Origin of the sequence: Microbacterium helvum, from assembly GCF_014779795.1 — a bacterium.
In the GTDB taxonomy this organism is placed as follows: domain Bacteria; phylum Actinomycetota; class Actinomycetes; order Actinomycetales; family Microbacteriaceae; genus Microbacterium; species Microbacterium helvum.
Window position 1 is genome coordinate 57,672 of record NZ_JACXZS010000008.1, and the last position, 57,148, is coordinate 114,819.

53 protein-coding genes and 1 pseudogene (2 of these 54 only partly in view) are annotated in these 57,148 nt (G+C 70.4%); 46 read left to right on the forward strand and 8 right to left on the reverse strand.

The genetic code is table 11. The annotated features are described in order from the left end of the window. From rpsE to rplQ, 15 genes are all read left to right on the forward strand, one after another. Nucleotides 1-520: the 3' portion of a 30S ribosomal protein S5 gene (gene rpsE, locus IF188_RS12805; RefSeq protein WP_191172198.1), read on the forward strand. The gene continues 167 nt to the left of window position 1, outside the view; the window shows 520 of its 687 coding nt (coding positions 168-687); the start codon falls outside the window, past its left edge; the stop codon is at nt 518-520. Next, nucleotides 520-705 carry a 50S ribosomal protein L30 gene (gene rpmD / locus IF188_RS12810; RefSeq protein ID WP_018171461.1) on the forward strand — a complete coding sequence of 62 codons (186 nt, stop codon included), beginning with the start codon at nt 520-522 and terminating at the stop codon, nt 703-705. Before rpsE ends, rpmD begins: the two co-directional genes overlap by 1 nt. Then, nucleotides 705-1,280 carry a 50S ribosomal protein L15 gene (rplO, locus tag IF188_RS12815; RefSeq protein WP_018171462.1) on the forward strand — a complete coding sequence of 192 codons (576 nt, stop codon included), beginning with the start codon at nt 705-707 and terminating at the stop codon, nt 1,278-1,280. The genes rpmD and rplO overlap by 1 nt, the downstream gene beginning before the upstream one ends. A 99-nt stretch (nt 1,281-1,379) precedes the next feature. After that, entirely contained in the window at nt 1,380-2,702 is a 1,323-nt protein-coding gene (gene secY / locus IF188_RS12820) for a preprotein translocase subunit SecY (protein WP_191172199.1), read from the forward strand. Beyond that, nucleotides 2,699-3,292 carry an adenylate kinase gene (locus IF188_RS12825; protein WP_191172200.1) on the forward strand — a complete coding sequence of 198 codons (594 nt, stop codon included), beginning with the start codon at nt 2,699-2,701 and terminating at the stop codon, nt 3,290-3,292. Before secY ends, IF188_RS12825 begins: the two co-directional genes overlap by 4 nt. Before the next feature lie 3 nt (nt 3,293-3,295). Further along, a complete protein-coding gene (map, locus tag IF188_RS12830) occupies nt 3,296-4,138 on the forward strand; it encodes a type I methionyl aminopeptidase (RefSeq protein ID WP_191172201.1) in 843 nt (280 codons plus the stop codon). A 12-nt stretch (nt 4,139-4,150) separates the two neighbouring features. Further along, nucleotides 4,151-4,849, forward strand: coding sequence for a DsbA family protein (locus IF188_RS12835; protein WP_191172202.1), 699 nt, complete (start codon nt 4,151-4,153; stop codon nt 4,847-4,849). 275 nt (nt 4,850-5,124) lie between these two features. Further along, a complete protein-coding gene (locus tag IF188_RS12840; RefSeq protein WP_191172203.1) occupies nt 5,125-6,186 on the forward strand; it encodes a hypothetical protein in 1,062 nt (353 codons plus the stop codon). 412 nt (nt 6,187-6,598) lie between these two features. Then, on the forward strand, nt 6,599-9,505 hold the full coding sequence (locus tag IF188_RS12845) for a DUF5979 domain-containing protein (RefSeq protein WP_191172204.1): 2,907 nt from the start codon (nt 6,599-6,601) through the stop codon (nt 9,503-9,505). Nucleotides 9,506-9,692: 187 nt separating this feature from the next. Further along, nucleotides 9,693-9,914 (forward strand): translation initiation factor IF-1, encoded by a 222-nt coding sequence (gene infA, locus IF188_RS12850; RefSeq protein WP_018171468.1) that lies wholly within the window; start codon nt 9,693-9,695, stop codon nt 9,912-9,914. Nucleotides 9,915-9,996: 82 nt separating this feature from the next. Then, nucleotides 9,997-10,113, forward strand: coding sequence for a 50S ribosomal protein L36 (rpmJ, locus tag IF188_RS12855; protein ID WP_005050492.1), 117 nt, complete (start codon nt 9,997-9,999; stop codon nt 10,111-10,113). A gap of 209 nt (nt 10,114-10,322) precedes the next feature. Further along, nucleotides 10,323-10,697: a 30S ribosomal protein S13 gene (gene rpsM / locus IF188_RS12860; protein WP_018171469.1), complete on the forward strand. Its 375-nt coding sequence runs from the start codon at nt 10,323-10,325 to the stop codon at nt 10,695-10,697. 33 nt (nt 10,698-10,730) lie between these two features. Then, a complete protein-coding gene (rpsK, locus tag IF188_RS12865; protein ID WP_018171470.1) occupies nt 10,731-11,129 on the forward strand; it encodes a 30S ribosomal protein S11 in 399 nt (132 codons plus the stop codon). 141 nt (nt 11,130-11,270) lie between these two features. After that, on the forward strand, nt 11,271-12,260 hold the full coding sequence (locus IF188_RS12870; protein WP_018171471.1) for a DNA-directed RNA polymerase subunit alpha: 990 nt from the start codon (nt 11,271-11,273) through the stop codon (nt 12,258-12,260). 36 nt (nt 12,261-12,296) lie between these two features. Then, the gene (rplQ, locus tag IF188_RS12875; protein ID WP_191172205.1) at nt 12,297-12,881 is read left to right on the forward strand and encodes a 50S ribosomal protein L17; all 585 of its coding nucleotides are present in this window, start codon (nt 12,297-12,299) and stop codon (nt 12,879-12,881) included. A gap of 364 nt (nt 12,882-13,245) precedes the next feature. On the opposite strand, the gene IF188_RS12880 is transcribed toward rplQ, so the two are convergent. Continuing rightward, a complete protein-coding gene (locus IF188_RS12880; protein WP_191172206.1) occupies nt 13,246-15,315 on the reverse strand; it encodes an acyltransferase family protein in 2,070 nt (689 codons plus the stop codon). Between the two features lie 204 nt (nt 15,316-15,519). On the opposite strand from IF188_RS12880, the gene IF188_RS20580 reads away from it, so the two are divergent. The 3 genes from IF188_RS20580 to truA all read left to right on the forward strand — a co-directional run bounded on the left by IF188_RS20580 (nt 15,520) and on the right by truA (nt 20,178). Beyond that, nucleotides 15,520-17,784, forward strand: coding sequence for an adenylate/guanylate cyclase domain-containing protein (locus tag IF188_RS20580; protein WP_191172207.1), 2,265 nt, complete (start codon nt 15,520-15,522; stop codon nt 17,782-17,784). 7 nt (nt 17,785-17,791) lie between these two features. After that, nucleotides 17,792-19,225, forward strand: coding sequence for a mechanosensitive ion channel domain-containing protein (locus tag IF188_RS12890; RefSeq protein ID WP_191172208.1), 1,434 nt, complete (start codon nt 17,792-17,794; stop codon nt 19,223-19,225). Nucleotides 19,226-19,317: 92 nt separating this feature from the next. Beyond that, on the forward strand, nt 19,318-20,178 hold the full coding sequence (gene truA, locus IF188_RS12895) for a tRNA pseudouridine(38-40) synthase TruA (protein ID WP_191172209.1): 861 nt from the start codon (nt 19,318-19,320) through the stop codon (nt 20,176-20,178). Here the strand turns inward: truA and IF188_RS12900 are convergent. Beyond that, on the reverse strand, nt 20,093-20,701 hold the full coding sequence (locus IF188_RS12900; protein WP_191172210.1) for a hypothetical protein: 609 nt from the start codon (nt 20,699-20,701) through the stop codon (nt 20,093-20,095). The genes truA and IF188_RS12900 overlap by 86 nt on opposite strands. Between IF188_RS12900 and IF188_RS12905 the strand changes: the two genes are divergently transcribed. Further along, nucleotides 20,691-21,410, forward strand: a complete 720-nt coding sequence (locus IF188_RS12905; RefSeq protein WP_191172211.1) for an endonuclease/exonuclease/phosphatase family protein — start codon at nt 20,691-20,693, stop codon at nt 21,408-21,410. The genes IF188_RS12900 and IF188_RS12905 overlap by 11 nt on opposite strands. Nucleotides 21,411-21,446: 36 nt before the next feature. Here the strand turns inward: IF188_RS12905 and IF188_RS12910 are convergent, their stop codons facing one another. Both IF188_RS12910 and IF188_RS12915 read right to left on the reverse strand, forming a co-directional pair. After that, the gene (locus IF188_RS12910) at nt 21,447-22,301 is read right to left on the reverse strand and encodes a hypothetical protein (protein ID WP_191172212.1); all 855 of its coding nucleotides are present in this window, start codon (nt 22,299-22,301) and stop codon (nt 21,447-21,449) included. 49 nt (nt 22,302-22,350) lie between these two features. Then, nucleotides 22,351-22,713, reverse strand: a complete 363-nt coding sequence (locus IF188_RS12915; RefSeq protein ID WP_191172213.1) for a hypothetical protein — start codon at nt 22,711-22,713, stop codon at nt 22,351-22,353. 261 nt (nt 22,714-22,974) lie between these two features. Between IF188_RS12915 and rplM the strand changes: the two genes are divergently transcribed. The 16 genes from rplM (at nt 22,975) to IF188_RS12995 (ending at nt 42,251) form a co-directional block, all read left to right on the forward strand. Then, nucleotides 22,975-23,421 carry a 50S ribosomal protein L13 gene (gene rplM, locus IF188_RS12920; RefSeq protein WP_191172214.1) on the forward strand — a complete coding sequence of 149 codons (447 nt, stop codon included), beginning with the start codon at nt 22,975-22,977 and terminating at the stop codon, nt 23,419-23,421. A gap of 25 nt (nt 23,422-23,446) precedes the next feature. Beyond that, nucleotides 23,447-23,923: a 30S ribosomal protein S9 gene (rpsI, locus tag IF188_RS12925; RefSeq protein ID WP_191172215.1), complete on the forward strand. Its 477-nt coding sequence runs from the start codon at nt 23,447-23,449 to the stop codon at nt 23,921-23,923. A gap of 16 nt (nt 23,924-23,939) precedes the next feature. Beyond that, nucleotides 23,940-25,298, forward strand: coding sequence for a phosphoglucosamine mutase (glmM, locus tag IF188_RS12930; protein ID WP_191172216.1), 1,359 nt, complete (start codon nt 23,940-23,942; stop codon nt 25,296-25,298). Between the two features lie 190 nt (nt 25,299-25,488). Further along, nucleotides 25,489-26,328: a universal stress protein gene (locus tag IF188_RS12935; protein WP_191172217.1), complete on the forward strand. Its 840-nt coding sequence runs from the start codon at nt 25,489-25,491 to the stop codon at nt 26,326-26,328. A gap of 86 nt (nt 26,329-26,414) precedes the next feature. Continuing rightward, complete coding sequence (locus IF188_RS12940) at nt 26,415-27,455, forward strand: LacI family DNA-binding transcriptional regulator (RefSeq protein ID WP_191172218.1); 1,041 nt, start codon at nt 26,415-26,417, stop codon at nt 27,453-27,455. A 132-nt stretch (nt 27,456-27,587) separates the two neighbouring features. After that, complete coding sequence (locus tag IF188_RS12945; protein WP_224751841.1) at nt 27,588-28,961, forward strand: ABC transporter substrate-binding protein; 1,374 nt, start codon at nt 27,588-27,590, stop codon at nt 28,959-28,961. A gap of 63 nt (nt 28,962-29,024) precedes the next feature. After that, the gene (locus tag IF188_RS12950; protein ID WP_191172219.1) at nt 29,025-30,059 is read left to right on the forward strand and encodes a carbohydrate ABC transporter permease; all 1,035 of its coding nucleotides are present in this window, start codon (nt 29,025-29,027) and stop codon (nt 30,057-30,059) included. Continuing rightward, nucleotides 30,056-30,958, forward strand: coding sequence for a carbohydrate ABC transporter permease (locus tag IF188_RS12955; RefSeq protein WP_191172220.1), 903 nt, complete (start codon nt 30,056-30,058; stop codon nt 30,956-30,958). The genes IF188_RS12950 and IF188_RS12955 overlap by 4 nt, the downstream gene beginning before the upstream one ends. Then, the gene (locus IF188_RS12960; protein WP_191172221.1) at nt 30,955-31,662 is read left to right on the forward strand and encodes a hypothetical protein; all 708 of its coding nucleotides are present in this window, start codon (nt 30,955-30,957) and stop codon (nt 31,660-31,662) included. The genes IF188_RS12955 and IF188_RS12960 overlap by 4 nt, the downstream gene beginning before the upstream one ends. Continuing rightward, complete coding sequence (locus IF188_RS20585; RefSeq protein ID WP_318152873.1) at nt 31,659-33,773, forward strand: glycoside hydrolase family 36 protein; 2,115 nt, start codon at nt 31,659-31,661, stop codon at nt 33,771-33,773. Before IF188_RS12960 ends, IF188_RS20585 begins: the two co-directional genes overlap by 4 nt. Continuing rightward, nucleotides 33,766-34,665, forward strand: coding sequence for a family 43 glycosylhydrolase (locus tag IF188_RS12970; protein WP_318152874.1), 900 nt, complete (start codon nt 33,766-33,768; stop codon nt 34,663-34,665). Before IF188_RS20585 ends, IF188_RS12970 begins: the two co-directional genes overlap by 8 nt. Beyond that, the gene (locus IF188_RS12975; RefSeq protein WP_191172222.1) at nt 34,662-35,624 is read left to right on the forward strand and encodes a hydroxyacid dehydrogenase; all 963 of its coding nucleotides are present in this window, start codon (nt 34,662-34,664) and stop codon (nt 35,622-35,624) included. The genes IF188_RS12970 and IF188_RS12975 overlap by 4 nt, the downstream gene beginning before the upstream one ends. A gap of 16 nt (nt 35,625-35,640) precedes the next feature. Continuing rightward, nucleotides 35,641-37,227, forward strand: a complete 1,587-nt coding sequence (locus IF188_RS12980; protein ID WP_191172223.1) for a glycoside hydrolase family 43 protein — start codon at nt 35,641-35,643, stop codon at nt 37,225-37,227. 116 nt (nt 37,228-37,343) lie between these two features. After that, nucleotides 37,344-40,835 carry an alginate lyase family protein gene (locus IF188_RS12985; RefSeq protein ID WP_191172224.1) on the forward strand — a complete coding sequence of 1,164 codons (3,492 nt, stop codon included), beginning with the start codon at nt 37,344-37,346 and terminating at the stop codon, nt 40,833-40,835. Nucleotides 40,836-40,908: 73 nt separating this feature from the next. Further along, a complete protein-coding gene (locus IF188_RS12990; protein ID WP_191172225.1) occupies nt 40,909-41,253 on the forward strand; it encodes a glycoside hydrolase family protein in 345 nt (114 codons plus the stop codon). A 239-nt stretch (nt 41,254-41,492) separates the two neighbouring features. Beyond that, a complete protein-coding gene (locus IF188_RS12995; RefSeq protein ID WP_224751842.1) occupies nt 41,493-42,251 on the forward strand; it encodes a TetR/AcrR family transcriptional regulator in 759 nt (252 codons plus the stop codon). Nucleotides 42,252-42,278: 27 nt separating this feature from the next. On the opposite strand, the gene IF188_RS13000 is transcribed toward IF188_RS12995, so the two are convergent. Next, nucleotides 42,279-43,223: a Ppx/GppA phosphatase family protein gene (locus IF188_RS13000; protein ID WP_191172226.1), complete on the reverse strand. Its 945-nt coding sequence runs from the start codon at nt 43,221-43,223 to the stop codon at nt 42,279-42,281. Nucleotides 43,224-43,367: 144 nt separating this feature from the next. Between IF188_RS13000 and coaA the strand changes: the two genes are divergently transcribed. The 9 genes and pseudogenes from coaA to IF188_RS13045 all read left to right on the forward strand — a co-directional run bounded on the left by coaA (nt 43,368) and on the right by IF188_RS13045 (nt 51,462). Continuing rightward, nucleotides 43,368-44,351: a type I pantothenate kinase gene (gene coaA / locus IF188_RS13005; protein ID WP_191172227.1), complete on the forward strand. Its 984-nt coding sequence runs from the start codon at nt 43,368-43,370 to the stop codon at nt 44,349-44,351. A gap of 63 nt (nt 44,352-44,414) precedes the next feature. Further along, a complete protein-coding gene (gene glmS / locus IF188_RS13010; protein ID WP_191172228.1) occupies nt 44,415-46,265 on the forward strand; it encodes a glutamine--fructose-6-phosphate transaminase (isomerizing) in 1,851 nt (616 codons plus the stop codon). Between the two features lie 226 nt (nt 46,266-46,491). Next, nucleotides 46,492-46,845: pseudogene (locus IF188_RS13015) on the forward strand (holo-ACP synthase); the annotation flags it as partial. A 143-nt stretch (nt 46,846-46,988) separates the two neighbouring features. Further along, on the forward strand, nt 46,989-48,113 hold the full coding sequence (gene alr, locus IF188_RS13020; protein ID WP_191172229.1) for an alanine racemase: 1,125 nt from the start codon (nt 46,989-46,991) through the stop codon (nt 48,111-48,113). Further along, nucleotides 48,110-48,631 (forward strand): tRNA (adenosine(37)-N6)-threonylcarbamoyltransferase complex ATPase subunit type 1 TsaE, encoded by a 522-nt coding sequence (tsaE, locus tag IF188_RS13025; RefSeq protein ID WP_191172230.1) that lies wholly within the window; start codon nt 48,110-48,112, stop codon nt 48,629-48,631. Before alr ends, tsaE begins: the two co-directional genes overlap by 4 nt. Beyond that, complete coding sequence (gene tsaB, locus IF188_RS13030; protein ID WP_191172231.1) at nt 48,628-49,287, forward strand: tRNA (adenosine(37)-N6)-threonylcarbamoyltransferase complex dimerization subunit type 1 TsaB; 660 nt, start codon at nt 48,628-48,630, stop codon at nt 49,285-49,287. The genes tsaE and tsaB overlap by 4 nt, the downstream gene beginning before the upstream one ends. After that, entirely contained in the window at nt 49,284-49,790 is a 507-nt protein-coding gene (gene rimI, locus IF188_RS13035; RefSeq protein WP_191172232.1) for a ribosomal protein S18-alanine N-acetyltransferase, read from the forward strand. Before tsaB ends, rimI begins: the two co-directional genes overlap by 4 nt. Next, the gene (gene tsaD / locus IF188_RS13040) at nt 49,787-50,878 is read left to right on the forward strand and encodes a tRNA (adenosine(37)-N6)-threonylcarbamoyltransferase complex transferase subunit TsaD (protein ID WP_191172233.1); all 1,092 of its coding nucleotides are present in this window, start codon (nt 49,787-49,789) and stop codon (nt 50,876-50,878) included. The genes rimI and tsaD overlap by 4 nt, the downstream gene beginning before the upstream one ends. Next, the gene (locus IF188_RS13045) at nt 50,875-51,462 is read left to right on the forward strand and encodes a hypothetical protein (RefSeq protein ID WP_191172234.1); all 588 of its coding nucleotides are present in this window, start codon (nt 50,875-50,877) and stop codon (nt 51,460-51,462) included. The genes tsaD and IF188_RS13045 overlap by 4 nt, the downstream gene beginning before the upstream one ends. Before the next feature lie 40 nt (nt 51,463-51,502). On the opposite strand, the gene IF188_RS13050 is transcribed toward IF188_RS13045, so the two are convergent. After that, the gene (locus IF188_RS13050; RefSeq protein WP_191172235.1) at nt 51,503-52,690 is read right to left on the reverse strand and encodes a THUMP-like domain-containing protein; all 1,188 of its coding nucleotides are present in this window, start codon (nt 52,688-52,690) and stop codon (nt 51,503-51,505) included. Nucleotides 52,691-52,855: 165 nt separating this feature from the next. Between IF188_RS13050 and groES the strand changes: the two genes are divergently transcribed. Together groES and rarD are read left to right on the forward strand one after the other, a co-directional pair. Next, on the forward strand, nt 52,856-53,152 hold the full coding sequence (gene groES / locus IF188_RS13055) for a co-chaperone GroES (protein WP_045275440.1): 297 nt from the start codon (nt 52,856-52,858) through the stop codon (nt 53,150-53,152). A gap of 426 nt (nt 53,153-53,578) precedes the next feature. Next, nucleotides 53,579-54,502, forward strand: coding sequence for an EamA family transporter RarD (rarD, locus tag IF188_RS13060; protein WP_224751861.1), 924 nt, complete (start codon nt 53,579-53,581; stop codon nt 54,500-54,502). 234 nt (nt 54,503-54,736) lie between these two features. On the opposite strand, the gene IF188_RS13065 is transcribed toward rarD, so the two are convergent. Together IF188_RS13065 and IF188_RS13070 are read right to left on the reverse strand one after the other, a co-directional pair. After that, nucleotides 54,737-55,063 carry a metal-sensitive transcriptional regulator gene (locus IF188_RS13065; protein WP_191172236.1) on the reverse strand — a complete coding sequence of 109 codons (327 nt, stop codon included), beginning with the start codon at nt 55,061-55,063 and terminating at the stop codon, nt 54,737-54,739. An 11-nt stretch (nt 55,064-55,074) separates the two neighbouring features. Next, a protein-coding gene (locus IF188_RS13070; protein ID WP_191172237.1) for a heavy metal translocating P-type ATPase crosses the window boundary here: on the reverse strand, nt 55,075-57,148 show its 3' portion. 317 nt of this gene lie beyond the right edge of the window; the window shows 2,074 of its 2,391 coding nt (coding positions 318-2,391); its start codon lies beyond the right edge, outside the window — the gene reads right to left on this strand; it ends in the stop codon at nt 55,075-55,077.

Genomic DNA, 57,148 nt, shown 5'->3' on the forward strand with positions numbered 1-57,148 from the left:
CGAGCGCGTCGTGACCATCAACCGTGTGTCGAAGGTCGTCAAGGGTGGTCGTCGCTTCAGCTTCACCGCGCTCGTCGTCGTCGGCGACGGCAACGGTGTGGTCGGCGTCGGCTACGGCAAGGCCCGTGAGGTGCCGCTGGCGATCTCGAAGGGTGTCGAAGAGGCCAAGCGCAACTTCTTCCGGGTGCCGCGCGTCGGCTCGACCATCCCGCACCCGGTGCAGGGTGAGGCCGCTGCCGGTGTGGTGCTGCTGCGCCCCGCCGCCGCCGGTACCGGTGTCATCGCCGGTGGTCCGGTGCGCGCCGTCCTCGAGTGCGCCGGCATCCACGACGTGCTGTCGAAGTCGCTCGGCTCGTCGAACACGATCAACATCGTCCACGCGACGGTGGAGGCCCTGAAGCAGCTCGAGGAGCCCCGTGCGGTCGCCGCGCGTCGCGGTCTCGACTTCGACCAGGTCGCCCCCGCCCGTCTCGTCCGTGCCGAGGCTGAGGCCGCGGCCGCTGCGAAGGCAGGTGTCTGATGGCTGCGCGCCTGAAGGTTACCCAGGTCAAGTCCAAGGTGAGCGAGAAGCAGAACCAGCGTGACACGCTGCGTTCGCTCGGTCTGAAGCGGATCGGCGACTCGGTCGTCCGTCCCGACGACGCGCAGACGCGCGGTTACGTCCGGACCGTCGCGCACCTCGTGAAGGTTGAGGAGATCGACTGATGGCTGAGAAGGCCGAGAAGAAGGCCGAGACGGTCGAGACCGTCGAGGCTCCGAAGAAGGCTGCCGCCAAGAAGCCGGCTGCGAAGAAGGCCCCCGCGAAGGCGGCTGCCCCCAAGAAGGACGCCCCGGCCGCGCGCCCGGGTGTGCTGAAGGTGCACCACCTGCGTCCGGTCCCCGGTGCGAACCAGGCCAAGACCCGTGTGGGTCGCGGTGAGGGCTCGAAGGGCAAGACCGCGGGCCGCGGTACCAAGGGTACGAAGGCTCGCTACCAGGTCAAGGTCGGCTTCGAGGGTGGGCAGATGCCGCTGCACATGCGCACCCCGAAGCTCCGCGGCTTCAAGAACCCGTTCCGCGTCGAGTACCAGGTCGTGAACCTGGACAAGCTCGCGGAGCTGTACCCGACCGGTGGCGACGTCACCATCGGCGACCTGGTCGCCAAGGGTGCAGTGCGCAAGAACGAGAAGGTCAAGGTGCTCGGCACCGGCGACATCTCGGTGAAGCTCAACGTGTCGGTCGACAAGGTCTCGGGCTCTGCCGAGCAGAAGATCGTCGCCGCGGGCGGCACCGTCAAGTAATACAGGCACAGTGGGGGTCGGAGCTTGCTCCGGCCCCCACTGGGTTACCCTGGACGTCGGCACATCGACTGTGCCGGCATCCCCTCTGGAGGAATCCTCTTGTTCAGCGCCATCGCGCGGGTCTTCCGCACTCCCGACCTTCGGCGGAAGATCGCATTCACTCTGGCGATCATCGCCCTGTACCGCTTCGGCGCGCATGTGCCGGCGCCGTTCGTCGACTTCCCGAACGTGCAGTCGTGTCTCAAGCAGAGCTCGGGGACCGAGGGCCTGCTGTCGCTGGTCAACCTGTTCTCGGGCGGCGCGCTGCTGCAGCTGTCGATCTTCGCGCTCGGCGTCATGCCGTACATCACCGCGACGATCATCGTGCAGCTGCTGCGCGTGGTCATCCCGCACTTCGAGACCCTCTACAAGGAGGGCCAGTCGGGCCAGGCCAAGCTGACGCAGTACACGCGCTACCTCACGATCGCGCTGGCGCTCCTCCAGTCCACGACGCTCGTCACGGTCGCCCGCAGCGGTCAGCTGTTCGGCACGACCGGCATCCCCGAGTGCGACCAGCTGCTCACCAACGACGTGTGGTGGGCGCAGCTGCTCATGATCATCACCATGACCGCCGGCACGGGCCTCATCATGTGGTTCGCCGAGCTCGTGACCGAGCGCGGCATCGGCAACGGCATGTCGCTGCTGATCTTCACCTCGATCGCTGCGCAGTTCCCGGTCGCTATGTGGGCCATCTGGCAGTCCAAGGGCTTCGAGGTGTTCCTGCTCGTACTGGCCGTCGGCATCGTCGTCGTCGCGCTCGTCGTCTTCGTCGAGCAGTCGCAGCGCCGCATCCCCGTCCAGTACGCCAAGCGCATGGTCGGTCGCCGCACCTACGGCGGCACCAACACCTACATCCCGATCAAGGTCAACATGGCCGGCGTGGTGCCCGTCATCTTCGCGTCGTCGCTGCTGTACATCCCCGCGCTCATCGCGCAGTTCAACCAGCCGCAGGCCGGGCAGGACACCCCCGGGTGGGTCATCTGGATCACGACCTACCTCACCAAGGGCGACCACCCGCTCTACATGCTGCTGTACTTCCTGCTCATCGTCGGCTTCACGTACTTCTACGTCGCGATCACGTTCAACCCCGTCGAGGTCGCCGACAACATGAAGAAGTACGGCGGCTTCATCCCCGGCATCCGCGCCGGGCGCCCGACGGCCGAGTACCTCGACTACGTGCTGACGCGCATCACGCTTCCCGGCTCGATCTACCTCGGTCTGATCGCGCTCCTGCCGCTCATCGCCCTGGCGACGGTCGGCGCCAACCAGAACTTCCCGTTCGGCGGCGCCTCGATCCTCATCATCGTCGGTGTCGGCCTCGAGACCGTGAAGCAGATCGACGCACAGCTGCAGCAGCGCCACTACGAAGGGCTTCTCCGATGACGCGACTCCTGATCGTCGGCCCGCAGGGCTCCGGCAAGGGCACCCAGGGCATCCGCATCGCGGACGCCTTCGGGGTTCCCGCCATCTCGACCGGCGACGTCTTCCGCGGCGCGGTCGCGGCGGGCACCGAGCTCGGCCAGCAGGTGAAGGCCATCATCGAGGCCGGCGACCTGGTGCCCGACGAGCTGACGAGCGCCGTGGTGCGCGAGCGGCTCTCGCAGGCCGATGCCGCGGAGGGCTTCCTGCTCGACGGCTACCCGCGCAACATCGCGCAGGTCGCGCACCTGGACGAGTTCCTCGAGGGCCGTGACGAGGCGCTGGACGCCGTCATCGAGCTCGACGTGCCCCGCGACGAGAGCATCGCGCGCATCGCGCGCCGCGCCGCCGAGCAGGGCCGCAGCGACGACACCGAAGAGGTCATCGCGAACCGCCTGGCGATCTACGAGCGTGAGACCGCGCCGATCCTCGACATCTACCGGACGCGCGGCATCGTCGACCGCATCGACGGCGTCGGCACGCTCGACGAGATCACCGACCGCATCATCGCGTCGCTGCAGGCCCGAGGCCTCGGCCGCGGCGCTGCCGCCTGAGCCGTGGCGCTGCGTCGCTCCATCTACAAGTCGCCCGCTCAGCTGCGGGCGATGGTCGAGCCGGGTCTCATCACGGCGGCGGCGCTCGACGCCGCGCGTGCGCTGGTGGCTCCCGGGGTGACCACGCTGGAACTGGATGCCGCCGCCTCCGCGCTCATCACGGCCCGGGGCGCGAAGTCGAACTTCCAGATGGTGCGCGGGTACCGCCACACCATCTGCTCGTCGGTCAACGAAGAGGTCGTGCACGGCATCCCCGGTGACCGCGTCCTCGCCGCCGGCGACATCCTGTCGATCGACGCCGGCGCCGAGTTCAAGGGCTGGAACGGCGACTCGGCCTTCACCGTCGTGCTTCCCGACGACTCCCGCCCTAAGGTCGTCGCCGAACGGCAGCGCCTGTCGGATGTGACCGAGGGGTCGATGTGGGCGGGGATCGCGTCGCTCGCGACCGCTAAGCACATCGGCGAGGTGGGTGCGGCGGTCCAGGCCTACATCGAGGCGAACTCGCCCGAGTCCGGTACGTACGGAATCCTGCGCGAGTACGTCGGCCACGGCATCGGCCGCAAGATGCACGAGTCGCCGTCGGTCTTCAACTACCGCGTGCCGGACCCCGGCCCCGAGGTTCGTCCCGGGCTGGTGCTCGCGATCGAGCCCATGGTCGTCATCGGCGACCAGGCGACGTTCGTCGAAGACGACGGCTGGACGGTGTCGACGGTCGACGGCACAGCCGGTTCACATTGGGAACATAGCGTCGCCGTGCACGATGACGGTATCTGGGTGCTCACCGCACCCGACGGGGGAGCCGCGGGACTTGCACCGTTCGGCGTGACTCCGCGCGCGATCGCCTAGGAGGCTCGACACATGGCACAGACAGCAAAGAAGACGAACTGGTTCGCGATCTGGGTGACGGCGGGCGTCGTGATCGCCCTCGTCCTGGTGACGGTGCTGGTCGTCGTCCTCAACAACGCGGCGACGCCCAAGCCGCTGCCCACCGAGGTGAACACGCCGTCCGCATCGAACATCGACGCGGAGACGGGTGCGATCCACGTGGGCGACGGGCCCGACAACCTCGCCACCTACGTCGACTTCATGTGCCCGATCTGCGGTGATTTCGAGTCCACGTTCGGTGAGCAGATCGATGGTCTGGTGAGCGACGGGTCGATCACGCTCGACATCCATCCCATCTCGATCCTCGACAGCCAGTCGCAGGGCACCCAGTACTCGACGCGCGCCGCGAACGCGATGTACTGCGTGGCGGGGGCGGATGCCGACAAGTCGCTGCCGTTCCTGCAGCAGATGTTCGCGCAGCAGCCGTCTGAGGGCTCGAAGGGCCTGACGAACAAGGAGATGCTCGCGATCGCCTCGGATGTGGGCGTCAGCGGCATCGATGCGTGCGTGAACGACGGAACCTACGCGGGCTACATCACAGAGGTCACGCAGAAGACGCCGATCCAGCAGGGCGCGAGCGGCATCGGCACGCCGACCGTCGTGGCCAACGGTCAGCTGGTCCCGAACCAGACGGTCTTCGGCACGACCGACGTCACGACCTGGTTCCAGTAAGCCCCTTCCTTCGTTTCTGCGGCCACGCGGCTCCTACGCATAGGGCGCGGCACGCTTCCCGTGAGGAGCCGCACTCCTGCGCGAGCCGCCGCAATATGGGCGTCGGACTGCGGCGTGTCGTGTCGGAATGCGGCGGCCGGGCCGGGCGAGCCGGGCGGTCGCAGCATCCACCCTCGCGATCGCAGCACCCTCCACAGGGACAGCGCGTGCGCAGGTCATCCACAGATCGCCGGATCGTCGAGTCGCGGGTGCGCGCTGCGCGCGAAGCTCGGCGCATGGACCTCTTCGCGATCGGCCATCACGTCTCGTCACGCGACGCACTGCAGATGCGCGGCATGTCACGCGCGAGCGTACGCGTCGCGGTGTCGACCAAGCGATTGGTGCGGGTCCACCACGGTTGGTATGTGGATGCCGCCACCTGGCGCGCCTGGTATCCCGAGCAACGGCACGCCGCAGTGGCGATCGCGGTGGCGCGCGCTCAGCGCTCGGGCGACGTGCTGCTGTCGCACACCTGTGCTGTCGTGCTCCACGGTCTGCCCCTGTATCGGTACACGCCGGCACGAGCGCACGTGACCGGGCCGGGTTCCGCCGGAGCGACGAGGGCGCGGTCGCATCCGTCGAAGTCCGGCGACGGCATACGCGCGGTGAAGGGGCCGCCCGTCCGGCACGCGGGTGAGATCAAGGAGCACCGGCACGTCATCGCCGGCCTCGCCGTGACGGACCTCGCACGGACGGTCGCGGACGTGATCGGCCGACTGCCGCTGCCCACAGCGGTGGCGATTGCGGATGCTGCACTGCGACAGGTGGCGCTGCCTGAAGGTTCGCGCGATTACGATGCCGAGGCCGCCGAACGCCTTCGGCAGCGGATCCTCGAATGCGCGGCGCTGCGCTCGGGCGCGCGGGGGAGTGTGCAGGCGCGGTGGGTCGCGCAGTTCGCCGACGGCCGTGCCGCGTCGCCCGGTGAGAGCGTCAGCCGGCTGTACTTCCATCAGCTCGGATTCGGCGCGCCGGAGCTGCAAGCCCGCGTCGATCATGACGCGGGGTACTACGAGATCGACTTCGGCTTCGAAGACCTCGGCGTCTGGGGCGAGTTCGATGGACACCGCAAGTACCTCGACGGCGACATGCTCGACGGCATGTCGACAGCTGATGCGCTGCTCGCCGAGAAGCGTCGCGAGGACGACATCCGCGGGCGGACCGGGCGTCGTGTGATCCGGTGGGAGTCCGAGGACATCGCGAGCCTCGAGACCTTCCGCAAGAAACTGGCGTCGTTCGGTATCTGCCCGCCAGGCGGGCCGGGCGTGGCGACGCCCACGTTCCGCGGTCCCAAGCTCTGAGTCCGGCTCTGCTGAGCGGTCACGCCCGGCGCGGACCGAGCCCGCCCCGTCGCGCCGCCCCGTCGCGCCGCGCCGCGCGCCGCCGCGCCGCGCGCCGCGCCCCCGTCTCGCCTCGCCCCTTCGCTGTGCCCGAGCGCGGCGAGGCGCCGCAGTCGTGCGCGAGACGCCGCAAGCCTTGCGTCGAGGTGAGGCGCGTCTCGCACGTCTGCGGCGTCTCGGGGATCGGGTGGATGCGGCCACCCCGGCTGCTGCGGCGGTCGAGGTGCACGAACCGAGGCGGCCGGTCGAGTGCCGCCGGCAAACGGCCTCGGATAGGCTGTGGATGCCCGAATGGGAGGGGTGTCGCGTCCGGCGTGCACGCATTCGGCAGTGGTGACCGGCAATCGACTCGACGGTCACGCGAAGGGACGCCATGAGGCACAGCAGTCCGCGACGTTTCACCCGCACCGTGGCCGCGTTCGCGGCGGCGGGGCTCGCCGTCGCGCTCGGAACCGTGGTCGGAGGAACCCTCACGGTCGAGCCTGCCGCGGCGCAGTCGCCCGAGTGCCCTCCGGGCACGCTGCCGGGGCCGAACAACAACGACCCCGACGTGTGGACCGACAACAACATCGCGGTCTACGCCGGCAAGGACTTCGAGGTCGCCAACACCGGTGGCGAGGTCGAAGGACTGCTGGTCGTCGAGCGTGACGCGAACATCAACAAGGACGGCGGCGTCTTCAACATCGGGACCGTGGGTGTCGGCTCAGGGGTCGCCCCGTCGGGCGGCGAGGTGATGTTCGCGGTCGGCAACGACCTTTCCATCCTGTCGGGGACGCGCATCGATGTGGGCTTCGGCGCATACGACGAGACGAACACGACGCTGCTGGGCGGGGACGTGCGGGTCGGCGGCACCACAGACCCGCTGTACGTCGACCCGAACCCGGCCGGTCCCAACCACGACCAGCCGCCGTACACGATGAACAACGGCACCCTCACGCAGGACATGGGTGCGGCCGCCACCTCGGACTGGGCAGGCTGGGGCGACACGCTGGTCCAGCAGTCACAGGGATTCTCGGCTCTGCCCGCGACGGGCACGGTCGCGCTGGAGAGCGGGGCGCTCGTGCTCACCGCGGACGATCCCGACGCGTCGCCGCAGGTCTTCACCGTCGACGGTGCGACGCTGGCGGCATCCAGCGACGTCAACTTCAACAACATCGGCGACGACAGCACCGCCGTGATCATCAACGTGACCGGTGCGGCGCCCCTCAGCTGGACGCCGAACCTGTTCTGGGACGACGGGCAGATGGCCAGCGACTTCGCCAGCCCGCTGTTCGGCATGGTCGCGCAGCGCACGATGTGGAACTTCGCCGACACCACCTCGTTGACGATCGCCGGCGCGACCCAGGTGCTCGGCTCGATCATCGTGCCCGGCGTGAACCCCGACGATGCCGCGCCGACGCTGTCGTCGACCGCGAGCACCAACGGCCGGGTCATGACGAACGGCTCGATCCTCCTCAACGGCCGGGGCAACGAGATGCACAACTACCCGTGGAACTACGGGCCGTTCTCGTGCATCACGGTGCCGGGCGCGTTCGAGATCCAGAAGGTCGTCGAGGGCGCCGGCGCGCCCACCGGGGTCCTGTTCGGCGGCACCTGGTCGTGTACCGCCGACGGCACCGTCGTGGCCGAGGGCCTGTGGTCGGCGCCCGCCGGTGGTTCATCCGGCCGCATCATCGTACCCACCCCGTCGACCTGCACCGTGACCGAGCTGGTCCCCGACTCCGATCCGCTGGACGGCTCGTGGGAGGATCCGGTCGTCGATCCGTCGACGTTCGACGTCGAAGCCGTGACGATCTCCGACCCGGTGATCGTCACCGTCACGAACACGTGGACCCCGGCACCCGCGTACGAGCTGGGGGCCTTCGAGGTGACCAAGGTCGTCGACGGCGAAGGGGCTCCCGGCAGGACGTTCACGGGGGACTGGTCGTGCACCCTCGACGGCGAGGTCGTCGCCGAAGGCACCTGGCAGGCCGCAGCGGATGAGACGGCGGGTCCGTTCGAAGCCCCGGTCGGCTCCGAGTGCACCGTCACCGAGTCCCCCCTGCTGCAGGCAGCCGCCGGCACGTGGGGCGCCCCGGTCATCGAGGGCTCACCTGTCACGATCGAGTCGGGCACGATCGAGGAGCCCTCCGTCGTCACCGTCACCAACACCTGGTCCCCGCGCCCCATCGGCGCCTTCGAGATCACGAAGACCGTCGTCGGCGCCGGCGCTCCGGCGCTCGCCTTCACGGGGGAGTGGTCGTGCACCATGGACGGCGACGTGGTGCTCGACGGCACGTGGTCCGCGTCCGCCGGTGAGACCGATGGACCTTTCCTCGCCCCGGCGGGCGCCGAGTGCACGATCACCGAGGACGACGCGTCGTCGTACCCCGACGGTGCCTGGGCGGACCCGGTCATCGACCCCGCGACGATCACGATCGCCGCGGGCACGGTGCAGCAGCCGACGCTCGTCACCGTGACGAACACCTGGGTGCCCGAGCAGACCGGCTCCTTCGTGATCACCAAGACGGTGGTCGGCGACGGCGCCCCCGACCACAACTTCGTGGGGCGCTGGTCCTGCACCCTCGACGGTGAAGAGGTCGTCGCAGGCTTCTGGCTTGTCGCCGACGGCGGCACGGCGGGCCCGTTCGAAGCTCCTGTCGACGCGGTCTGCACGGTGACCGAACGCGTTCCGGATGCCACCGACGCCGGATCGTGGGGCACGCCCGAGATCGACGGGTCCCCGGTGACGATCACCGCGGGCTCGGTCGAGACGCCGTTGACGGTCGCCGTGACCAACACCTGGACACCGACTCCCGACGTCGACACCGCGAGCTTCACGATCACGAAGGTCGTCGAGGGCGACGGTGCTCCTGACCAGACGTTCACCGGGACGTGGGCGTGCGGCACCGGGATGTCGGGCGACGGCGGCGTCTGGACTCTCAGTGCGGGCGACACGGCCGGACCGTTCACGGCTCCGGTCGGCGCGACGTGCACGGTCGCCGAGGACGACATCCCGGTGACCGAGGGCGGCACCTGGGCGACGCCGACGATCGACCCGTCGACGTTCACGGTCGACGCCTCGACGGCGGGCACGACGGTCGCCATCACCGTGACCAACACCTGGACTCCGATGACGCCGACGCCGACGCCGACGCCGACACCGACTCCGACGACACCGGCGCCGCTGCCCGCGACGGGCGGCACCGTGCCGTGGGCGATCATCGCCGTCGGCGGCGGACTTCTCGTGGCCGGTGCTGCCGTCGTCGTCGTGGCCCTGGTGCGTCGCCGGCACGGCTGATGAAGCAGATGGATGCCGGCGGCCGCGGCCGCCGGCATCCATCACCATCGCAGTCGTGGGCCGGCTTGCCGAGGCCTCTACTATCACGTATGCTTGATCTTTGGTGCGTTGCGCCTGTATTGGCGTGTCGTCGCACCGAATCCCATCCACCGCAGATCGACCGGTCTGCACAAGTGTTAGCGAGCGTATGGCGAAGAAAGACGGTGTCATCGAGATCGAGGGCGTCGTGTCCGAAGCGCTGCCCAACGCGATGTTCCGCGTTGAGCTCAGCAACGGCCACAAGGTCCTCGCGACGATCTCCGGCAAGATGCGGCAGAACTACATCCGCATCATCCCCGAGGACCGTGTCGTCGTGGAGCTGTCGCCCTACGACCTCACCCGCGGGCGCATCGTCTACCGCTACCGCTAGACCGGTCGAGAAGTAACACCCCACGCTTCGACACGCTCAGCGAGCGAAGCGTGCCCGGTGAAGACAGCGAAGAGAAGAAATCATGAAGGTCAACCCCTCCGTCAAGCCCATCTGCGACCACTGCAAGGTCATCCGCCGCCACGGCCGCGTCATGGTGATCTGCAAGAGCAACCCGCGCCACAAGCAGCGCCAGGGTTGACGCGACGCGGCTCAATGCGACGAAGGAGCGTTGAGCCGTGGCGGGTCAAGGTTGAGCGAGCGAAGCGAGTCGAAACCCCGCGACGCACGCAGGCCCATAACTGAATACGAACCTCAGGCAGGATCAGAACCCGTTCGCGGGGGACACCTCGGGCGGAGGCCCGGGCACCGATCCTGCTCCACACCTCCACTCACTCTCAGGAGAACCGCATGGCACGTCTTGCCGGCGTTGACATCCCGCGCGACAAGCGCGTGGTGATCGCCCTCACGTACATCTACGGCGTGGGCCGTACCCGCTCGAACGAGATCCTCAAGGCGACGGAGATCGACGAGAACATCCGCGTCAAGGACCTCACCGACGACCAGCTCGTCGCGCTCCGCGACTACATCGAAGGCAACTACAAGGTGGAGGGTGACCTCCGTCGCGAGGTCGCCGCCGACATCCGCCGCAAGGTCGAGATCGGTTCCTACGAGGGCCTGCGCCACCGCCGCGGCCTCCCGGTGCGCGGTCAGCGCACGAAGACGAACGCCCGTACCCGCAAGGGCCCGAAGCGCACCGTCGCCGGCAAGAAGAAGGCGCGCTAAGGCGCGGCCCCCAGGGTTTAGGAGAGCAAAGCAATGGCACAGGCCAAGTCCGCCGCGCGCAAGCCGCGCCGCAAGGAGAAGAAGAACATCGCGCTGGGCCAGGCCCACATCAAGTCGACGTTCAACAACACGATCGTCTCGATCACCGACCCGTCGGGCGCCGTCATCAGCTGGGCGTCGTCGGGTGGCGTGGGCTTCAAGGGCTCGCGCAAGTCGACGCCGTACGCCGCCGGCATGGCCGCGGAGTCCGCTGCCCGCCAGGCGCAGGAGCACGGCGTCAAGAAGGTCGACGTCTTCGTCAAGGGCCCGGGCTCGGGCCGCGAGACCGCGATCCGCTCGCTGACGGCCGCCGGCCTCGAGGTCGGCTCCATCCAGGACGTGACGCCGCAGGCCCACAACGGCTGCCGTCCGCCCAAGCGTCGCCGCGTCTGACATCTCGGAGCCGGGGCACCGTCATGGTGCCCCGGCTGCACACGCTTACGGATGCCTGTGCCTCAGGCATCCCGATCAAAACTCAACACCTCACTCACCGCACGTGTCATATAGCGGGCACGTGATCGAAAGGAACACATAGTGCTCATCGCACAGCGTCCCACTCTGACCGAGGAGAAGATCGGGGAGTTCCGCAGCCGTTTCGTCGTCGAGCCGCTGGAGCCTGGCTTCGGCTACACGATCGGCAACGCACTGCGTCGCAGCCTCCTGTCGTCGATCCCCGGCGCGGCCGTGACGTCGATCCGCATCGACGGCGTCCTCCACGAGTTCAGCACCATCCCGGGTGTCAAGGAGGATGTCACCGAGATCATCCTCAACATCAAGCAGCTGGTCGTCTCCAGCGAGCGCGACGAGCCCATCACCGCGTACCTGCGCAAGACCGGCGCCGGTGAGGTCACCGCAGCCGACATCTCGGCTCCGGCCGGTGTCGAGGTGCACAACCCCGAGCTCGTCATCGCGACGCTCAACGACACCGCGAAGTTCGAGCTCGAGCTCACCATCGAGCGCGGCCGCGGCTACGTGTCGGCGACGCAGAACCGCAACGAGTACGCCGAGGCCGGCCAGATCCCGGTCGACTCGATCTACTCGCCGGTGCTCAAGGTCTCGTACCGCGTCGACGCGACGCGTGCGGGCGAGCGCACCGACTTCGACAAGCTCGTGCTGGACGTCGAGACGAAGCCCTCGATCACCCCGCGCGACGCCGTCGCGTCGGCCGGTCGTACGCTGACGGAGCTCTTCGGCCTGGCCCGCGAGCTCAACGTCGAGGCCGAGGGCATCGAGATCGGCCCCGCGCCGGTCGAGACCGTCCTGTCGAACGAGCTGTCGATGCCGATCGAGGACCTCGACCTGTCGGTCCGCTCGTACAACTGCCTCAAGCGCGAGGGCATCAACACCGTGTCGGAGCTCGTCGCCCTGTCGGAGACGCAGCTCATGAACATCCGCAACTTCGGTCAGAAGTCGGTCGACGAGGTGCGCGACAAGCTCATCTCGCTCGGTCTGTCGCTGAAGGACTCGGTCCCCGGGTTCGACGGCGCGCACTTCTACGGCGGATACGACGACGAGACCGTCTGATCCCCTGATCGACTTTTCACACTGGAGTAACTGAGAATGCCCAAGCCCACGAAGGGTCCCCGCCTCGGAGGCGGCCCCGCCCACGAGCGTCTGCTGCTTGCGAACCTTGCCGCTGCGCTGTTCACGCACAAGTCGATCAAGACGACCGAGACCAAGGCCAAGCGCCTGCGTCCGCTCGCCGAGCGCCTGATCACGTTCGCCAAGCGCGGCGACCTGCACGCGCGTCGTCGCGTGCTGTCGGTCATCGGTGACAAGGAAGTCGTGCACGTCCTGTTCACCGAGATCGCGCCGCTGGTCGCGGACCGTGAGGGCGGCTACACCCGCATCACGAAGGTCGGCAACCGCAAGGGCGACAACGCCCCCATGGCGGTCATCGAGCTCGTCCTCGAGCCCGTGACCAAGAAGCCGTCGGCGAAGAAGGCCGCTGCCGCCAAGGCTGAGGCGGCTCCGGCCGCCGAGGAGGCCCCGGCCGCCGAGGCTCCGGTCGAGGAGGCCGCCGCTGAGGAGGCTCCTGCCGACGAGGCCGCCGAGGCCGGCGCCGAGTCGCAGGACGAGGGCGCTGCCGCCGAGGCCGCTGCCGAGGAGGCCGTCGAGGCCCCCGCCGAGGAGAAGTCCGAGTAATCGGCTCGCCGGGCTTCGCGCCCGGCACCCTTGCACCGCGAGACCCGTCACCCGTCAGGGTGGCGGGTCTCGCTGCGTTTCGGGTGGGGATGCCGGCGGCCCATGACTCTGCTCCGCAGTCGCGTTCTGCGGCATCCCCTCACGATCACGAGCGCGTGGTGACCGCGGAGCCGCCGACGAGATCTGCTCCGCAGTCACATTCGGTCGCGAACGGCCTGCACGGCGCGCGAAAAGTGGCTGTGGAGCGTGCGGGGGAGCGCGCAGCTGCGCCCCGCTTCCGCAGGCGCTTTCGGTCGGATCGACCCCGCGAAGCCGCGAGAAGTGACGGTGGATCAGGGGTTTGCGTGGGCCGCCGCGAGGTCTGCTACCGGGTCGGGTCGAGGCGTGCGTGCTGCAGGCGGATGAAGAGCTCGGCGTGTTCCCGGCGCGCTTCGGCGAGCCGGTCCACTGCGTCGGCGACGGTGTCCGCGAAGATGCGGCCGCCGGCCTCACCGGGGTGGATGCGGTCGCCGGCGAGCAGATCCTCGTGGGCGGCGATGGCGCCGGCCCAGTCGGCGACGACGACGTTCGGGCGCGCGGCGGCGAAGGCCTGCAGGTCGGCGTTGACGCCGGGGATCCAGTCGCGCGGGGCGAAGGCGTTGACGAGCACCAGCCCGCGATCCGGTCCCAGGTCGTGTGCGATGCGCGCCAGCGCGTCGTGGTCGACCGGACCGTTCGTGCCGAGGGCGATCACCACGTAGGGCCGCAGGCGTCCATCCGCGAGCAGACGGTCGACGATGCCTGGTCCGGCACGCATCGGGCGCGACACCTCGGCGTCGACCTCGATCCCGGGCAGGCGTTCCATGAGCCCGCCGGCGGAGGCGAGCATGACCGAGTCGCCGATCGCGCTGATCTCATCGCCCGACACGCTTCCGTCGGCAGGAGCGGCGATCGGCGTCGGCGTGATCGCAGGTGAGACGCGCGCGTGCGCCAGGGCGCGGCGCCCGGCGTCGACGGCGGCTTCAGCGCTCGACTCCTCAGGCGCCGCAGCCAGGGCGGCGCCCGTGCCGGCGAGGACGAGCACTGCTGCGAGGGCGGCGCCGAGCACACGCAGACGCGCGCGGGGTCCGCCCTGAAGACGGCGCCACAGTGCGCGCAGCGACGCACGGAACCCGCGCCGGCGCACGGGCGTCTCGATGAACCGGTGCGAGAGAGTGGATGCCGCAAGCGTCAGTGCGAGCACCCCGAGGCCGACCGGCACGGGCACGACGGCTGTCGTCGTCGATCCCTGCACCGTCGCCATCGTCAGCACCAGCAACGGCCAGTGCCACAGGTAGATGCCGTAAGAGCGGTCGCCCACCCAGCGCAGCGGGGCGAGATCGATGGCGCGCCCGAACCGGCCGCCCGGCCACACCCCGGCGGTGATGGCCACGGCGGTCAGCACGCTCGCGGCGAGCAGAGCTCCGGGGAAGGCGGCGGTCGACCCCGCCCAGGGCAGCGACGCCAGCACGACGATGCCCCCGAGCGCCGCCACCCCGGCGATGTCGACGACCCGGCGCGCGACCACTGTCTGCGTCCACTGGGGCCGGGAAGCGGCGGGATCCGCGTGCCCCGAGGCTCCGGACGACGCGCCGGCGGCGCCTGGAAGGGATCTGGGGACCATCGACGAGACCTCGTCGTCGAGAACGTGCGTCCTCGCCGACAACGCATGCTCCTGGCGCTGACGAGGTGCGGTCTCGGCGAGAACGTGCGTCGTCGACGAACGCGGGGCGCCCAGCAGCGGCGCGAGCAGGAACGCGAGGCCCACGCCCAGCAGCAGGCCGGACGCGTGCGTGTCGGTGCCGAAGTACGCCCGCGTGAGGTCGCCGCCCTGGGCGATCACCGCGCCCATCCACACCGCCGAGGCGAGTGCCAGGGCGAAGGCCGCGGCAGCGCGCGCCCAGGCGCGGGGGAGCAGCAGGAACAGCGGGAACACGACCGGCCACAGCAGGTAGAACTGCTCTTCGACCGCCAGCGACCAGAAGTTGCGGAACAGCTCCGGCGCCGCGGCCGAGAAATACCCGCCGCCGCCTGCGAGCGAGACCCAGTTGAAGCTGAACGTCGCGGCACCGAGCACCTGGGCGTCCAGTCGCACCAGCACGTCGCCGCCGACGATCCAGGCGAGCGTCGAGCAGACCGCGACGACGACCGCGAGCGCGGGCAGCAGCCGTCGGGCGCGTCGCTGCCAGAAGCGGCCGAGCGCCACCGCGCCCGTCGCCGCGCGCTCGCGCAGCAGGAGGCTCGTGATCAGGAACCCGCTGATGACGAAGAACACGTCGACGCCGATGAACCCGCCCGGAAGGACGGCAGGCGGGAACAGGTGATACGCGACGACGAGGATCACCGCGATCGCGCGCAGGCCGTCGAGCCCAGCGAGGCGGGCGGGCGGCAGGGGAGAGGGCGCAGTCGACGTCATGGATTCCGTGCGGGACGGGAAGAGGGGGAAACGTCAAGTCTACGTCGCCGGTCTACGCGTATCAGGCCGCCGCCGCCCGCCTCTATGCCCGAAAGGGGCCGAGCGCTAAGGTGGGGCCAACCTCGGCGGAATGGGGATGCCGGGGGCCGCTGGGGACGCGCGTGAGGGAACGCGCGGCACACAGGGCGCGCGAAGGGAGAGAGCGTGTCCGCAACTGGGGCGACGGACGACTCCGCCGTGCGCGCCGAGCCGGTGACGCGGTGGGTGGGTGCGCCGCGCGCCCGCTCGCGGAGCGGGCTGTCGATCTACTCGATCCTGCTCATCATGCTGCTGTCGGTCAGCGTGCTGTCGAGCATCGTCGTCGGCATCATCGGGTACGTCAACGGCACGCAGGCGCTGAAGGGCATCGCGTACGAACGGCTCGTCGAGATCCGCGAGAACCGCAGCCGCGAGGTCACGCAGCTGTTCGACGGCATCGAGAGCGCGGTGCGTCTGGCGGCCTTGGGCGACACCAGCAAGCAGGCGGTGCGCGCGTTCGCCGACGGCTACGCGCAGCTGCAGGGGGTGCAGCTCGACGGGACGGCATCCACCGCGGTGGACGAGTACTACCGCGAGGTGTTCGCCGCGCAGCTCGGCGATGCGACGGGCGAGAGCGTCGACGGCGCGAGCTTCGCACCGCACACCAACGCCCAGCGGTATCTGCAGTACCACTACGTCACGCCCTATGACGACTGGGCCGACGCGATCCGCAACGACGGCGCCGACGACGGCAGCGCGTGGACGCAGGCGCACCGTGAGTACCACCCGTACTTCCGCGCGATGACGCAGCTGCAGGACTTCGAGGACGTGCTGCTCATCGACACGCAGGGCGACGTCGTCTACACCGCGTACAAAGGGGTCGATCTCGGCACGAACCTCTTCGACGGCCCGTACCGGCTGTCGAACCTCGCCGGCGCGTATCGCGAGGCGATGGCGCGCAACATCGTCGGCAACGTCGTGATCGCCGACTTCGCGGCGTACAACCCGAGCCTCGGCAACCCTGCGGGCTGGGCCGTGACGCCGATCGCCGACGGCGGCGAGGTGATCGGCGCGCTCGCCGTCGAGCTGCCGATCGACCGCATCAACGACGTGATGACGGCGCAGGGGCAGTTCGCGCTCAACGGGCTGGGTGCGACGGGCGAGACGTACCTCGTCGGCGAGGACGGGTACATGCGCTCCGTCTCGCGTGCGCTGCAGGACGACCCCGACGCCTACCAGAAGGCCGCGGTCGCCGCCGGCCTCGCGCCCGCCGCCGCGCAGCTGAGCGTTCAGAACGGCAACACGCTGCTGCACCAGTCGATCGGAGGGGATGCCGTCACGCGCGCGTTCGCCGGCGACAGCGGCACGCTGCTGCAGACCGACTATCTCGGCCGCGACAGCCTCACTGCGTTCGCGCCGCTCGACATCGACGGCCTGGACTGGGTGATCGTCGCACAGCAGACCGAGGCCGAGGCGATGGTGCCGGTCGAGGACTTCACCCGCAACCTCATCCTGTCGACCGCCGGCATGATCATCTTCGTCTGCCTCCTCTCGCTCGTGCTCGCGCAGGTCTTCGTGCGTCCGCTGCGACGCCTGAAAACCGCCGCTCAGCGGATCGCCGTGGGCGAAGAGGGGGTGCTGGTCGACGCCGGATCGAGCGACGAGCTCGCCGATGTCGCCAATGCCTTCAACGACATGAGCCGCAGTCTGCAGGTGAAGTCGCAGCTCATCGCCGAGCAGGAGCGCGAGAACGAAGAGCTCATCCTGTCGTTCATGCCCGAAGGCATGGCGAGCCGGTACAAGCCCGGGGAAGAGGCATCCATCACGCAGGACAGCGACGACGTCACCGTCGTGTTCGCCGATATCGTCGGGTTCGAGGCGCTCGCGATGTCGCTGTCGTCGGACGAGGCGATCGCGCGCCTGAACGATCTGGTGCGCTCGTTCGACGAGGCCGCCGAGCGCCACGGCGTGGAGCGCGTGCGCACCACGCGGCAGAGCTATCTGGCCAGCTGCGGCCTGGCCACGCCCCGGGTCGACAACGCGCGGCGCGCGGTGGAGTTCGCCCGCGAGCTCGACACGATCCTCGACCGCTACTCGGCGCAGCAGGGGGTGCAACTGACGCTGCGCGCGGGTCTCGACTCGGGCAAGGTCACGAGCGGACTGATCGGCCGAGCGCGGGTCGTCTACGACATGTGGGGGGATGCCGTCAATCTGGCGTTCCGCGTGCAGGGCGACTCCGACGAACCGGGCATCTACATCACGCAGCGGGTCGCCGACCGGCTGCCCGACTCGATCCCGGTGCGGCCGGCGGGCGAGATCGAGACGCAGAGCGGCGGGCAGCGCGTGTGGAAGGTCGAGACGCCGGTCCCTGTGCCGGTGCCGCCCTCGGCTCCGGGGCCGGCCGGCCCCGCGCCCGCCGACACGCCGACGGGCGTCACGACGGAGGCGTGAGGCATCCATGTCCGACATCGTGCAGCAGCCGTGGTTCTGGCCCGCCGTCATCGTGTCGGTGGGGCTTCCGCTCGCGCTCATCGGGCTGACGGAGCTGTACAACGCCCTCGTGCGCCGGGGCAGCAGGGCGGCGCCGATCGTCGCGATGGTGCGCAACTACGTCGTGCCCGTGGCGGGCATCCTGGTGCTTCTCAGCCAGCCCGGGGCGTGGGAGGGGTCGGGCACGTGGCCCAAGGTCGTCTGGACGATCTTCGGCCTGCTGGTGATCGTCGTGACGATCAATGCGGTGAACCACCTCGTGTTCCACCGCGCCGAGAAGGGGTCGTGGCGCGACCGGTTCCCGACGATCTTCAGCGATCTCATCCGGTTCGTCTTCATCGTCCTCGGCATCGCCGCGGTGTTCTGGTGGGTGTGGGATGCCGACGTCGCGGGCGTGTTCGCGGCCCTCGGCATCACCTCGATCGTGGTGGGCCTGGCGCTGCAGAACGCGGTCGGCTCGATCGTGTCGGGACTGTTCCTCGTGTTCGAGGCGCCGTTCGAGCTGGGCGACTGGATCGAGATGGGAAGCACCCGCGGGCAGATCGTCGAGGTCAACTGGCGGGCGGTGCACCTGGAGACCGGCAACGGCACGATCGTGGTGCCGACGGCGGAGCTCGCCGGCGGCACGTTCACCAATCTGTCGCGCAATCCGGAGCCGTATGCGGCGACCATGGAGTTCGAGTTCGGCTCGGACGATCCCCCGGGGCGCGTCCGCGAGCTGCTCGTGACCGTGGCGCGCGACATCCCGCTCATCGCCGCCGGTCCCGAACCGACGGCGACGACCCTCGGCGGCTCGCGGTACGCGGTCGCGATCCCGCTGCGCACCCCCGGCGACCGGGACGCCGTCTGCGACGCGTTCGCGACCCGTCTCTGGTACGCCGCCCGCCGCGCCGACCTGCACCTCGACGGCGATCTCACCGACGAGTGGCGCACGCCCGCCCGGCTGCAGGATGCGCTCCGCCAGATCGCACCCGCGCTGAGCCTCGCACCGGGCGACACCGATCTGCTCGCCGCCCATACCCGGCTGGAGCGGTACTGCGCCGGCGAGTCGCTGCTGCGCCCGGGCGTCGTCCCGGTCGAGACCCGCTTCATCCTGAGCGGCACCGTCGTGCTGGGCATCCCCACCGACGACGAGGGCTTCGTGCAGGTGGCGGTCCTGGGCGTCGACGATCCGGTCGGGCTCACCGCGCTGTCACGCATGCACACCATCTCTCGGGCGATCGCGACCACCGAGGTCGACGTGCTCGTGGTGCCGGTCGCGGTGCTGGACGACATCGTGCGCTCGCATCCCGTCGTCGCGCGCGAGATGGTCCGTGAGAGCGACAACCGCGCGCGGCAGGCGACGGCCGCGCTGCAGTCCGTCGGCCGCCAGCTGCCGCGCGGTCGCGCGGTCGTCGGGTGAAGGATGCGCGAGACTTCACTGTCGCACCGAGACCGCTGCTGACGCACGCCGTCTCGGTGCGACGATGAAGCCTCGCCGAATAAGGTGGGGACGTGCGCATCCGGCTCGACATCGCCTATGACGGCACGCACTTTCGCGGCTGGGCCCGGCAGCCGGGGCTGCGCACGGTGCAAGAGACCCTCGAGACCGCGCTGGCCCGCGTCGTCGGCGGCTCGCCGCGGCTCGTCGTCGCCGGGCGCACGGACGCCGGCGTGCACGCGAGCGATCAGGTCGCTCACGTCGACCTCGACGACGAGCAGCAGGAGCGGATGCTGGCGCGCCACGCCCGTCCGTCGGCCGCGCCCCAGACGATCCAGGACCGCGCGCACGCGCTCGCCGCACGGATGACGGGTGTGCTCGGCGCCTACTCGGACGTCGCCGTGACCGCTTCGCGCCTCGCCCCGGAGGGATTCGACGCGCGGTTCTCAGCCGTGTGGCGCCGGTACGAGTACCGCATCGCCGACACGGTGACCGGCTATGACCCGCTCGAGCGCAACCGCACGACAACGGTGCGCGCCGCGCTGGACGAGACCGCGATGGATGCCGCCGCCCGCGCACTCATCGGACTCCACGACTTCGCGGCCTACTGCAAGCCGCGCGACGAGGCGACGACCATCCGGACGCTGCTCGAGTTCGACTGGCACCGGGACGCCGCGGGCGTGCTGGTCGCGAACGTCAAGGCCGACGCCTTCTGCCACAGCATGGTGCGCGCGCTGGTCGGCGCGTGTGTCGCCGTCGGCGAGGGCCGCCTCGACGTGGACGACGTGGTCGACATCCGCGACGCGCAGGAGCGCGTGCCCGAGGTGAAGGTGCTCGCGGCGCGCGGCCTCACGCTGTCCGAGGTCGGGTACCCCGCAGACGAGCTGCTGGCTCAGCGCGCCGAGCAGACGCGCGCGCGGCGCGCGCTCGGCTAGCGCGCGCGGCCGGCGCCGGGGTGACCGATTCGAGCACGGCCGCCGCGACCGGGCGCAGCGACGGTGCCGCGCCGTACGCGCCGGCGACGACGGTCACGGCGTTCTCGAGCTCACGCGCCCGATTCAGCGCCGCCTGACTCTCGGCGACCACGCGGTCGGCCGCGACGTACGCGAGACGCAGCTGCGCGCGTTCGTGCTCGTCGCAGCCCGCGCGCCGCGCCGAGAGCTCCAGCGCATCGGCCGCCCGCGAGCGTGCGGCGCGGCTGCGAGACAGTTCGCGTTCCGCGGCTTCGCGGTCCGCGCGGCTTGCGGCGACGGCGGTGTCGAGTTCGGTCCGGAGGATTCCGGTGGATGCTGCCGACATGGGGTCCTCCAGGTTCGGTGTGACGACTACCAAGAGGCGCGGCATCCCGGTTTCGTACATCGCATTGCGGATATTCCGCTGTGAGGTCAGGATGCGGATGCCGGGAGGACACCCGCCGGCAAGGCCTTCGGCATAGGCTGGCCCCGTCATGAAGGTCATCTCGTACAACCTGCGCAAGCATCGCGCGGCGGGGGAGCTCACCCACCTCGTCGAGCGCTACGGAGCCGACGCGCTGTGCCTGCAGGAAGCCGACACCACCGACATCCCCGACGAGATCGCAGGTCTTCGCCTGGCCGACTCGACGCAGCGCAACCGGCTCGGCCTCGCGGTCTACTACCGCGAGAACACCTACCGCGCCGTCGACGTGCGCGCGCTCGCGCTCAAGAAGTCGCTGCACGACCGCGTGCTCAAGCCCGCTGAGGAGCGCCTGCTCGGGGTGCGCCTGCACGACATCGACGAGAACCACGACATCATCGTTGCGTCGTTCCACGCGGCCCCGCTCACGGCGCTCAACTCGCTGCGGCGCCACCAGATCCGCACGGCGCTCGCCGAGCTGCAGCAGCTCGGCGAGGGCGTGCCGGCGATCATGGTGGGCGACTACAACTACCCGGTGTTCAAAGAGCGGCTCGGGCAGCACGTGCGCGACCAGGGGTACGAGCTGAACCTCAGCGACTCGCGCACGTACACGCGGTACCGGTTCTTCCGCGGCCACTACGACTTCGCCACCTCGGTGGGCTTCGAGATCGACCGCGTGCGGACGCTGCCGCAGGGACTCAGCGACCACCTGCCGATCCTCGTGACGGCGCGACCCGCGACGGGGGTGCGACGCACCGTCGAGGTCGCCGACATCGAATCCGGCGCGGCGTGACGTCGTGCCGGAGGATGCCGCGGCCGCCGGCATCCCTCACCCGGCGATGAGGGACGGGTCGGGATCGGGCCACTTCTCGATGCCCTGCACCACCCAGAACGCGAAGAACAGCACGAGCGCCGCGATCTCGACGATGAGCACGATAGGGACGCCCGCCGCCCCCGTCTGCGGCAGCAGGATCGCATAGGCCACGAGCAGCACGATCAGGCCTGCCGCGATGGCGATGTAGAGCGCGCGGAAGACCGGCGTCGGCTGCGGGCCACTCCGCGGAAAGGCGCTGCGCACCGCCGCGGCCGCGAACAGCGCGAAGAACGCGGTGGTCGCGATGAAGTGCGCGTGCTGAAGGAAGAGGTCGTGGGCGAGGGCCCACGTCAGCCCGACCGTGGCGAGCACGACGACCGTGATGAGCAACGACGGCCACACCGCCGCGAGCGACACCTGACGCAGCAGGGCGAGCAGCAGCGCCACCAGCACCGCCAGCCCGCCGAGGACGAGGTACACGGTGACGCCGTTCGCGGCGTCCGCCTCGAACGCGGCAGGGAAGCACCGCGTCTCGCCGGGGCATTCCACGACGACACCGGGCACCGAGCCCGGCGCGAGCGTGGTCGGCACGAGCGCGATGAGCGGGGCGAACAGTGCGGCGGCGTCGAGCAGCGCTCGCTCGAGTCCGCGCCCCGAGAGGGCGAACAGAGCGAGGGATGCCGCCACCAGGGCGCCGACGAACACATCGCGCGCGGGCGTGTAGAAGTAGTCGCTGATCGAGGTGAGCCAGCCGTACGTCGCGGCGGCCTGCGCGACGGCGACGAAGATCGCCACGACGGTGCCCGCGACGCCGATGCGCAGGTACCGGTAGGTGCGCTCGGGCGATGTGGAGACGGCGATGTGCGACATGGCGGTCACGATAGCGCCGGGCGCCGACGCGGAGCGGGGGATGCCGCCGTCAGGAGCCGAAGTAGGCCCGCGCGTCGCGCGTGTAGAGCAGGATCAGACCGATGATCGGAAGGAGCGCGCCCCACAGCACCGTCCAGAAGCTCTCACCCGAGAAGAGGCCGATCGCCTCGAGGATGATCGTGACCGTGAAGACGATGGCCGCGACCGTGCGGGCGGTCGGGCGGCCGCGCCAGAGGCCGACGCCGACGGCGAGCGTGATGATCCCGACGATGAGGCTCAGCCAGCCGAGGATCGCGGGCCACGTGATGAACAGGCCCGCGATGATCGCGAAGATCGATCCGATGATCTGAAAGAAGCCCGACAGCCAGGCGATGATCGCGACGATGGTGACGCCGAGGGGGCGGTTGGGCATGCGCTACTCCTTCGCTCGGCCGTCGCGGTCCGGACGGTCTCGCGTCCACCGTAGCGAGGAACGCGCGCATAGTGCGTGAGGCAGGGCATTTGGCCGAAGCCTCCCGCGTGTCGTACTATTGATCTTTGGTGTCCGGCTCAGCTGACCCGGCATCACGAACGTGAGCCCTCCACTGGCGTGTTCGTCTCTCTTCGAGAGACCGAACCACCCCGGAGTGGGATTCACGAACCTCTCCGTTCGAATCAAGAAAGCAGCACTACTGTGACGCGCACTTACACCCCCAAGGCTGGCGAAGCCCAGCGCGAGTGGCTGGTCATCGACGCGACCGACGTCGTCCTCGGCCGTCTCGCCTCGCACGCCGCCGCCCTCCTCCGCGGCAAGCACAAGCCGACCTTCGCCCCCCACGTCGACCAGGGCGACTTCGTCATCATCATCAACGCCGACAAGGTCGCGCTGACCGGCCAGAAGCTCCAGCAGAAGAAGGCCTACCGTCACTCGGGCTACCCGGGCGGCCTCAAGGCTGTCACCTACGCCGAGCTCCTCGAGAAGAACCCCGTGCGTGCGGTCGAGAAGGCCGTCCGCGGCATGCTCCCGAAGAACACCCTCGGCGCGAACCAGCTGTCGAAGCTGAAGGTCTACGCGGGCGCCGAGCACCCGCACGCGGCCCAGAAGCCCACCGCGTACGTTTTCGACCAGGTCGCCCAGTAAGCGCCGCACAGAACAGGACACACTGATGGCGAACATCGAAGAAACCCCCACCAGCTACTCCACCGAGACCGCGGTCGACGAGACCGTCGTCGCGGCCGAGCGCCCCGTGCTCTCGGTCTCGGGCTCGGCCGTAGGTCGTCGCAAGCAGGCCATCGCCCGCGTGCGCGTCATCCCCGGCTCCGGCACGATCACGGTCAACGGCCGCGCGTTCGAGGACTACTTCCCGAACAAGCTCCACCAGCAGCTGATCACCGACCCCTTCACGGTGCTGAACCTCAACGGCGCGTACGACGTCATCGTCCGCATCTCGGGTGGTGGCCCCTCGGGCCAGGCCGGCGCGCTGCGCCTGGGCATCGCCCGTGCGCTGAACGAGATCGACGTCGAGAACAACCGCCCGACCCTCAAGAAGGCCGGCTTCCTCTCGCGCGACGCCCGCGTCATCGAGCGCAAGAAGGCCGGTCTCAAGAAGGCCCGCAAGGCGCCGCAGTACTCGAAGCGCTGATCGGCTTCACCTCCGCATGCCGATCTTTGGCACGGATGGCGTGAGGGGGCTGGCCAACGGCCCCCTCACTGCCGATCTCGCACTGTCCCTGGCCCAGGCGACCGCTGTCGTCCTGGGCCAGGGCCGTTCTGCCGAGGCACGTCGCGCCGCCGGCAAGCGTCTCACCGCCGTCGTCGCGCGCGATCCGCGCGTGTCGGGCGAGTTCCTGTCCGCCGCGGTCGAGGCCGGTCTCGCCTCGTCCGGCGTCGACGTCTTCGACGCCGGCGTGCTGCCCACTCCCGCTGCGGCGTTCCTGATCGCCGACATCGACGCCGACTTCGGCGTGATGGTGTCGGCATCCCACAATCCCGCTCCCGACAACGGCATCAAGATCTTCGCGCGAGGCGGGGTGAAGCTGCCCGACGTCGTCGAGGAGCGCATCGAGTCCGCCATGGCGGGCGACAAGCTCCTGCCGACGGGTGCCGCGGTCGGACGCATCCGCCGCTTCGCGGACGCCGAGGACCGCTACGTCGTGCACCTGCTCGGCTCGCTGCCGCATCGGCTGGACGGCCTCCACGTCGTGATCGACTGCGCGCACGGCGCGGCATCCGGCGTGTCTCCTGAGACCTTCCGCGACGCGGGCGCCCGGGTCACCGTCATCGGCGCCGATCCTGACGGTCTCAACATCAACGACGGCGTGGGCTCGACGCACCTCGACGTGCTCGCTCGCGCGGTGGTGGATGCCGGCGCCGACGTGGGCATCGCGCACGACGGCGATGCCGACCGGTGCCTCGCGATCGATGCCGACGGCAAGGTCGTCGACGGCGACCAGATCATGGCGATCCTCGCCGTGTCGATGAAGTCCCGCGGCCGGCTGAAGGACGACACGCTCGTCGCGACCGTCATGAGCAACCTCGGTCTGCACCGCGCCATGACCGCCCATGGCATCCACGTCGAGACGACCGCCGTCGGCGACCGGTACGTGCTCGAGCGCATGAACGAGGGCGGCTTCTCGCTCGGCGGCGAGCAGTCCGGTCACGTCATCATGAGCGACTACGCGACGACCGGTGACGGGCTGCTGACCGGCCTGCACCTCGTGGCCGAGATGGCGCGCACGGGCAAGTCGCTGAGCGAGCTCGCCTCGATCATGACCGTGTATCCGCAGGTGCTCGTGAACGTGAAGGGCGTGGACCGCACGCTCGCCGGAACTGACGAGGTGGTTCAGGATGCCGTCGCCCGCGCCACCGCGGCGCTCGGCGTCTCGGGCCGGGTGCTGCTGCGCCCGTCGGGCACCGAGCAGCTCGTGCGCGTGATGGTCGAGGCCGCCTCCGAAGACGAGGCTCGGCGGCACGCCGACGAGCTCGCCGACGTGGTGCGCGACCGCCTGGCGCTGTAGCTCCCGCGACAGCGCACCATCGCATCTCGAATGGGCCCGTCTTGTCGCCTCCAGACGCGGAGGTGACAAGACCGGCCCCTTCTGCGTCGTGAGGTGTGCACCGAGGGCGCCGTCGGCCTTTGTCACGGCCCTCCTGCCTGCGGCCGCGGGCGGGCACGGGCTAGCCTGAGGGCATCCGAGAGGAGTCATCGTGGGTGAAGCGATCGTCGTCGGAATCACGGATGCCGCGGTCACGCGCCGAGCGGTCGACTGGGCCGCGCAGCGAGCGGCCGAGAGGCGCCAGCCGCTCGAGCTGCTCGCCGTCGTCGGCGGAGCGACCGGCGCGGTGGGCGAGGGAGCGATCGTCGAGGCCGCGCTGGCCGAGGCGCAGGCGCGGGCAGAGGGCGAGGCATCCCGCATCGCCGCAGGCGGAATCGAGGTGCGCACGCGGGTCGAACGCGGCAACCCGGTCTCGCGGCTGCTGGAAGCGTCCGAGAACGCCGCGCTGCTCGTCGTCGGCAGCGACTACCGCGGGCCCGGCTCGAAGGCGGCCCGCGGCGCCCACGGCCTGCGGATCGCGGCGGGCGCGCACTGCCCTGTCGTGGTGGTGCCCGACCTCGACACATCGGGACGCTCCGGGGTCGTGGTGGGGGTGGATGGATCGCCCGCCGGCGAGAAGGCCGTGGCCTTCGCGGCCGCCGAGGCCGATCGGCTGCGCGAGCCGCTCATCGCGGTGTCGGTGTGGACGCCGCTGGAGGTTCCGCGCAACATGGGCGTCTACCCCGTGGAGTACCTGGAGAACCTGGCGCGGCTGACCGAGGAGTCGCTCGGGATCTCGCTCGCCGGGCTGCGTTCGCAGTACCCCGACCTCACGATCGAGCCTCGCGTGGAACGTGGCTATCCATCGCAGATCATCAACGAGCTGGCCGCGCAGGCGCGGCTGGCCGTCGTGGGCTCGCACGGCCGCGGCGCGCTCGCCCGGTTCCTGCTCGGCTCGATCAGTCAGGAAGTGCTCGCGCGTCTCGCGACGGTCACGGCTGTGGTGCGCTGAGCGGCGGCGGGGCGCGGCACGACCCGGCCGCCGGCATCCGGGATACTGGATAGCGTTATCTGAACGCGCACGGCCGGGGGAGACGAATGTCGAAGAGTGCAAAGCCCGCCACCCTCGCGGACGTCGCGCGCCTGGCGGGGGTGTCGGTGCCGGCGGCATCCCGAGCACTCAACGGCGGGGTGCGCGGCAAGCAGAGCGGGTCGCCCGAGCTGCGCAGCCGCGTCGAAGAGGCCGCGCGCACGCTGGGGTACTCGGTGAGTCCGGCCGCGCAGACCATCAAGGGCGGCCGCGCGAACACCGTCGCCTTCATCGTCGGCGACATCGACGACTTCGGTTCCGCCACGATGATCTCGGGCGTCATGCACGCCGCCGAAGAGCGCGGGGTCTCGGTCGCGGTTCGCACGACGCGCGACGACTCGCTGCGCGAGCTCGAGCTGCTCACCCAGCTGCGCGGCGAACGCCACCTCGCCGTCGTGATGGCCACGAGCCGCACGACGGACGCGGCGCGCGAAGCCGCGGTCAAGGAACAGCTCGTCGTGCTGCGCGACCACGGCGCGCGGATCGTCGTGATCGGCGACAACGACCTCGGGTTCCCGACCGTGACGGTCGACAACCGTCATGCCGCGAGGCTGCTGGCCGAAGGGCTGGCGGATGCCGGCAAGCGGCGTTTCGCGATCGTCTCGGGGCCATCGGGCGAGGTGACCGCGCTGGAGCGCGTCGGCGGGTTCGTCGAGGGGCTCGCGGCGCGCGGCATCACGGTGGACGAACAGGACGTGGTGCACACCGACTTCTCGCGCGACGGCGGATACCGCGCCGTCGAGCAGCTGCGGGACCGGCTGGGGGAGTTCGACGTCATCGCCGCGATGAGCGATGCGATGGCCGTGGGCGTGATCGCCCGCCTTCGCGAGCTCGGGGTCTCGACGCCGGATGACATCGAGGTCACGGGGTTCGACCACGTGCCGATGCTCGGCGACGTGCTGCCCGGCTTCAGCACCGTCGAGGTCCCGCTGGAGCGGTTCGGTGGCGCGGCGCTGGAGCTCGCGCTGGACGACGGCGACGACCTCGAGGCGACCATCGCGCTCACCGCGACGCCGATCCTGCACGGCGCCCCGCTCGCACGCGTGTAGGCGGCATCCACTCGTCCTCCGCCTTGCGCGCAGAGATGGAAAGCGCTTTACAGAAATGAGTGGCAAACGTTGTCCACTTTGGGGTACTCTCTCCGAGACGGAAACGATCCGGCACGAATCAAGGGAGATCACATGCACGACGCAACGACGCGGGCAGGGGTGCGCGCCCGTCTGGGCCGCCGCTCGCCCTGGGTCGTCGGGGCAGCGGGAATCGCTGTCGCGGCACTGGCGCTCACCGGCTGCAGCGGCAGCCCTTCGGGCTCCGACGGCGACTCGGCCGCGAAAGAGAAGACGACGATCCGCTTCCTGTACGCCACCGGCGACGACACCTGGAACTCGGTGGTCGACGCCGTGGTCAAGGCCTTCAACGAGCAGAGCGACACGACGACCGTGCAGCTCGACCCGCTTCCTGCCGGCAGCGACTACGCGACGGCCCTGAAGACGATGGATGCCACGGGCAACTGGCCCGCCGTCGTCGACATGCGCGACACCCTCACCTACGTGAACGCCGGCAAGTTGGCGCCGATCCCCGACTCGGTGACCGAGCTCATCCAGCCCGAGGCCTTCGGCACCGCCGAGGACGGCAACGTCTACACCGTCCCGTACAGCGCGCTGAACGGCGAGATCGGCCTGAACATCGTCTACAACAAGGACTACTTCAAGGACAACGACCTCGAGGTTCCCGAGACGTACGACGACTTCCTCGATCTGCTCGCCGACATCAAGGCGAACGGCGACGCCCCGCTGGCGACCGCCGCCGCCGAGGTCTGGCCGAGCGACCAGCTGTGGAAGCCGCTGGCCGCGCCCTACTTCGCGCAGTACGGCGACGAGGGCGGATTCTGGACCGCCGCCCAGAACGGCGATGCCAGCATCGAGGATCTGCGCGAACCGCTCCAGGAACTGCTCGACATCACGAACGACTACGTGCTCGAGGGCTGGCAGTCCACCGCCGACGCGCAGACGACGACCCTGCTCGTGAACGACATGGCCGTCATGGCGACCTCGTCGGCCGGCATCGGGCGTCTCAACGACATCAACAAGGTCGACCCGGACTTCAACGCGGGCCTGTTCATCATTCCCGCCGAGGACGGCACGATCAACGTGCTGAAGAACGCCGTCAACGGCGACACCGCCGGCGGTCTCGCGATCTCGGCGCAAGCCGCCGAGGACGAGGACGAGTACGCGTCGGCGACCGAGTTCCTCGAGTACTTCTACCAAGTCGACACCGCGAACCTGATGGAGTCCGAGGGGTGGCTCGCGCCCAACATCGTCGCCTCGGACGAGATCGAGCGCAACACCTCGATCCCCGGCTCGAAGGACTACTTCGCGCTGCTGGAGAACCCGAACCTGCAGTGGTACGAGAACGTCTCGGATCTCTCGACCTTCAGCGCCTTCAACACCTTCTTCCGCCAGGCGCGCATCGAGATGCAGGACGGCCAGTCGTCGATCGACGACACCATCGCCAAGGTGCAGGCCGAGTTCGACAAGACGGTCGCCGCAGGCTGACATGCGTGACGCGGTGCCCGGACGCTGATCCGGGCACCGCGGAGCGGAGGCGAGGAGGTCTCCATGACAGATCAGAGTGCCCTGCAGGGGCAGACCCAGGTGGTCGGCGCCGCCGTCCGGCTCACGGGCGGGGGTCCGCTCGACGGCGCGCCGGAGGGCGTGCCCGACGACGTCGCGTTCGTGCCCTCAGGGCCGGAGTCCCACAATCGCCGTACGCGCCGGTTCCGCTCGGCGCGCTGGGTGATGCTCGGCTTCATCGCGCCGGCGCTGGTGATCTACCTGCTCATGGTGATCGTGCCGTCGCTCCAGTCGCTGCAGCTGAGCTTCACGAACTGGGACGGCATCAGCCCCGGCTACGACTACGTGGGCGTGCGCAACTACGAAGAGATCCTCACGAGCGGTCGCTTCTGGAACGCGGTGAAGAACACCCTCATCCTGGGTCTCGGGTCCGCGGTGATCATCAACGCCATCTCGCTCGGCGTCGCTCTCATGCTCGACAAGGTCGGCCGCTGGCAGGGCCTGTTCCGCACCGCGGTGTACCTGCCGTCGCTCGTGAGCGCCTTCATCCTCGCGACGGTGTGGAAGTACCTCCTCAACTACAACTTCGGCGCGGTGAACACGTTCCTGCGCGATGTCGGATTCCCGGACTGGGCCCGGGACTGGCTGGGCGACAGCTCGATCGTCGTCGGCGTCATCCTGTTCATCACGTGCTTCACGCTCGGCGGCAACACGACGCTCATCTACCTCGCCAACCTGCAGTCCGTGCCGCAGGAGCTCATCGAGGCGGCCCGCATCGACGGCGCGAACAGCCGTCAGGTGTTCCGGCACGTCACGTGGCCGATGCTCGCCGGCGCGGTCACGGTCAACATGACGCTGGCGATGATCGCCGGCTGGACCATCTTCGACCAGGTCATGGTGCTCACCTCGGGCGGCCCCGGGTTCGTCAGCGAGACCATGGCGTTCTTCATCTACAAGGTCGGCTTCGGCGAGTACCGCGCCGGCTTCGGCAGCGCGGCCGCCATCGTGCTGTTCCTCGTGGTGATCGTCAGCACCGTCGCGGCGAACGCCTACATGCGCAAGAGGGAGATCCAGGCATGAGCACCGAGACCGAACTGCTCGTCGCGCCGCGGCCGGCGTCGCCGCGCGGACGCCGGAAGGCGGCATCCCCCCGCAAGAAGCTCACCCTCGGCCAGGTCCTGGTCATGGTCGTGCTCGCCGTGCTGGTGCTGATCGTCGCCAGCCCCGTGATCTACGCGCTGCTGAACTCGTTCCGCTCGTACGCCGAGATCACGAAGGACCCGATGGGGCTGCCCACGCAGTTCACCCTCGACAACTACGTGCAGCTGTTCCAGCAGACCGACTACGGCGAGGCGCTCGTCAACACGCTGATCATCACGGTGGCGACCGTCGTGCTGCTCGTGGCGATCGTGCCGATGGCGGCGTACGGCATCGAGCGCGTCGGCGGACGCACGTCGCGGTTCATGTACATCCTGTTCATCGCGGGCCTCATGATCCCGTTCCAGGTGCGCATGATCCCGCTCGTCAAGGGCTTCAACGAGGTCGGGCTGTACAGCACGCTGACCAGTGTCATCCTCGTGCACCTCGGCGGAGCGGCCAGCTTCGGCATCCTGCTGTACTGCAGCTTCCTCAAGAGCGTGCCGATCGACGTCGAGGAGGCGGCAGCCATCGATGGCGCCGGGCGACTGCGCACGTTCTGGTCGATCGTGTTCCCGATGCTGCTGCCGGTGACGTCGGCCTTCGTCATCATCCAGGCGCTCGGGCTGTGGAACGACTTCTTCATCCCGCTGGTGTTCCTCGACTCCTCGTCCGCGGGAACCATCAACGTCGCGATCAACCGCATGGTGGGCCTGCTCACATCGCAGTGGCAGCTCATCTACACCGGCGCGATCCTCGCGATCATCCCGTCGGTGGCGATCTTCGCCGCGTTCCAGCGCTACTTCATCAAGGGCATGTCGGTCGGGGCGGTGAAGGGATGAGCGCGCTCGCCGCCCGGGCACGGGCACTGCTCGCCCTGGACGGGCCGCTCGCCGGGACCGTGCTCGCCGTGTTCCGGTACTTCACGGTGTCGGTGTCGTATCTCGCGTGCCTCGTGCCGCTGCTCGCGTTCACCGCACTGGTCGGGTGGCAGGCGACCCATCTCGCGGTCTGGCTCGGCTCGGCGTCGCTGCTGCCGATCGCTCCGGCGACGTTCGCGCTGCTGCGCAGCACCCGGGTGCTGCTCGTCGAGCGCGGCGACGCCGCCGCGGGTCGCGTGTTCTGGAGCGCGTTCGCGGAGGGATGCCGCCACCTGTGGTGGACGGGCGTCTCCCTGGTCGGCGCGGCAGTCCTGCTGGGGTACGACCTGGCGCTGTTCGGCGGCTCGGACGTCGTCGTGCTGCTGGTCGCGGCCGGTGCCGCGCTCGCCGTGGCGCTGCTCGTCGGCGTGTGCGTCGTCGCGACCGCGCACGGCCCGCGCGGGGCGGTCGAGACGGTGACCGCGGCCGCGAAGGCGATCGCGCGGCGTCCGCACGTGGCGTTGAGCTGGCTGCTGCTGCTCGGCCTCGGCCTCGCCGCGACGGCGATCCCCGTTCTCGGGCCGACCCTCGCCCTGTTCCTTCCGGCGCTCATCGGCGCCGGCATCCATATCTGCAACGACGCGCTGCGTCTTCCGCTGACCGACGAGACGAGACAGACTCCGTGACCGAAGCCGCCCCCCATCCCTCCGCCGTCATCGTCGGACCGACCGAGCAGCGCGAGCAGCCGCCGGCCACGGCGCGCGCCCGTGTCGGCGCGTTCGAGCTGCGCTGGCACGCCGATGCCCCGGCAGCCCTGGTCGTGCCCGCCTCGGCTTTCGCGGGACGCGCCGCGATCGGCCTCGTCGAGGTCTTTACCGCCGACGAGCAGCGGGCGCGTACCAGCCAGGCGTACTGGCGGTCGGCCGTCGGCGAGCGGCTGCGCGTGCAGGGTTCGACGGTGACGACCGAGGACGACGGGACGCGCGCCGTCGTCGTGCAGGCCGATGCGACGAGTGGGATCGAGGTGCGCACCACACTCACCGCCCCGCGCGGGACCGCCGCGATCCGCATCGAGAACGAGGTGCGCAATGCCGGTCGCGAGCCGTTCGTGGTGACCGCGGTCTCGTCCGCCACGATCGGCATCGGTCACACCGCCGACGACCTCGACCGCACGCGGTGGGGCACGGCGGCGAGCGAGTGGCTCGCCGAGGACCGCTGGAGCGAGGTGCCGCTGCGCAGTCTGCTGCCCGACATCGCGCTGCCCTTCCACGCGCAGGACGCCCGTGGCCACGCGGGCCTGACGAGCCACGGCGCGTGGTCGAGCGGCGAGCACGTGCCGGCCGGTTATCTCATCCGCGAGGACGGCGAGGCACTGGCATGGCAGATCGAGACCAGCGCGGGGTGGCACGCCGACCTGTGTCAGACGCGCGATGGCGCCGTGCTGGCGCTGCTCGGACCGACCGATCTCGAGCATCAGTTCGCGCATGAGCTGCTGCCCGGAGAGACATTCACGGCCGTACCGGTCGCGCTGGCGGCATCCCCGCACTCGCGGGACGAGTCGATCGCCGAGCTGACGCGCTACCGGCGCTGGTTGCGCGGAACGGCCGGCGAGCAGAAGCTGCCGGTGGTGTACAACGACTTCATGAACACCCTGATGGGTCAGCCGACGACCGAGAAGCTGCTCCCGCTGGTGCGGCGCGCCGCCGAGGCGGGCGTCGAGGTGTTCTGCATCGACGCCGGCTGGTTCGCGGATCCTGCGATCGGCGACTGGTGGTCGACGGTCGGGGAGTGGCGCGAAGCGCCCGCGCGGTTCCCGGACGGCGGGCTGCGCCGCGTGATCGACGCGATCCTCGACGCCGGCATGGCGCCGGGGCTGTGGCTGGAGCCGGAGGTCGTCGGCGTGGACAGCCCCGCCGCCGCGAGCCTGCCCGACGAGGCGTTCTTCCAGCGCTTCGGGCGGCGGGTGCAGGAGGACCGCCGCTATCACCTCGACTTCCGGCATCCCGCAGCCCGCGCGCACCTCGACGCGACCGTCGACCACCTGGTCGAGGAGTACGGCATCCGCTACCTGAAGCTGGACTACAACATCAACCCCGGCGCCGGCACCGACCACCTCGCGACGGCGGCGGGCGACGGGCTGCTCGCGCACACGCGGGCGTTCCGCGATTGGCTCGTGCGCGTGCAGCAGCGGCATCCTTCGCTGCGCGTCGAGAACTGCAGCTCGGGGGCGATGCGGGCGGACTACGCCCTGCTCGCGGTGACGCACCTGCAGTCCACGAGCGACCAGCAGGACTACCGGCTGTATCCCCCGATCGCGGCCTCCGCGCCGGCGTCCATCCTTCCCGAGCAGTGCGGCAACTGGGCCTACCCCGAGCGCGGGATGACCGACGAAGAGACCGTGTTCACACTCGTCACGGGGCTGAGCGGGCGCCTGTACCTGTCGGGGTTCCTCGACGAGCTGCGTCCCGACCAGCGGGCGCGCGTGGCAGAGGCCGTGGCGCTGCACAAGCAGCTGCGCGACGGGCTGCGGGAGGCCACGCCGTTCTGGCCGCTCGGACTGCCCGAGTGGGATGCCGGGACCGTCTGCCTCGGCCTGCACACCGAGGACGGCGACCTGCTGTTCGTATGGGATCGGGATGCCGCACCTGCCCGGTTCACGATCCCCGGGGTGTCGGCGGCCGAGGTGCTGTTCCCGTCCCGTGCGGCCTCGTGGGGTCTCGCCCCTGGTCCGGCGGGTCTCGACGTCTCAACGCCTGCCGGCCTCGGCGCACGCGTGCTGCGGGTGAACCGTGGCTGAGCGCGGCACGATCAGGCCCGGGCGGGTGTTCGTCGACGATCGGGGTCGCACGGCGCAGCTGCACGGCGTCGGCCTGCAGCGCGTCGGCGACCGATGGCTCGCGTGGGGCGAGGACAAGGCGGCCGGCGGGACCTTCACCGCCGTCGCGTGCTACTCGTCCCGAGACCTGGCGACCTGGACGTACGAGGGCGACGCGCTTGTCGCGGGGGACGGCGACCTTGGGGCGGATCGGGTGATCGAACGCCCCAAGGTGCTGCAGCGCCCCGACGGCCGCTGGGTCATGCTGCTGCACGTCGAGCGCGCCGACTACGCCTACGCCCGGGTCGGCTTCGCGATCGCCGACCGCCCCGAAGGACCGTACGAGTACGTGCGCAGCGAGCGGCCGCTCGGCAACCTCAGCCGTGACATCGGCGTCTTTCAGGAGGACGGCGTCGGCTACCTGCTGTCGGAGGACCGAGAGAACGGCCTGCACATCTATCGGCTGCGCGAGGACCACCTCGGCGTCGATACGGTCGTGGCGACGCTGCGGCAGCAGGCGAACCCGGCGATCGGCTACGAGTCGCCCACCCTGGTGAACCACGACGGCAGCTACTACCTGTTCGGCTCGGACCTCACCGGCTGGGGCATGAACGACAACATGTACACGAGCGCACCGGCGCTCGACGGCCCGTGGGACCACTGGCGCCCGATCGCCCCCGTCGGCACGCACACGTTCGAGTCGCAGGTGAGCGTCGTCGCCCCCGTCGGCAACGGGTACGTGTACATCGGCGACCGCTGGGACCCGGAGGACCTGTCGGAGTCGCCCGCCGTATGGCTGCCGCTGCGCATCGAGGACGGCCGCGTCGTGCTCGAGTGGCGCGACGCCTGGAGCATCGAGGAACTCGGCGCATGAGGGCCGCCCTGCTGATGGACCCGGCACTCGTGCCGTTCGTCTTCGCTCCCGCGGCGCGGGCGCGGCTCGGGGACCTGCTCGAGATCGACCTCGAGGATGCCGCCACCGCGCTCGCCGGCATCCCCGAGCCGTCCGGGGTAGAGCTGCTGATCGTCGGCTGGGGTGCGAAGGTCGACCCCGACGAGCTCGACTCCTTCACGGCGCTGCGCGCCATCGTGCACTGGAGCGGTGGGAACGGCGCCATGGACGGCCCGGCCTCGAGCCGCGGCATCCCGATCTCGTCCGCGCGTGCCGCCAACGCGATCCCCGTCGCCGAGTTCACCCTCGCGATGATCACGCTCGCCGCGAAGGACGCGTTCTGGGCGTCGCGGACCTACACCGCCGAACAGCGCTTCATCGACCGCGAGGCCGAGCTGCCCGACACCGGGCTGTACCTCACCACCGTCGGGATTGTCGGCGCGTCGACGATCGGCCGGCTCGTGATGCGGAAGCTGCAGAGCAGCGAGGTGCGCGTGCTGCTGTTCGACCCTTATGCATCGCCCCCCGACGCGGCCGCGCTCGGCGCCGAGCTCATCGACGACCTCGCGGTGCTCGCCGCCGGCAGCGACCTGCTCTCCATCCACGCGCCTGAGATGCCGTCGACGATCGGCATGGTCTCGGCAGAGGTGCTCGCCGCGCTGCCGGACGGAGCAACGGTCATCAACACCGCCCGTGGGGCGCTCATCGATCAGGAAGCGCTGGTCGCCGAGCTGCGCACCGGGCGGCTCCGCGCCGTCCTCGACGTGACCGAGCCCGACCCGCTGCCCGCGGGGCACCCGCTCTACGAGCTGCCGAATGTGTTCCTCACGCCCCACCTCGCCGGCTCGATGGGCAACGAGCTGCGCAGACTCGGCGAGACCGCGCTGGCAGAGGTCGAGCGCTTCCTCGTCGGCGCGCCGTTCGCGCATCCAGCGCCGTGACGTCACCGGAGAACCCATGTCTGTGATCCACAACCCGATCCTGCGCGGCTTCAACCCCGATCCGTCGATCCTGCGCGTCGGCGACGACTACTACATCGCCACCAGCACGTTCGAGTTCCACCCCGCGGTGCGCCTGCACCACTCGCGCGACCTCGTGCACTGGACGACGATCGGCCACGCCCTCGACGACGGGTTCGACCTGCGCGGCATCCCGGACTCGGGCGGGGTGTGGGCGCCGAGCCTCACCCACGCCGACGGCAGGTTCTGGCTGGCGTACTCGATCGTGCGCACGATGGACGGCGACGACAAAGACATCGACAACTACCTCGTCACGGCCGACGACATCGCCGGGCCATGGACCGAGCCGGTGCACCTCGGGTCACGAGGGTTCGACTTCTCGTTCTTCCATGATCCTGACGGGACGCACTGGATCCTCGGCGTGCAGTGGGATCAGCGCCCCGAGCATCCGTCGTTCTCGGGTCTCGTGGTCGAGCAGTACCTGCCCGACGAGCGCCGCACGTCCGGCGACGCCATCCGGATCTACCGCGAGGACGGCCTCGTCGAGGGGCCGAACCTGTACCGCGTCGGCAACTGGTACCACCTGCTGATCGCCGCCGGCGGCACCGGCTGGAACCACGGCATCACGGTCGCCCGTTCGCGCAGCCTGCTCGGGCCGTACGAGCGCGATGCACGCGAGGCCGTGCTGACGACGCGCGACGCGCCCGGGCATCCGCTGCAGAAGGCGGGGCACGGCGAGCTCGTCCAGACCCCCGAGGGGGAGTGGATGCTGGTGCACCTGGCCGCCCGCCCGACGCTGCACCTCGGCGAGAGGTACAGCACGCTCGGGCGTGAGACGTGCCTGCAGCGGGTCGTGTTCGACGACGACGGGTGGCTGAGGCTCGCCGAGGGCGGGCATCACGCGAGCGTGGAGGTGGCGATCCCACGTGCCGAGGGACCGCATGCGGCGCCCGGCACGCGTGGCTGGATCGACGAGTTCGACGGCGCCGGCCTCGACACGCGGCGGTGGTCGACCCTGCGCGCCGCCGTGCCGAGCGCCGTTGCGGACTTCACCGCAAGGCCCGGATGGCTGCGCCTGCGCGGCGGGCACTCGCCGGCGTCGGTGTTCGATCAGTCGATGATCCTCACACGGGTCGAGGAGCACCGGGCATCGTTCGAGGTCGTGATGGATGCTGCACCGCGCACGCCGCGCGAGGCGGCAGGTCCGATCGCCTGGTACGACCGCTCGGGGTGGATCTGGCTGCACGTCACCTACGACGACGAGAACGGCCGGCACCTGCGGGTCGTGCGCCGCGACGGCACGGTGACGACGAGGTCGGCACCGTTCGCGGTGCCCGACGTGCCGCTGCACCTGCGGCTGTCGCTCGACGGCCCCGACCTGAGGTGCGCGTGGTCGCCCGCGAACGCGCAGGAGTGGATGCCGCTCCCCGGCGTGCATCCGGCCTGGACGCTCTCGGACGACCACGGCGCGCGCCTGCGGTTCACGGGGCTCTTCTTCGGCGTGCGCGCCGATGACCTGGACGGTCGGGGCTGGTGCGTCGACCTCGATCGAGCCGAGGTGCGGTTCCTCGCCGACGCCGGCTGAGATCGCCCCTTGACGTCAGGCGTCATGGACGTCATGGTTAAGCGGCAAACGTTATCCATCCGAAGCAGGACCACATCCGCGGTCGGTGCCGACCGCGGCGACAGGAAGAGAGATCGATGAGGATCGAGCATCAGCGAAGCCGGGCGCGACGCCTGATCGGGGCCGTCACCGCGGCGGCCCTGACGGTGGCCGGCGTCGTCACCGCCCTGCAGCCGGCGGCCGCCGAAGAGCCGTTGGCCGAGGCATCCCCTCCCGCCATCGTCCGGACGCTCAGCGATGCCGGCTTCGCCCACCCGGGGATCGGCTTCACCGCGGACCACCTGGAGAACATGCGCACGCAGGTGCTCGCGGGGGTCGACCCGTGGGCGAGTTACTACGACGCGATGAGCCAGACGAAGTACGCCTCCCGCACCTTCTGGGCCGAGAACGCGCAGCCGGGCACCGACATCCCGAAGAACGACGCATATGCGAGCGCGGGCATGCGCTCCAGCGCCCTGCGCGACAGCCTCGGCGCGATGGCGCAGGCGCTGGAGTACGTCGTCACCGGAGATGAGCAGTACCGCGCCAACACGCTCCACATCCTGCGCACCTGGAGCAGTCTCGATCCCGCGAAGTACGCCTACTTCGCCGATGCGCACATCCACACCGGCGTGCCGCTGTACTACATGCTCATCGCGGCGGAAGTGGTGCGGGGCACGGAGCCCGCGAACGCCTCGCTCGACGGGTACGACCTGCGCTGGACCGCCGAAGACCAGCAGCGCATCGAGGAGAATCTCGTGCGTCCGGTGCTCAGCACCTTCCTGTACTCGCAGAACCGGCTGTGGAACCAGCACCTCTACGGCGTCATCGGCATGGTGGCCGCCGCGATCTTCCTCGACGATGCCGACCTCTACGCGAAGTACGTGGAGTGGTTCACGGTCAACTCCGGCTACCAGAGCGAGCACGACCTCTACGGCGGGAACGTGAACGGCGCGCTCGAATCGCTGTTCCGTCTGATCCCCGCCGACGCCCCCGGCAACACCACCGGGCAGCCGTTCGTGCAGCACATGGAGATGCTGCGCGACCAGGCGCACGGCCAGGGCGATGTCGACCTGCTCGTCGCGCTCGCTCGCCTCGTCGACAATCAGGGCACCAAGGTCGATCCCGTGGCCGGCACCGTCTCGACGGCGACCGACGCGGTGTCGCCGTACCGCTTCCTCGACGACCGTATCCTCGCCGGCGCCGACACGTTCTACGCGTTCATGATGGGCGAGGAAGTGCCGTACATCCCCGCCAACGAGGGCGGTGCGATCTCGCAGGCCTACCGCGGCCGGCTGCAGGACCCGCTCAGCGAGGCGTACCTGCAGTACCGCTACGTCGCCGGCGTCGATGTCGAGGCTGAGGCCCCGCACGTCGCCGAGCTGTACCAGCACCGTGACGGGCCGCTCTATTACTACGGCACGGGCATCCAGAACTTCTGGAACGACCGCGGATCGGACTACACCGGTGCCGAGTACTGGGTGGCTTTCCCCGAGCAGCTCGCCGACGTCGAGGGATCGGTCGCGCCGACGGCACCGTCTGCGCAGCTGTCGGTCGGCACCTTCGGCAAGTCCCTCGGTGCCGGGGCACAGGCGGGGACGGATGCCGATGGCACCGCATTCGTCCGCCTCGACGCGGCCGCCGCCGATGCGCAGCTCGCCGTGCGCCGCGCCATCTGGCCCGATCGCACGAAGACGGCGCTCGTGGGCGTCAAGGTGCGCAGCGACGGCATGGCGCGGCTGCAGCTCGCGCGCACGTCGCAGGAGTCTCCGTTCGCCGAGATCGTGGTGCCCGACACGGGCGGACAGTGGCGCTACGTGTGGCTCGACCTGAACGTCGACAAGACACCGGGTGCGGTGGGAGACAACATCGTGTTCCTGAGGGCGACCGGCTCGGACGCCGACGTCGACGTCGCGGGCGTCCTGGCGCAGGCGAACGGCGTGCTCACCCCGCCGGTGTTCGCCGACGCCCCCTCGGTCGACGTCATGGCTGTCGCCGGCGAGGAGTGGACCCGCACCTTCGCGACGACCGACAGTGGTGGCGGGCAGCCGCAGCTGGCTCTGCAGAACGCGCCGGAGGGGGCCGTGCTGTCGGGCGACACCGTCACGTGGACGCCGCCGCGCAGCGGCAGCGCCGGTCTGCTCGCCGTCGCCTCCGACGGCACGACGGTGACCTCGCTGCCCGCCACGATCACCGTCGCGCCCAACCGGGCATCGGCGATCGGCAAGCTGATGGATCGCATCGACGGTGGCAGTGAGCTCTTCACGACGGCCTCATGGGCCGCCGTCGAGGCGCTGCAGGCGAGGGCGAAGCAGCTGCGCAAGACGGCGAGCACCGCCGAGTTCGCCGAGGTGCTTGCGCAGCTGGGCGACGCGATCGCCGGCCTGCGACTGCTCAACCCGAAGCTCGCCGACGGCACGCTCGACTACACCGGTATCGTGACCGCACCGGCGCTCACCTCGTCGCAGCTTCGGGCGCTCGCCGACGGCGACAACCAGACGTCGTGGGGCGACCAGCGCGTCACGGGCATCGTGTTCGACTTCGGTCCCGGCTTCCGGGTGACCTCGAACGCTTTCGGGTTCCAGGCGCGCGACACCTTCCCGAACCGCGCCGAGGGCACGAACGTCTACGGCTCTGACGACGGCGCGACGTGGACGCTGCTGACCGAGCACCCGAATGCGGGGCAGGATGCCGCCGTCGAATGGATCCCGGTGCGCGAAGGCGTCCGCAACCAGCGCTTCCGGTTCCTGAAGTTCCAGGTCGATGAGCCCGGCGTGCCGTCGGACCCTGCGTATCCGGGCATCTGGAGCATCGCCGACATCCGCATCGACGGCGTGCGCAGCGAGGCGACCGGCGCGATGGACACCGTCACGGTGTCGTCGCCCGACGGCGTGGCCGGTCGCGTCGTGGCCGGCGACCACGTCGAGCTGCACCTCACCGGTCCTGCGGGGAACACCGGCGTGGCCGTGACGGTGCTGGGCGCTCCGGTTCAGGTGTCGTCGCCGGCGGCCGGGGAGTGGGTGGCCTCGGCGGTCGTGCCGGACTCGGCGCAGGCGGGCGCGGCGGTCACGTTCACGGTCGCGTTCACCACACCGGACGGGCGCACCGCCGACCCCGTCGCAGCGACGACGGACGGCTCGAAGCTGTTCCTGTCGACGGATGTCGGACTGCTCGACGACGCGTTCCGTGCGGCGAAGGTGCTGCGCCCCGATGGGGTCGTCGACACCGCGTGGACGCAGAACGCGGCGAGGATGTTCGACGGCGATGCCGCGACCCACTCCGACACGCGCCTGAACGCCGGCACGTACGGCAACGTGTGGGACTTCGGCGCGGGCGCGCAGGTGACGCTCACCGGTGCTGAAATTCTGGTCCGCCAGGACGGGTACGGCATCTCGCGCATCGCCGACATGCGCCTGGAGGGCTCGAACGACCTCCAGGGCTGGACCCGCCTGACGCCGGCAGTCCCTGCGAAGACGCTGGAGTGGCAGCGCTGGGGCGTGGTTGCGGGCACCGGCTATCGGTACATCCGCATCGCCAACGGCCAGATCCTGGGCGTCGCCGAGCTGCGGGTGTTCGGCAGCGCCGGCTGACCAGAGGTCGAGAAGGGCAGGTCTCGCCGGCTTCGGCGGGGCCTGCCTTTCGTGTGCCCGGTTCCTCGAGGGGGTGCTGCAGGCCGAGGTCGTCGACGGCCGGCCCGTGGTGATCTTCTCGTGCCTCGGCGCGCACGCGATGCCATCGCGACGTGAGAGCCGGGGCGGCACGTGGGTCCTTCCCGCCGAGAGCCTGCTCGGACCGTACGACGTGGACGCCGCCTACCCGCTCACCGACGACAGCCTCTATGTCGGGCGTCTGCTGCGCCGCCGTGACGACGGCCAGTGGCTGCTGTTCGCCTTCCGCAACGCGGGTGAGGACGGCGGGTTCGTCGGCGGCATCACGGATCCGATGCCCGTCGCCTGGCAGGGCGGCCGGCTCGTGCGAGTGGATGCCGCCCGCGCGGCGATCGCCTGACCCCGGCAGGCCGGGGCTCGCGGACGCGCCCCGGCCGGACCGGCCCGGCTTGAGACATGAGACTTCCAGTCCATAAGCTGGGTCGGCGCGGATCGTGGGAATCCGCGCGCGATCTCAGCGGCCCCATGCCGCGACGGGTCAGGTCGGTGCCGGGGCCCTGGGGACCCGGCACCGCGACCGGCTCCGTGGCGGTGAGCCCGCACCCCCGGTCGCCGTGCTCGTCAGGCGATAATCGATGCATGCCTGCTCCCAGCTCACGATCGCGGCGTCCGGCAGGCGAGACCCGCGCACGCATGCTCGATGCCGCCGTCGAACGCGTCCAGGCCGAGGGGCTGCTGCTCGACTACGCCAACATCGGGATGGAAGACCTGATCCGGGCGGTGGGAGTTCCGCGCTCGACGGTGTTCCGCATCTGGCCCGATCGAGTCGCCTTCGTCGCCGACCTCGTCCGGGCGCTCTTCGAGGCCGACCCGGGGTTCGACACCGGCTTCGACGGCCCCACGCTGGAGCTGATCCACGGGGCGATCGCCGAGGGCGGCGAAGCCATGGGGCGACCCGAGGCGCGCGAACTCGTGCTGCGACGCGCGGTGCGGCTGGCCGTCGCCCACAACATCGTCGCCGTGGCTGACTCCGTCGCCTACCGGGCGTACCGCACCATGTCCGCGGCGCTCTCCAGCGGCGACAGCGTGCCGGGCGGCGACGAGATCCGCGCGCTGCTGGTCGAGATCGAGGATCGGTATCTCGAACGGATGGCGGCGATGTACCGCGTGCTGAACGACGCCGTCGGGCTGCGGATGCGGCCGGGACTGGACGCGCGCGACCTGGCCGTGGCGGTCATGGCCACGATCGACGGCGTGTCCGACCACCGCCGCATCGACCCGGTGCAGATCGACACGCCACGACTCGTATCGGTGGGTCGGGACGAGCCCGAGGAATGGGACATCGCCGCTCTCGCGGTCTACGGCGTGTACACGACGTTCACCGAACCCGTCGACTGAGGCGAGGAGTCGACCGCTCGGACGCGGTCACGCCCCGGGCGCGCTCCAGCTGAGCGATTCGATGTAGCGCAGCAGCACGCCCTCGCGCAGCGCCCACGGCGACACCTCGAGCTCGTCGACGTCCAGCGCGCGCATCGCCTCGTGCAGCACGACGGCGCCGGCGACGATCTGGAACGTCCGATCCGGTGTGATGCCGGGCAGCTCCTGCCGCGCGGAGGCCGGGATGCGCGCGAGGCGCGGGATCCACGACCCGAGCGCGGCGCGGGGGAGCAGCATCCGCTCGATCCCCGACCAGCCGGGGACCGGGTAGCCGACGAGCTTCGCGAGCGACCGGATCGCCTTCGACGAGCCGACGACATGGTCGGGCCGCGCGAGCGAACCGAACGACTCGGCGACCGGCGCGAGCGTCGCGCGCGCGTGCTGGCGCAGACGGTCGACGGCCTCCTCGCCGGGCGGGTCGTCGGGGAGGAACTGGATCGTCATGCGGCCGGCTCCGAGCGGGACGGATGCCGCCGCCTCCGGCAGTTCGTCGGCACCGGCCGCGAGTTCGAGCGATCCGCCGCCGATGTCGAACAGCAGGATCTGTCCCGCAGCCCAGCCGAACCAGCGGCGTACCGCGAGGAAGGTGTAGCGCGCCTCGGTCTCGCCCCCGAGCACCTGCAGCGGCTGGCCGAGCGCCTCTTCGATGAGCGCGATGACCTGCGGGCCGTTCGTGGCCTCGCGCACGGCGCTCGTGGCGGTCGCGAGCAGTTCGTCGACGCGCTCCGACGCCGCGATCTCGCGCGCCTCGGTCACCGCGGCGACGAGCGCCGAGACGCCCTCGTCGGTGATCGAGCCGTCGGGTGCGAGATACCGCATGAGCCGCAGCACCGTGCGCTGACTCGTGGTGGCGAGCGGTCGCCCGCCCGGGCGCACATCGGCGACGAGCAGGTGGACGGTGTTCGAGCCGATGTCGAGAACTCCCAAGCGCACGGAGAAAGAGTAGCGGCGGCATCCAGTCGCTGTCGTCACGCAGGACGACCACTCGCGCGCCGAGAGGCATAGGGGAGTGGATGCCGGCGGCCGCGGCATCCGGTCCGAACGAACGGGGGAGGGGACGGGATACGATGGGGCGCGATGTCCGCCGACGAAGCCGCAGTCTCCCTCAGCTCACCCCACACTGAGCCGACCGCCGCCCCCGCCCTGTCGCTGTACCGCGAGATCGAGCGCGCGGACTGGGCGCGATTGGCGTCGGGCATCGCACAGCCGCTGACCGAGACCGAGATCGTGCAGATCCGCGGCCTCGGCGACCGGCTCGACATGGACGAGGTCGCGCAGGTCTACGTTCCGCTGTCGCGGCTGCTGTCGCTCTACGCGGAGTCGACGAAGCGCCTGGGCGCCGAGGAGTCGGCTTTCCTCGGCGAGAACGACTCGACGACGCCGTTCATCGTCGGCGTCGCCGGCTCCGTCGCCGTCGGCAAGTCCACGATCGCGCGCCTGCTGCGCGAACTGACCTCGCGCTGGCCCGGCACACCGCGCGTCGAGCTCATCACGACGGATGGCTTCCTCTACCCGAACGCGGAGCTCGAGCGCCGCGGTCTCATGGAGCGCAAGGGGTTCCCCGAGTCGTACGACCGCCGCGCCCTGGTGTCGTTCCTCACCGAGGTGAAGAGCGGCGCCGCCGAGGTGCGCGCCCCGTTCTACTCGCACATGCGGTACGACATCGTGCCCGACGCCGTCGTCACCGTGCGTCGCCCCGACATCGTCATCGTCGAGGGGCTGAACGTGCTGCAGCCGCCGCCCACGCCCAACGATGTCGCGGTGAGCGATCTGTTCGACTTCTCGATCTATGTGGACGCGGATGCCGGGCACATCGCCCAGTGGTACGTCGACCGGTTCCTCGCCCTGCGGCGTGCGGCCTTCAGCAACCCGAGCTCGTTCTTCAACGTGTTCGCGCAGCTGTCGGACGACGAGGCCGTCGAGCGGGCGCTCGGCTTCTGGAACACCATCAACCTTCCGAACCTCGAAGAGAATGTGCTGCCGACGCGGCACCGCGCGAACCTCGTGCTGCAGAAGGCCGCCGACCACAAGGTCGAGACGGTCCTGCTCCGCAAGCTCTGACGCGCGATGGCATCCTGTTTTCGTAAGGGAGCCGCGCAAAACCGCCCGCCTACCATGGAGCGCATGTGCGGAATCGTCGGATATGTGGGCCCTCGCCAGAGCCAGGACGTGCTGATCTCGGGACTCGGACGCCTGGAGTACCGCGGCTACGACTCGGCGGGGATCGCCGTCATCGACGGCGACGGTACACTCGACATGCGCAAGCGCGCGGGCAAACTGCAGGTGCTGCGCGACGACCTGGCAGCGCGGCCGATGCCCGACGGCACGACCGGCATCGGGCACACCCGCTGGGCGACGCACGGCGGTCCCACGGACGGCAACGCGCACCCGCACCTCGCCGACGACGACCGCCTGGCGGTCATCCACAACGGCATCATCGAGAACTTCGCCGAGCTGAAGGCCGAGCTGCTGTCCGAGGGCTTCACCTTCCGCAGCGAGACCGACACCGAGGTCGCTGCGGTGCTGCTGGGCCGCGAGTACCGCCGCACCGGCGACCTGGTCGCCGCGTTCCGGGCGATCGCACCGCGGCTCGAGGGCGCCTTCACGCTCCTGGCGCTGCACCAGGAGCAGCCCGGCCTCGTCGTCGGCGCCCGCCGCAACTCGCCGCTCGTGATCGGCCTCGGCGAGGGCGAGAACTTCCTGGGCTCCGACGTCGCCGCGTTCGTCGAGCACACCCGCAACGCCCTGGCTATCGGCCAGGACCAGATCGTCGCCATCACGCCCGAGGGCGTCGAGGTCACCGACTTCGCGGGCGGCGCGGTCGAGGTCGAGCCCTTCGAGGTGACGTGGGATGCCGCCGCCGCCGAGAAGGGCGGCTGGTCGTCGTTCATGGCCAAAGAGGTGTCGGAAGAGCCCGAGGCCGTCGCGAACACGCTCCGCGGCCGCATCCACGACGGCGAGGTCGTGATCCCCGAGCTCGACGGGCTCGACGAGCTGTTCACCGGCATCTCGCGCATCATCATCATCGCGTGCGGCACGGCGGCCTATGCCGGCCAGGTCGGCAAGTACGCGATCGAGCAGTGGACCCGCATCCCGGTCGATGTCGAGCTCGCGCACGAGTTCCGCTACCGCGATCCGGTCATCGGCCCCGACACCCTCGTCGTCTCGATCAGCCAGTCGGGCGAGACCATGGACACGCTCATGGCGGTCAAGTACGCCCGTGAGCGCGGCGCGAGGACGCTGTCGGTGTGCAACACGCAGGGCGCGACCATCCCGCGCGAGTCCGACGCGATCGTCTACACGCACGCCGGCCCCGAGGTCGCGGTCGCCTCGACCAAGGCGTTCGTGGCGCAGATCACGGCGCTGTACCTGATGGGTCTGCACATCGGACGCGTCCGCGGTGCGGTGTCCGCGGCCGACGCCGCCGCGCACGTGCGCGAGCTGGAGGCGGTGCCCGCCAAGATCCAGCGCATCCTCGACAACGAGCAGGCGCACATCGAGCAGTTCGCGCACTGGATGGCCGACACCCGCTCGGTGCTGTTCCTCGGCCGCCACGTCGGCTACCCGATCGCGCTGGAGGGCGCGCTCAAGCTCAAGGAGCTCGCCTACATCCACGCCGAGGGCTTCGCCGCCGGCGAGCTCAAGCACGGCCCGATCGCGCTCATCGAGCCCGGTCAGCCGGTGTTCGTCGTCGTGCCGTCGCCGCGCAAGTCGGCCGAGATGCACAAGAAGGTCGTCTCGTCGATCGAAGAGATCCGCGCCCGCGGCGCCCGCGTCATCGCGATCGCCGAAGAGGGCGACGCCGCCGTGCTGCCCAAGGCTGACGAGGTGCTGCGCATCCCGCTCGCGGGCCCGTTCTTCGAGCCGCTGCTGGCTGTGGTGCCGCTGCACATCTTCGCGATGGGCCTCGCCACCGCCAAGGGCCTCGACGTCGACCAGCCCCGCAACCTCGCGAAGTCCGTCACGGTGGAGTGAGGTGGATGCCGGCGGCCCCGGCCGCCGGCATCCACTCCCTTCTCGCGCGCCCGAGAGCCGCGCTGAACGTGTTCACTTGCGCTGAATGTACGCAGAATGGCCGTTCGGCCGTACGAACAGCGCAAGTGAACCCAGGAGGGGGCGGCTCCTGGGCGGCGAGAAGAGAGCGGGTGCGGGGCCGCGATAGGGTGGCGGATGCCGCGTACCGGCGCGGCAGGAGGTGCACGTGATCGTCGGAATCGGCGTCGACCTCGTCGACATCCCGCGGTTCGAGCGCACGATCTCGCGCACCCCGCGCCTGTTGGAGCGGCTGTTCTCGCCGAGCGAGCGGCTGCTGAAACCCCACTCGCTGGCCGCCCGGTATGCGGCCAAAGAGGCGCTGATCAAGGCGCTCGGCGGGTCCGACGGGGTCCACTGGACCGAGATCGAGATCACCTCGGAGCCCTCCGGTCGCCCGCTCTTCTCGCTGACCGGGTCGACCGCCGCCGTCGTGGCCGATCGCGGCATCACCGCCGTGCACCTGTCGATGTCGCACGATGCGGGACTGGCGACGGCGTATGTCGTCGCCGAGGCCGCGCCCGCGCCCCCTGTTTCGGCGCAGGAATCCCCGGTTTCGGCGAACCAGGGGATTCGTGCCGAGACCGGGGCCACCGCCCCCGGTTTGGACGAGGATCCCCTGTCTCGACGCCCGCCGACTGCCACCCCCACCCAGAAGGACACCGCATGAGCCGCCTGCCCACCGGACTGCTGCGCGAGGCGACGGTCGACGTCGGGGCGATCGAAGACAACGTGCGCCACCTGCGTCGGCTGACCGGGGCCGAGATCATCGCGGTCGTGAAGGCTGACGGCTACGGCCACGGCGCGGTCCGCTCGGCGCTCGCGGCACTCGCCGGCGGCGCGAACCGTCTCGGCGTCTCCGACATCCGCGAGGCGCTGTCGCTGCGTCGCGCCGGCATCGACGCGCCGATCGTGGCGTGGCTGCATGCCCCCGGCGCCGACTTCTCGGAGGCCGCCGCGCACGGCATCGAGCTCGGGATCTCGAACCTCGACCAGCTGCAGAAGGCGGCCGCTGCGGCATCCGCGGATCGTCCCGTGGCGCTGCACCTCAAGCTCGAGACGGGGCTGTCGCGCAACGGCATCGCGCCGCAGGACTACCGCGTCGTGTTCGCCGAGGCCGCGCGGCTCGAGCGCATCGGGCGCGTGCGCGTGGTCGCGCTGTTCAGCCACCTGTCGAACGCCTCGGACGACGACGACAGGGCTGCGCTCCGTGCGTTCGAAGAGGGCGTCGCGGTCGCCGCCTCGCTCGGCCTCGCGCCCCCGCTGCGGCACATCGCGGCCACCCACGCCGCGATCGATCTGCCCGAGTCGCGGCTGGGCTGCGTGCGCATCGGCATCGGCCTGTACGGACTCTCGCCGTTCGCCGACCGTTCGTCGGCCGACCTGGGGCTGCGACCCGCGATGACGCTGCGCGGCTCGGTCGCCGCAGTGCGCCGCGTACCCGCGGGCAAGGGCGTGTCGTACGGCTACGACTACCGCACGGACCGCGATACGACGCTCGCGCTCGTTCCCCTCGGCTATGCCGACGGCGTGCCGCGGCAGGCGTCGGGCACCGGTCCGGTCCTGATCGGCGGGCGCCGCTTCACGGTGGCCGGCCGCATCGCGATGGACCAGCTCGTGGTCGACGTCGGAGACGAAGCCGTGTCGGTCGGCGACGAGGCCGTGCTCTTCGGCGACCCGACGCTCGGGGCTCCCTCGGCGACGGAGTGGGCGGATGCCGCAGGCACCATCAACTACGAGATCGTGACCCGGATCGGTCCTCGCGTACCCCGCCGGCAGGTGGCCGAATGAGCGGCCTGGACCCGATCCTCGGGACACACGAGATCGTCACGCCGAGCGATATGGAAGAGCTGGGACGGCGGATCGGCGGGATGCTGCGACCCGGTGACCTCGTCGTCCTGACCGGGCCGCTCGGCGCAGGCAAGACGACGCTGACCCGCGGCATCGGCGCGGGGCTGAACGTGCGCGGGCCGATCCAGAGCCCGACGTTCGTGCTCGCTCGCACGCATCCCTCGCTCGACGGGGGTGCGCCGCTGGTCCATGTCGACGCGTACCGGCTCGGATCCGCCGCAGAGCTCGACGACCTCGACATCGACTTCGACGGCTCTGTCGTCGTCGTCGAATGGGGTCGTGGCATGGTCGACGGCATCCGCGACGTGTGGTGGGAGCTCGAGATCGAGCGCGAGTGGCACGGCCACGGCCAGGACGACGCCTGCTACGGCGTGCAGCACGAGGCCGAGCTCGATGCCGACGCCCCCCGTCGGGTGAAGGTCACCCGGCACGGCACGCCGACTACCCTGGAAGGGTGATCCTCGGCATCGACACCTCGCTCGGCTCCGCGGTGGCGGTCGTCGAGCCCGACGGCGTCATCCGCTCGCAGACGGTCAGCGCCGACCCTCGTGGCCACGCCGAGGTGATCGGCACTCTGATCGAGCGGGCGCTGGGTGAGGCATCCATCCGCCCCTCGGACGTGACGCACGTCGCCGCCGGGATGGGCCCCGGCCCCTTCACCGGACTGCGCGTCGGGATCGCCGCCGCGCGCGCATTCGCGCTGGGGCGCGGAGTGCCGGTGGTGCCGGTGCCCAGCCACGACGCGGTCGCCCTGGAGCTGCTGATCCACGACGCGCTCACGGGCGGATATGAGGATGCCGCCGACGAGACCTTCGCCGTCGTGACCGACGCGCGGCGCCGCGAGTTCGCGTACACGCTGTACCGCGGGCTCGACGCCGACGGCCTGCCGGTGCGGGTCGCCGAGCCCGCCCTGGCGCCGCGCGACGATCTCGACGCCGTGCTGGCCGACGCCGGAGCCGTACGTCGGGACTCCGACCGGGTGCCGGCCGCGATGCTCGCGCTGGCGGCATCCCGAGCGCTCGCCGCGGGCCGCACGATCGGACCGGCCGACGCGCTCTACCTGCGCTCGCCCGATGTGACCCTGCCGCACGCGCCGAAGCGGGTGTTCCTGTGACGCTGCGCGCCGCGACCGCCGACGACCTCGCCGCGATCATGGCGCTCGAGCGGGCGTCGTTCCCGACGGACGCATGGTCCGAGGCGATGATGCGCGAAGAGCTGGCGTCGCCGCACGGCTGGTACGTGGTCGACGACGAGGCCGGTCGCCTCGTCGGCTATGCCGGGCTGCGGACGGTGAAGAACGCGAAGGATGCCGACGTCCAGACGATCACGATCGCCGAGGCCGCGCGCGGTCGGGGCCGGGGTCGTGCGATGCTGCGGGCGCTGCTGGACGAAGCATCGCGACGGGAGGTCTCGGATGTGTTCCTCGAGGTGCGCGCCGACAACCCGGTCGCGCAGGCGCTGTATGTGTCGGAGGGGTTCCTCGAGATCGGCCGCAAGCCGCGGTACTACCAGCCCGACGATGTGGATGCCGTGGTGATGAAGCTCGACCTGCGCGGCTGGGCGGCCCGCGACGCGGATGGACCTGAGCCCCGCTGGGATGGAGGGGTCTGTACATGAACCGCGCCGAACCGCTGGTGCTCGGCATCGAGACGAGCTGCGACGAGACCGGGATCGGGATCGTGCGCGGCCGCACCCTGCTGTCGAACACGATCGCGAGCTCGATGGACGAGCACGCCCGCTACGGCGGCGTCGTGCCCGAGGTCGCCGCGCGCGCCCATCTGGAGGCGCTGCAGCCGTCGATCGAAGCCGCGCTGGCAGAGTCGGGGGTGGCGCTGGCCGATGTCGACGCGGTGGCCGTCACCTCGGGGCCGGGGCTCGCAGGGGCGCTCATGGTCGGCGTCGGCGCGGCGAAGGCGCTCGCTGTCTCGCTCGAGAAGCCGCTGTACGCCGTCAACCACCTCGTGGGCCACATCGCCGCCGACATCTTGCAGGCCGGCGCAGCCACAAGCACCGCGGATGACGACGGGGCGCTCGAATACCCTACCGTGGCGCTTCTCGTGAGCGGCGGGCACACCTCGCTGCTGCTCGTGCGCGACCTCACGACCGACGTCGAGCTGCTGGGCGAGACCATGGACGACGCGGCCGGCGAGGCCTTCGACAAGGTCGCCCGTCTGCTCGGGCTGCCGTATCCCGGCGGGCCCGAGATCGACAGGGCAGCAGTCGACGGAGATCCGAAGGCGATCGCGTTCCCACGCGGACTCTCGCGCGCGAGCGACATGGCCGAGCACCGCTACGACTTCTCGTTCTCGGGACTCAAGACCGCGGTCGCCCGCTGGGTCGAGCAGCGCCAGGCGGCGGGAGAGCCGGTTCCGGTCGCCGACGTCGCGGCGAGCTTCCGCGAGGCGGTCGTCGACGTGCTCGTCACGAAGGCGCTCGCCGCCTGCCGCGACTACGACGTGCCGCGCCTGCTGCTCGGCGGCGGCGTCATCGCGAACCGGCGGCTGCGCGACACGGCGCTCGAGCGCGGCGCCGCGGCCGGGGTGACGGTGCGGATCCCACCCCTGTCGCTGTGCACCGACAACGGCGCCATGATCGCCGCGCTCGCATCCGAGCTCATCATGTCGGGCCGTGAGCCCTCGACGCTCGCCTTCGGCGCCGATTCGACGCTCCCCGTCACCGAGATCCAGGTCGCGGAGTCGTCATGACCGACGAGCGGATGCCGCACCCCGACGACGCCGACGCGCCCGCGCCGACGACACCCGAGGTCGCGCCCGCCCCCGCCTCGTCGAGCGAGCAGCCGGAGGACGACGGGATGCCGGCGGCCGCGGCATCCTCATCTCCGAAACCCGTCGCACCGCAGGTCGAGCCGCCGTCACCCGACATCGACATCGTCCCGGCCTCATCGATGCTGCCGGGCGAGCATCGGGGAGGGTTCTTCCGGCTGCCGACGGCCCCCGTCGCCGTGACGACGCAGTCAGCGCCGGCAGAGCCGGCGAACGACCTGACTGCGGCGTCCGCGCAGTGGCTCGCGTCGGACGAACCGGGGATCCACCGCGGCCTCGCGGGCTGGGCGCTGGCGTTCGCCATCATCGGCCTCGTCGTGTCGCTGTTCGTCGGGTGGGGGTTCCCGATCGGGCTCGTCGCCGTCGTGTCGGCGATCTTCGCGTTGCGCCGCCCTCTGGAGAGCCGCGCCGTCGCGGTGTGGGCGATCGTGATCGGCGCGGTGTCGATCCTGTACAGCGCAGGGTGGCTGCTGTACGCCGCGCTGCGCGCCAATCTGTTCGGCTGAGCCTGTCGAAGCCCGATCCGGTCGGAGCCTGACCCGCGGGTCAGACCCGGTCGGCGAGGATCGCGGTGCGACGCGTGCCGATGCGGGTGACGAACAGCGTCGCCGAGCCCGCGCCGCGCAGCTTGAGCTTGGTGCGCAGCGCCGCAGGATCGATGTCGACGCCGCGCTTCTTGATCTCCAGGCGTCCGATCTCGCGCTCGCGCAGGGCCTTCGCCAGCGCCTTGGGGTCGGCGGGCAGCACCTCGCGCACACGGAACGTCGACACGTACGGCGAGGTGAGCGCGGCGTCCGACGTCAGGTAGGCGATGTGCTCGTCGAGCATGCCGGCCTGCAGCGACCGCGCGACCTCGCCGATGAGACGCGCGCGGATGACCGCCCCGTCGGGCTCGTGCAGATAGGCGCCGAGCTCGCGCACCGGCTCGTCGGCGGCATCCTCTTCCGCGGTCAGCTCATGCGCGGCGTCCCCGCGGATCACGAGCGCCGCCCGACGCACTTCCGGGCGCGCGAGCACGCCCGACCACAGCACGAGCTCGACGGTCGACCCGTCGGCGCTCACCCACTGCGCCTCGACGTCGTCGGGGATGAGGTCACGGTCCAGGCCGGGCCCGAGCTTGACGCCCACCGGCAGGCGGTGAGCGAGGCCGAACACCCACTCCAGCGAGGGCGACCAGTCCTCGGGTCGCGTGCGGCTGGTCTCGGAGTGCCCGGCGGTGCGGCGCGCGGGGTCGAGCCACACTGCGTCGACGCCGTCCAGCTCTGTCGTCTCGGCGGTGCCGTGGCGCACGTCGACGTCGTCGCCGAACGGCGCGAGGTTGTACGCGGCGATGCCTGCCGTCACCTCGTCGGCGTCGACAGCCGTGACGCGCAGCCCGAGGGCTGCGAGCCCCAGTGCGTCACCTCCGATGCCGCAGCCCAGATCGGCGACGCGCGCGAGTCCGGCGTCGCGGAAGCGTGCGGCGTGACGGGCCGCGATCGGCAGCCGCGTCGCCTGTTCCAGGCCGGCGCGGGTGAACAGCATGCGCTCGGAGAGGTCGCCGAACTTGGCGCGTGCGCGGGTGCGCAGCCTGGCCTGTCCGACGACCGCCGACACGAGATCGGGGGAGTGTCCGTCGCGTCGCAGCCGCGTGACCGCGCGGGCGACGTCGTCGGACGACTCGATCGCCGGCATGGCGTCGAGCAGGCGCAGCCCCTCGGGCGTCAGAAGGGCTGTCAGCTCGGCTCTCTCCACCGGCCAAGCCTATGACGCCGGCCCGCGGGCGGCGCGTGTGTCGGACTGGGTCGCGGCATTGGCACTCACGTTGCGTGAGTGCCAATGCGTTGCCTAGACTGGCGTCAGCACTCTCAACGTCAGAGTGCTAACGAGTCTTCAGTCTCAAGAAAGAAGAGGTAGACCGTGTCGGTTTCCATCAAGCCGCTCGAGGACCGCATCGTCATCAAGCAGGTCGAGGCCGAGCAGACCACGTCCAGCGGTCTGGTCATCCCCGACACCGCCAAGGAGAAGCCCCAGGAGGGCGAGGTCGTGGCGGTGGGCCCCGGCCGCATCGACGACAACGGCAACCGCATCCCGCTCGACGTCGCCGTCGGCGACCGCGTGATCTACAGCAAGTACGGCGGCACCGAGGTCAAGTTCGGCGGCGACGAGTTCCTCGTCCTGTCGGCTCGCGACGTGCTCGCGGTCGTCGTCCGCTGAGTCCAGCGCACAACGCGTACCGAGAGGGTCGGATGCTTCGGCATCCGGCCCTCTCGTCGTTCCCGCGACCATGCCCTCTCTCCCGCGACCTTGCCCTCTCTCCCGCGACCATGCCCCATCGTCCGCGACCATGCCCCATCGTCCGCGATCACGCCCGGTCGGCACGGGGAGGGCACGGTCGGCGTGGGGAGGGCACGGTCGGCGTGGGGAGGGCACGGTCGGCGTGGGGAGGGCCCGGTCGGCGTGGGGAGGGCCCGGTCGGCGTGGGGAGGGCACGGTCGGCGCGAGGAGGGCACGGTCGGCGCGAGGAGGGCACGGTCGGCAGGGTCTTAGGCTGTAACGGTGAGTCCCGAACCGTCGTCCCGTTCCAGCGACGCCGGCGTCGAGGATCTCGCAGAGTCCGCCGCCTCGACCGCCGGGATCGCGCTGCCGCCCACGGCCGTCGTCGAGCCCGGCCGCGAGCGCACGCTCGGCACGATCTACGGACTCACCGCGTACCTGCTGTGGGGCTTCCTGCCGCTGTACTTCCTGCTGCTGGCGCCGACCGGGCCGTTCGAGCTGGTGGCGTGGCGCATCGTGCTGTCGCTGGTGTTCTGCGCCCTGCTGCTCACGGTGACCCGCACGTGGGGCCGCTTGGCCGCGATCATGCGTCAGCGACGGCTGCTGTGGCTGACCGCCCTGGCCGGCGTGCTGATCTACGTCAACTGGCAGGTCTTCATCCTCGGGGCGCTGAGCGGCCATGTGATCGAGACGAGCCTCGGCTACTTCATCAACCCGATCGTGACGGTCATGCTCGGCGTGCTCGTGCTGCACGAGCGCCTGCGCGCGACGCAGTGGGTCGCGATCGGCATCGCGGTGGCCGCGGTGGTCGTCATCATCGTGGGCTACGGGGCCTTCCCGTGGATCGCACTCACGCTGGCAGCATCCTTCGGGCTCTACGGCCTGGTGAAGAAGCAGGTCGGGCCGTCGGTGGACGCAGTGAGCGGCCTCACGCTGGAGACGATGTGGCTGACCCCGATCGCCGCGATCGTGCTCGTGGTCGTGGCGTCGACGCAGGGTCTCACGATGGGCGCCTACGGCTGGCAGCACACGGTGCTGCTGAGCCTCACGGGCGTCATCACGGCGGTGCCGCTGCTGCTGTTCGCCGCCGGCGCGCGGCGGGTGTCGCTCACGACGATCGGGCTGCTGCAGTTCGCGGCGCCCATCCTGCAGTTCCTCATCGGCTGGCTCGTGCTCGGGGAGCCGATGCCGCTGGAGCGCTGGGTCGGCTTCGGCCTCGTGTGGGTTGCGCTGATCGTGCTGACTGTCGATTCCGTGCTGCACGCACGTCGGGTGCGCGCCGCTCGCTGACACGTGAGCCGCGCGGGCTCGCGGCGCCTCAGCAGGCGCCGACGGATCCCGCGCACGAGGGTTAGCGCTGCAGAAACCGGCATCCGCTGCCCGATCGGCGACGCCCCTTCCGCCCGCGCTGTCGAAATCGGCATCCGCGCCAGAAAGTAACGTGCGCGCACGCCGATTCCGGCAGCGCGAAGGAATCCGGCGGGGTCGCTCACCCAAGCGACGAGACCGCAGGAGGCGCGAGGCTCAGCGCACCAGGCGTGCGATGGCCTGCGTGGCCTCGGTGATCTTGGCGTCGGCCTCCGCGCCGCCCAGGCGTGCGGCATCCACCACGCAGTGGCGCAGGTGGTCGTCGAGCAGGCCCACGGCGACGGCCTCGAGGGCGGAGGTCAGGGCGCTGATCTGCGTGAGGATGTCGATGCAGTACTTCTCGTCCTCGACCATCTTGTGGATGCCGCGGGCCTGCCCCTCGATGCGCTTGAGGCGGTTGAGGTACTTGTCCTTGTCGGTGATGTAGCCGTGGTGGCCGTGCTCGTGGTCCAGGGGAGCCTGATCCAGTGCGGTGTCGGTCATGTCTGACTCCTTCAACGACGTGAGTGCGAGAGGCTGCGGAACCGCCGCAGGCGAAGGCTGTTGCCGACCACGAAGACGCTCGAGAACGCCATGGCCGCTCCCGCGATCATAGGGTTCAGCAGGCCCAGCGCCGCGAGCGGCAGGGCGGCCACGTTGTAGGCGAAGGCCCAGAACAGGTTCACGCGGATGGTGCCGAGCGTGGCGCGGGACAGCCGGATGGCATCGGCTGCGCTGCGCAGGTCGCCGCGCACCAGCGTGATGTCGGATGCCTCGATGGCGGCATCCGTCCCGGTCCCCATGGCGAGCCCGAGGTCGGCCTGTGCGAGCGCGGCGGCGTCGTTCACGCCGTCGCCGACCATCGCGACGACGCGACCTTCGGCCTGCAGGCCCGTGATGACGGCGACCTTGTCGTGGGGGAGCACCTCGGCGATCACGCGCTCGATCCCGACCTCGTCGGCGATCGCGCGGGCGGCAGCGGCGTTGTCTCCGGTGAGCAGGATCGGGGTGAGCCCGAGCGGCCGCAGCTGGGCGATCGCCTCGGCGCTCGTCGGCTTGACCTGGTCGGCGACGACGAGCATCCCCCGCACCTCGCCGTCCCACGCCACGAGCACGGCGGTGCGGCCCAGCGCCTCGGCTTCCGCTTTGGCGGTGCGGATGCCGGCGGCCGGGGTGAGCGCCCAATCGGTGAGCAGCGCCTCGCGCCCGACGAGCACCGCGTGCCCGTCGACGACGCCCGACACGCCCTTGCCGGGGATGTTCTGGAATCCCTCCACCTCGGGAAGCGGGCCGGTCTCGTCGGCCGCGGCATGGGCGACGGCCTGCGCGATCGGGTGCTCGGACGCGTGCTCCAGGGCACCCGCGAAGCGCAGCAGCTCCGCGCGGGCGTGGGCTGCGGCATCCGGAATCCGGACATTCGCGCGCTTTTCGGAGCCGTCGCCGCTCTCGCTCCGGAAAGGCGTGGAGTCTCCGATATTCGGATCGGGGATGGAGGCCTCGACAGGCTCGGCCAGCACCACGTCGACGAGCGACATGCGCCCGCTGGTCACGGTGCCGGTCTTGTCGAGCACGACGGTGTCGACGGTGCGAGTGGACTCCAGGACCTCGGGACCCTTGATGAGGATGCCGAGCTGTGCGCCGCGGCCGGTCCCGACGAGGAGGGCGGTCGGCGTGGCGAGTCCAAGCGCGCAGGGGCAGGCGATGATGAGGACGGCGACAGCGGCGGTGAAGGCCATCGAGGCGGATGCGCCGGTGAGCAGCCATCCGGCGAGGGTCCCGAGTGCGATGAGCAGCACGATCGGGACGAAGACGCCCGAGATGCGGTCGGCCAGGCGCTGCACCTTGGCCTTGCCGGACTGGGCGTCCTCGACGAGGCGCGCCATCTGCGCCAGCTGGGTGTCGTCGCCCACGCGGGTGGCGCGCACGATGAGACGGCCGCCGGCATTGACGGTCGCTCCCACCACGGGATCGCCGGGGGCCACTTCCACGGGCACGGACTCGCCGGTCACCACCGATGCGTCGACGGCTGAGGTGCCCGAGACGACGATGCCGTCGGTCGCGATCTTCTCGCCCGGGCGCACGACGAACTCCTCGCCGACCCGCAGCTCGGCGATCGGCACGCGCACCTCTGCGGTCGCACCGTCGGGAGCCGCACGCAGCACGGCGACATCCTTCGCCCCGATCTCGAGCAGCGCCCGCAGCGCGGCACCGGCGCGGCGCTTTGAGCGCTGCTCGAAGTAGCGGCCGGCCAGCACGAACGTCGTGACGCCCGCGGCGACCTCGAGGTAGATGTCGCCTGCGCCGTCGCTCGGAGTCACCGACCACTCGAAGGCGTGCGTCATGCCCGGCATGCCGGCGTGGCCGAAGAACAGGGCGTACAGCGACCACAGGAATGCCGCCGAGACGCCGAGCGAGATGAGCGTGTCCATCGTCGCGGCGCCGTGCCGCAGATTGATCCAGGCCGCGCGGTGGAACGGCCAGGCGCCCCACACGACGACGGGCGCCGCGAGGGCGAGCGACGCCCACTGCCAGTACGTGAACTGCAGCGCCGGGATCATCGCCAGCAGGATCACGGGCGTGGACAGCACG

Excerpts from the sequence above, each read along its gene's own strand:
- IF188_RS12840 (WP_191172203.1), top strand. The coding sequence starts at position 5,125 with ATGGACCTCTTCGCGATCGGCCATCACGTCTCGTCACGCGACGCACTG.
- IF188_RS12980 (WP_191172223.1), top strand. The coding sequence starts at position 35,641 with ATGTCTGTGATCCACAACCCGATCCTGCGCGGCTTCAACCCCGATCCG.
- rpsI (WP_191172215.1), top strand. The coding sequence starts at position 23,447 with ATGGCGAACATCGAAGAAACCCCCACCAGCTACTCCACCGAGACCGCG.
- glmM (WP_191172216.1), top strand. The coding sequence starts at position 23,940 with ATGCCGATCTTTGGCACGGATGGCGTGAGGGGGCTGGCCAACGGCCCC.
- glmS (WP_191172228.1), top strand. The coding sequence starts at position 44,415 with ATGTGCGGAATCGTCGGATATGTGGGCCCTCGCCAGAGCCAGGACGTG.
- rpsM (WP_018171469.1), top strand. The coding sequence starts at position 10,323 with ATGGCACGTCTTGCCGGCGTTGACATCCCGCGCGACAAGCGCGTGGTG.
- IF188_RS12825 (WP_191172200.1), top strand. The coding sequence starts at position 2,699 with ATGACGCGACTCCTGATCGTCGGCCCGCAGGGCTCCGGCAAGGGCACC.
- coaA (WP_191172227.1), top strand. The coding sequence starts at position 43,368 with ATGTCCGCCGACGAAGCCGCAGTCTCCCTCAGCTCACCCCACACTGAG.
- IF188_RS13065 (WP_191172236.1), bottom strand. The coding sequence starts at position 55,063 with ATGACCGACACCGCACTGGATCAGGCTCCCCTGGACCACGAGCACGGC.
- IF188_RS12975 (WP_191172222.1), top strand. The coding sequence starts at position 34,662 with ATGAGGGCCGCCCTGCTGATGGACCCGGCACTCGTGCCGTTCGTCTTC.
- infA (WP_018171468.1), top strand. The coding sequence starts at position 9,693 with ATGGCGAAGAAAGACGGTGTCATCGAGATCGAGGGCGTCGTGTCCGAA.
- rplO (WP_018171462.1), top strand. The coding sequence starts at position 705 with ATGGCTGAGAAGGCCGAGAAGAAGGCCGAGACGGTCGAGACCGTCGAG.
- IF188_RS12915 (WP_191172213.1), bottom strand. The coding sequence starts at position 22,713 with ATGCCCAACCGCCCCCTCGGCGTCACCATCGTCGCGATCATCGCCTGG.
- tsaE (WP_191172230.1), top strand. The coding sequence starts at position 48,110 with ATGAGCGGCCTGGACCCGATCCTCGGGACACACGAGATCGTCACGCCG.
- IF188_RS12905 (WP_191172211.1), top strand. The coding sequence starts at position 20,691 with ATGAAGGTCATCTCGTACAACCTGCGCAAGCATCGCGCGGCGGGGGAG.
- IF188_RS12940 (WP_191172218.1), top strand. The coding sequence starts at position 26,415 with ATGTCGAAGAGTGCAAAGCCCGCCACCCTCGCGGACGTCGCGCGCCTG.
- IF188_RS12945 (WP_224751841.1), top strand. The coding sequence starts at position 27,588 with ATGCACGACGCAACGACGCGGGCAGGGGTGCGCGCCCGTCTGGGCCGC.
- IF188_RS12995 (WP_224751842.1), top strand. The coding sequence starts at position 41,493 with ATGCCTGCTCCCAGCTCACGATCGCGGCGTCCGGCAGGCGAGACCCGC.
- rpsK (WP_018171470.1), top strand. The coding sequence starts at position 10,731 with ATGGCACAGGCCAAGTCCGCCGCGCGCAAGCCGCGCCGCAAGGAGAAG.
- IF188_RS12955 (WP_191172220.1), top strand. The coding sequence starts at position 30,056 with ATGAGCACCGAGACCGAACTGCTCGTCGCGCCGCGGCCGGCGTCGCCG.
- IF188_RS12835 (WP_191172202.1), top strand. The coding sequence starts at position 4,151 with ATGGCACAGACAGCAAAGAAGACGAACTGGTTCGCGATCTGGGTGACG.
- rpmD (WP_018171461.1), top strand. The coding sequence starts at position 520 with ATGGCTGCGCGCCTGAAGGTTACCCAGGTCAAGTCCAAGGTGAGCGAG.
- tsaD (WP_191172233.1), top strand. The coding sequence starts at position 49,787 with ATGAACCGCGCCGAACCGCTGGTGCTCGGCATCGAGACGAGCTGCGAC.
- rpmJ (WP_005050492.1), top strand. The coding sequence starts at position 9,997 with ATGAAGGTCAACCCCTCCGTCAAGCCCATCTGCGACCACTGCAAGGTC.
- IF188_RS12950 (WP_191172219.1), top strand. The coding sequence starts at position 29,025 with ATGACAGATCAGAGTGCCCTGCAGGGGCAGACCCAGGTGGTCGGCGCC.
- IF188_RS12985 (WP_191172224.1), top strand. The coding sequence starts at position 37,344 with ATGAGGATCGAGCATCAGCGAAGCCGGGCGCGACGCCTGATCGGGGCC.
- IF188_RS12890 (WP_191172208.1), top strand. The coding sequence starts at position 17,792 with ATGTCCGACATCGTGCAGCAGCCGTGGTTCTGGCCCGCCGTCATCGTG.
- alr (WP_191172229.1), top strand. The coding sequence starts at position 46,989 with ATGAGCCGCCTGCCCACCGGACTGCTGCGCGAGGCGACGGTCGACGTC.
- rplQ (WP_191172205.1), top strand. The coding sequence starts at position 12,297 with ATGCCCAAGCCCACGAAGGGTCCCCGCCTCGGAGGCGGCCCCGCCCAC.
- IF188_RS12880 (WP_191172206.1), bottom strand. The coding sequence starts at position 15,315 with ATGACGTCGACTGCGCCCTCTCCCCTGCCGCCCGCCCGCCTCGCTGGG.
- IF188_RS13045 (WP_191172234.1), top strand. The coding sequence starts at position 50,875 with ATGACCGACGAGCGGATGCCGCACCCCGACGACGCCGACGCGCCCGCG.
- IF188_RS12910 (WP_191172212.1), bottom strand. The coding sequence starts at position 22,301 with ATGTCGCACATCGCCGTCTCCACATCGCCCGAGCGCACCTACCGGTAC.
- IF188_RS12900 (WP_191172210.1), bottom strand. The coding sequence starts at position 20,701 with ATGACCTTCATGACGGGGCCAGCCTATGCCGAAGGCCTTGCCGGCGGG.
- IF188_RS12960 (WP_191172221.1), top strand. The coding sequence starts at position 30,955 with ATGAGCGCGCTCGCCGCCCGGGCACGGGCACTGCTCGCCCTGGACGGG.
- IF188_RS12845 (WP_191172204.1), top strand. The coding sequence starts at position 6,599 with ATGAGGCACAGCAGTCCGCGACGTTTCACCCGCACCGTGGCCGCGTTC.